The organism is Novosphingobium sp. FKTRR1, from assembly GCF_020404405.1.
Lineage (GTDB): Bacteria > Pseudomonadota > Alphaproteobacteria > Sphingomonadales > Sphingomonadaceae > Novosphingobium.
On sequence record NZ_JAIZDA010000007.1, the window covers coordinates 113,200 to 170,870 of the forward strand.

Sequence of the window (57,671 nt, forward strand, 5' to 3'; positions counted from 1 at the left end):
CGAACCGGTGGCGCAGACCGGAACCTGATAGCAACTACCGTTGAACGAGGAATAGACCGAGCCGGTTTCGTATTCCTTGTAATAGTAGTGGCGCGTGCCGCCGGTGAGGGTCAGATTCGGCAGGATGTCGAAATCGACCGACAGGAACTGCGCGTACTGCTTGAAGCCGCGCTGGGTGTCTTCACCGAACGCCACACCCGGACCACGGGGCCCTGCGACGTTCAGCGTGGCAGCCGGGTTCGGTGCGACAAGGCCGAGGCAGACGGTGCCGGCGGTCTTGATCTGCGTCGCGGTGAGCGAGGGATCGCACGACGGGATCGTCTTGTAATCCCAGTCCTGATTGTCCTGAATCTTGAGCGATTCGTAATAGACACCGGCGATTGCACGAATCCGGCCGGTATCAGGCGTGCTGATGCGGAATTCGTGGCTTTCGTGCGTGTTGCGGACCTTGTCGGTCCAGTAGCTGTTCGGCTCGTAGCAATAAGGTGCCTTGCCAACGTTCCAGTAGTAGTTGGCACCGCCGGTGCATTGATAGAAAATGCCGTACGTCGAGCGCGCGTAGTTGGTATAATCGCCCTGCTGCGAGATATGGCGGGTCAGATAGGCGCCGGTGTAGATTACCTTGAAATCGCCGATCTTGCCGTTGAGCGTCCACGCCGTGTTCGAGTAGTCATCCTTGTTGTACTGCGGCGAGAACAGCGTCGAGGACAGGCCGGTCAGCGGCGCATAGTCGTACGTGTACGTCTGAGTCGCGAAAGTGCCCTTCGATTCAAGTTTCTGGTAGGCTTCGCTGACCAGCAGGTCCCAATCCGGCGCGATCTTCCAGCCAATCGAGACGCGGCCACCGGTGTAGTCGACCGGGTTGAAGTTGTCCTCGACCAGCGAGTTGTTGTCGTACTTGCCCTGGCGCGACTGCTGGTCCGGGGTCAGCTTGTTGCCGTTACCTTGATAGGCCAGATAGTATGAACCGAGGTCGCTCGGCTGGCGGGTGAAGGTCGAGTACTTGTTGTCGATATAGCCGCCATGGTGGTCGGTATACAGCACAGCGCGGATCGCCAGCTTGTCCTCGATGATCGGCACGTTGACGGTCGCGTTGAACGCGCCGTTTGCCGCGCCACCGGCGGTGCCGCCGAAGCTGCCTTCAAGCCGACCCTCGAACTTGTCGAACTTGGGCTTGTTGGTGATGTAGCGGACCACACCGGCCTGCGCGCCGCCGCCGAACAGGGTGCCCTGCGGCCCTTCGAGCACTTCGACGCGCTCGATGTCTGCGACATAGATGTCGACGTTGCGCGCCGGGAACTGCATCGACTGGTCATCGAGGTAGAGCGCGACGTTCGGGAAGCCGCCGATCGTGGCAGAGGACTGCTGGCCGGCGAAGCCCGCCGACAGGCCGCGCAGGAAGATCGCGCCCTGGCCCGGACCATTGTTCGAGAAGGTCACGTTGGGGGTGTACTTGAGCAGGCCGTCGATCGAAGTGACGTTGAGCTTGCTCAGCGTGTCGGTGCTGAACGCCTGCAGGGTCAGCGGCACGTCCTGAATCGACTGATCGCGACGCTGCGCGGTCACGATGATGACGTCGCTCTGCGGACTTGCGGCGGCGTCGGCAGGCTGCGGTGCAGCCTGCGCCAGCACGGGCGTTGCGCCCGCACCAAGCGCGGCCATCACGACCACCGCGCAGGACAGTTTCAAACTGGACTTCATCGTTTTCCCCCCTTGTTCGGACCACAACGATCCGCGCCGGTATACCGGATAAGCCTGTTCGATCGGGAGTGGCGAGCGAAGGAGCCCTGGAGCCGGACGGTGATCGATTTGGCGAAGTCTGCGTTCGGTTTCGATTGCAGGTTCGACAACAGACCGAGGGTGGCGGACGCCCATCAAGGGCGGCTGACAGCCGTCAGGAATGCGCAGTGCGTTGAAATTCCCCCGCTTTTACTCCCCTTAGCAGTTCTTCGACGACCCAATTCAGTGAAGCTTATGTGAAACTCTTGTAGAAATCCACACCCTGCACGTTTTGCCACGGACGAGGCCTGGCAGGGCTTGCCGAATGGCCACACTTGTTCGGCAACAGTTGCAAACTGAAATGCATATCGATGATTCGTAACGGTAATTTGACAATCTGACGGCGAGCTTTCGCCTCTCTTACAGGGGCTTGCGGCAGGCTTTCCACCCTTTTCAGCATAGTACGTACGATTTTGCCATGACGGCATGACGAAAACCGATTGGCTGGCGCTGGCGCAATGGTTCACCCCGGCCTCGAATTCAGGAGATTGCGGTTGCCAGCCATGAATGACCTTGCCCGGATTGCCGCCCTGCTCGATCAGCGCCCCGAAGGCCATTGCCTGCCGCAGGGGCTTTACAACGATCCGGTCGCGTTCGCGTTCGACCAGCAGGCGATCTATGGCACAAGCTGGATCATGGCAGGGTTCGCTTGCGAATTGCCCCGGAGCGGCAGTTATCTGTCGCAAATGGTCGGAAGCTGGCCGATTCTGATCGTGCGGGGCCGCGACGGCGTGATCCGGGCGTTTCACAACAGTTGCCGCCATCGCGGTTCGATCCTCTGCCAGCCCGGTAGTGGCCATGCGCCGCGCATCGTGTGCCCTTATCACAACTGGACCTACGATCTGGAAGGGGCGCTGCTGGCCGCGTCGCGCATGGGCGATGACTTCGACAAGGCCAGCCACGGCCTCAAACCCTTGCGGATCGAGGAAGTGGCGGGCGCGCTGTTCGTGTGCTTCGCCGATGAGCCGCCGCCGTTTGCCGACTTTGCCGCCAAGTTGCAGACCTATCTCGGGCCGCACCGGCTCGACCAGGCCAAGCTGGCGTTCGAAAGTACCATCAGCGAATCCGCCAATTGGAAGCTGGTGATGGAAAACGGGCGCGAGTGCTATCACTGCATCACCGGCCACCCCGAACTGGCGCGGACATTTCCGGTCGGCATGTCCAAACATTTCGACGTGGCGGCAGACGAGCGTGCGAAGGCGTTTCTCGAGACGATGGCCGCCAACGACCTTGCTACAGATGCGATCGAAGGCGACTGGTGGCAGCTTGCACGGTTTGCGCTGAACCCCGAGGTGCGTTCGCTGTCGATGGATGGCAAGCCGCTGGTCAAGAAGCTGATGTGCGAGGCCAATGGCGGGGACATCGGCTCGATGCGCCTCGCAATCGATCCGCACTGCTTCGTCCATGCCACGGCGGACCACGTGTTCATGTTCAGCGCGATGCCGGTTTCGCCGACCGAAACCCACGTCACCGGCAAATGGCTGGTGCACAAGGATGCGGTCGAGGGTGAGGATTACTCGGTCGATGAGCTGGCCAAATTGTGGACCGTGACCAATCTGCAAGACAAGGAACTGGCCGAAAACAACCAGAAGGGTGTGAATAGCCCCGCCTACACACCGGGTCCGTATTCGCGCGATGCCGAAATGCTCGCCCTGCGCTTCACCGACTGGTACTGCAACACGGCCAGAAGCTACCTCGAGAGCCAGTCCGCCGATGTCGTCTGATTCGACTGCGAACCTTCATCCCGAAACGATCGCGGTCGGCTGGGGCTATGACCCGGCGTCTGCGCTGGGGTCGGTCAAGCCGCCTGTCTATCTTACATCTACGTTCATCTATCCCAGCGCCCAGCACGCCAAGGACGTGCACGAGGATTTCTTCCTCGGCACCGGACCGCTGGCGGGGCAGGGCGGCAAGATCTACGCCCGGCTTGGCCACCCCGGGCTCGACATTCTGGAAAGCCGTCTGGCGGCGATCGACGGCGCCGAGGATGCCGCGGCCTTTGCCAGCGGGATGGCGGCGCATTCTTCGATCGCGCTGACCTTTTGCCAGCCCGGCGACAGCGTTTTGCACGGCCGTCCGATCTATGGCGGGGTCGACATGCTCTATGGCTCGGTCATGGCCGGGTTCGGGGTGCATTGCGAAACCTACCTTGATGGCACCGATCCCGATGCCGTGCGGGCAGCAGCGCAAGCGGCGCTGGCGAAGGGGCCGCTGGCGCTGATCGTCGCCGAAACCCCGGCCAACCCGACTGCCGCGATCGTCGATCTTGATCTTATGGTGGCTCTGGCCGACGAGATCGGCGCACAGCAGGGCAGGCGTCCGCTGGTGGTGGTCGACAATACGCTGCTCGGCCCCTTCGCCCAGCGTCCGATTGAGCGGGGCGTCGACTTGTGCTTGACCTCGCTGACCAAATACGCGGCAGGTCACAGCGATTTGCTGGCGGGCGGGATCAGCGGTGCAAAGGATTTGGTAGCCAAGCTGAAGGCCTTGCGCACCACATGGGGCAATCACCTCGACCCGTTCACCGCATGGCTTGTAGTGCGCAGCCTGGAATCTGCCGCGGTGCGGATCGAGCGTGCCATGGCCAATGCGCTGAAGGTTGCCACGTTCCTGCGCGATCATCCCAAGGTTGCGGGCGTCACCTTCCTAGGCTTCCTGCCCGAAGGATCGCGCGCGAAGGCGGTGTACGATCGCCAGTGCAAGGGCGCCGGTTCGACATTCTCGTTCCATGTCCATGGCGGCGAGGCGGAGAGCTTCCGCATGCTCGACCGGCTGCGTCTGCTCAAGCTGGCGGTCAGTCTGGGTGGTTCTGAAACGCTGATCTGCCATTCGGCCACGACCACGCACTATGCCCTGACCCCTGAAGCGCGCCTTGCAGGCGGCATCACCGACGGCACGATGCGACTCTCGGTCGGGCTCGAACATCCCGACGACATCATCGCCGATCTGGCGCAGGCGCTCGAAGCCGTCTGACTTTCCGCGAGCAAGTGATCCCATGACCCAGACCGCCCCTTCAGCTTCCCGCAAGTTTGACGTCCACGCGCTGGATGGCAAGCTGCCCGCGCCCGAAATGCGCTATGATGTCGTGGTCGTCGGCGGTGGCCCGGCCGGTATCGCGGCCGCGCGCGCGGCAGTGGCGGCGGGCAAAACCGTGCTGCTGGTCGATGAAAACCCGGTGCCCGGTGCGGCGATGGGCAACGACGTGCCGCTGTTCTTCGGCGGGCGGATGACCACCGCCACCTTGCAGGCCGACCGCATGGTCGAAACCGTGTTCACCACCGAACCGGCGCTTGAAGCAGCGATGGAGGATGGCGTCGAGGTACTGCTCGGCACGTGCGCCTGGGGCGTCTATCGCAATGGTCCTGCCTTTGCCACGCTGCCTGAGAACGTGGTCGCGCTGGCAGACTCCGCGCGTGCATGGCTGGTCGGCTATGGCGAACTGGTGCTGGCAACCGGCGCGCGCGATCTGGCGATCGGCTTTCCGGGATGGAACCAGCCCGGCGTAATGGGCGCGCAGGCGCTGACGATGCTGCTCAGCCGCTACGAAGCCTTTTCAGGGCGGCGCGTGCTGATCGTTGGCAGCCACGATCTGGCGCTCGAAACCGCACTGCTCGCGCGCGACAAGGGTGTGGCGGTGGCAGGGCTTGTCGAATTGCGCGATGCACCGCAAGGCAGCCCCGATCTGGTCGAGGCAGTGCGTGGAGCACAGATCCCGATCCTGACGGGTGAGGTTGTGGCGCGGGCCGAGGGCGGCATCGATGGCGTGGAGCGCGCGGTGCTGCGTTCGGGCGCGGTGATCGAGGCCGATACGATCTGCCTTGCCATCGGCCTGATCCCCGCGATCGAGCTGGTCGATGCCATGGGCGCGCCGCGCGTGCTCGATGCCGCGCGCGGCGGACACGTTCCGGGGCCTGACGCGGGTTTGCGCTTTGCCGGGCTGTGCGCGGGGCTGCCCGATACCGGGTTCGATCATGTTGCCTACCGCATGGACTGGGCGCGCGAACTGGGCGCGGTCAGCGCGGGCGACACCATCGTGTGCCAGTGCGAGGAAGTGACCCGCGCCGACCTCATCGGGGTGCAGCCGCCCAACTATCTGCCTCGGCCCGACGCCTTGCAGGCGCGCTCGCTGTGTTCGCTGCTGGCCGATGGCCCGGCCAATCAGGACCAGATCAAGCGGCTGACCCGCGCCGGGATGGGCCAGTGTCAGGGCCGCCGGTGCCGCGATCAGGTGGCGATGATCCTGGCGCTCGAAGCGGGCAAGCCATTCGGGTCGATCCCGCTCGCCAGCCACCGCGTGCCCGTCCGTCCGATCCCCTTGCGCATTCTGGCCGACTGGGAAGAGGATGAGGCGATGCGCGCCGGGTGGGACGTGTGGTTCGGCATCCCGACTCAGTGGACGCCCTATCGCGACATCGGCACCGAACGCGAACGCGAACATCAAATCGCCATCGCGGAAGGATGGAGCCTGTGATGACCTACGTTGGTATGCCCACCCCGCGCGAAACGCCGCAGGACACCATGGCGCGTATCGCTGACACCGCGCGCGGCATGAAGGTGGTCATCGTTGGCGCAGGCGTCAGCGGGCTTAGCGCCGGATGGTGGTTGGCACGCTCGGGTGCGCAGGTCACCGTACTCGACAAGGGCATCGTCGGCTGGGAGGCGTCGGGCCGCAACGGCGGCGGCGCCTCGCACTACCAGAGCCCGCTGTTCGAGGAAGAGCAGCGCATGTGGCCGCTCATGGATGAATTGCTGGGTTACCCCACGGAGCACAGCAAAGAGCGCATCGTCATGGCGGTAACGCCCAAGCAGCTCAACCAGTACCACTACCTCGCCAAGATGAACAACGACATGGGTTACCGCGTCGACCTGCTCGATGGCGATCAGGTGCGCACGATGGTGCCGCTTGCGGGTGACAACTGCCTTGGCGGGATGCACTATCGCTTCGGTGGCCATGCCAACCCGCAGCGCACGGTGCAGGCTTATGCCTGGGCGATTCAGGATCTGGGCGGACGCATCGTCCAGCACAGCCCGGTCACCGGCTTCCATACGCTGGGCGGCAAGGTCGTGGGCGTCGACAGCCCGACAGGGCGGTATGATTGCGACGCGGTGGTCGTGGCCGCAGGGCCGCAGATCACCGGGCTGATGGCGCAACTGGGTGTTGATGTGCCGCTGGCGGCGGCGCGCGCCGAGATGATCGTGACCGAACCGGCTCCGATGATGCCGCTGGGCGGCGTTGACGGCAACGGGCTGTACGGGCGCCAGACCCTGCGCGGCAACCTGGCCTATGGCGGCGGTCCGCACGAATGGATCGACACGCTGCCCGGCGGTCCTCCGGGCCGGCCGACTTCGCCGCTGACCCGCAATCTGGCGCGCCGTCTGGCAGAACTGCTGCCCAAGGCTGCGCATCTCAACGTCATCCGCAGTTGGGCGGGCGTGATCGAGAATTCGCCCGACGGCCGCCCGATCATCGACCGCATGGCGGACCCGGAAAATGTCGTTGTCGCCAGCATGTCGGGCGTGGGCTTCGGCCTGTCGCCCGCATCGGGCCACGCGGTGCGCGATCTGGTGGTCGAAGGCCGTTGCACCTTCACCGACATCGCCAAGCTGTCGCTGTCGCGCTTTGATGGCCTTGCGCCGAACTGGCGCGAACAGCAGGGATGGCTGAGCGCAGCATGAGCCGGTATTCCGCCCTTGGCCTGTTGCGCGGGGCTTTCAACGGTCAGAAGCACTGGCAACCGGCTTGGCGCGATCCCGAGCCGCGCAAGTCGTACGACGTGATTGTCATCGGTGGCGGCGGACATGGTCTGGCGACGGCCTATTACCTTGCCAGCGTACACGGTGTGCGCAACGTGGCGGTGCTGGAAAAGGGCTGGATCGGCGGCGGCAACACCGGGCGCAACACCACTCTGGTCCGCTCCAACTATCGCCAGCCGCAGTTGCACAACCTGTTCGAGTTCGGGCTCAAGTTGTGGCACGGCCTGTCGGACGAGTTGAACTACAATGTCATGTTCTCCCCACGCGGCGCGATGTTCCTCGGCCATTCGGATGCCGACATGGCCAAGCTGGCGGAACTTGGCGATGCGATGCGCTGCGATGGCATCGACGCCGATCTGCTGACCCGCGATCAGGTCGAAAAGGTCGAGCCGCTGCTCGATTTTTCGCGCAACGCACGCTTTCCCATCGAAGGCGCGGTAATCCAGTGGCGTGCCGGCACCGCGCGGCACGATGCGGTGGCCTGGGGCTATGCCCGCGCCGCCGATGCGCTGGGCGTCGACATCATCCAGAAGTGCGAAGTCACCGGCTTCGTGCGCGATGGAGACGCGGTGATCGGGGTAGAGACCACGCGCGGGCGCATTCTGGCGGCGCGCACCGGCATCTGCGTGGCTGGGCACAGCGGCCACGTGGCGGGCCTTGCCGGATTGCGCCTGCCGATTGAATCGCAGACCCTGCAGGCGGTTGTCACCGAAGGCGTCAAGCCGATGGTGCAAAGCGTGATCATGTCCAACTCGCTCCACTGCTACATCAGCCAGTCGGACAAGGGCGGCGTCGTGATGGGCGGCGATCCCGACAATTGGCCCAGCTACGCAAGGCGGGGCCAACCGACGGTGGTGGAACACGCCATCGCGCAGGCCATCGGGCTGATGCCTGCGCTGTCGCGGCTGCGCATGTTGCGCACCTGGTCGGGCGTCACCGACATGAGCTTTGACGGCGCGCCGATCATCGGCCCGACGCCGATCGACAACCTCTTCCTCAACGGCGGCTGGTGCTATGGCGGGTTCAAGGCGACCCCGGCTTCGGGCTGGACTTATGCTCACACCCTTGCCACCGGGACGCCGCATGCGCTGAATGCGCCGTTCAGCCTCGAACGCTTCATGACCGGGGCCACCATCGACGAAACCGGGGTCGGCCCGATGCCGAACCATCGCTGAGCCGGGGCCGCCACCATGTACCAGATCGATTGCCCCCACTGCGGTCCGCGCGCGCAGAGCGAGTTCACCTTCGACCGCCCGGTCGAGGCGATCGTGCCACCCGATGCCGCTGCCGCCGATGCCTTGCAGGCGCTCTACACCCGCACCAACCCGATGGGCGTTGACGATGAAGTCTGGCGCCACACGTATGGTTGCCGCGCATGGCTGGTCCTGACCCGCGACCGGGTAAGCCATGCGATTGATGCCGTGCGCGCGCTTGGGCCGGAGGCGCTGTCGTGAGCGGTCCGTCGCGCGCTCCGGATGGTCGGGAGAACATCCGCTTCACCTTCGATGGCAAGGAATACCTTGCGCGCCCCGGCGATACCTTGGCCGCAGCCTTGCTGGCCAACGGCGTCGGACTTGTCGCGCGCAGCTTCAAGTATCACCGCCCGCGCGGGATAATGGCGGCGGGGGTGGAAGAACCCAACGCGCTGGTCACCGTCGGGCTTGGCGGGCGTGCGGAGCCCAATACCCGCGCGACCGACGTATTCGTCCACGATGGCCTGATCGCGCGCAGTCAGAACCGCTGGCCCAGCCTGTCCAGCGATGCCGGGGCGGTATTCGGCCTTGCCGCCAAGGCGCTGCCAGCGGGCTTCTATTACAAGACGTTCTTCGGCCCGGCCAAGCTGTGGCTCAAGTACGAGGCGTTGATCCGCCGCGCGGCAGGCATGGGCGATGCCCCGACCAAGGCCGATCCCGACAGCTTTGCCCAGCGCAGCGCGTTTTGCGATACGCTGGTGGTCGGTTCCGGCCCGGCCGGGTTGCAGGCCGCGCTGACCGCCGCCGAGGCGGGCGATAGCGTCATTCTGGTTGAACAGGACGCGGCGTTGGGCGGCTCGCTGCTGGTCGATCCCGATCCGGCGTTGGGTGCGGACTGGATCGCGCAGACAATCGCGCGCCTGCGCGAACTGGGTGCCCGCATCCTGTTGCGCACCACGGCGGCAGGGTATTGGGACCACAACTTCGTCACGCTGGCCGAACGGCTGGCCGAGCCCGGAGCTGTGCCGTCGCACGGCTTTGCCCAGCGCCTGTGGCATGTGCGGGCAGGGCGCGTGGTGTTGGCCACCGGCGTAATCGAGCGGCCCGTGCCGTTCACCGCTAACGACCGGCCGGGCGTGATGCTCAGCCGCGCGGTGCGTGCCTATGTGCGCCGGTTTGGCGTGGTGCCGGGCCAGCGCGTGGTCATCGCCACCAACAACGACGACGCCTATCTGACTGCGCAGGCCTTGCGCGAGGTGGGAGCCGAAGTCGTCGCGATCCTTGACGCGCGGACACAGGCAGATGTGCCCGCAGGCTTCCCGGTGCACTTCGACGCGCGTCCCGTCGCGGCAGTCGGCACTTTGCACCACCTTACCGGCGTCACCGCGCTGGTCGGCGGGCGCACGGTTGCCTTCAAGGCCGATCTGCTGGCGGTTTCGGGCGGCTTCACCCCGGTTGTCCACCTGCACAGCCAAGCGGGCGGCAAGCTTGACTGGAACGAGGCGGCGCAGGCCTTCGTGCCCGGCGCGATCGCGCAAGTCTGCACCAGCGTGGGCGAAGTCATTGCGCCGCTGCCTGCGCCTGCGGTGGTCCCGGCTGGTAGCCCCAAGAAGAGCTTCGTTGACTTCCAGAACGACGTCAGTCTGGCCGATATCGATCTGGCGTGGCAGGAAGGGTATCGCTCGGTCGAGCACATGAAGCGCTACACCACGCTCGGCATGGCTACCGATCAGGGCAAGCTGGGCAATCTGGTGGCGCTGCAGCGTGTGGCGCAGGAACAGGGCGTCACCGTGCCGCAGGCGGGCCTTACCACCTTCCGCCCGCCCTACACGCCGGTGACGATGGGCCTGCTTGGCGGGCCGGGCGCGCGCAACGCGGGGGCGCACGTCCGCCGTATCGCGCTGCATGACCGGCATGATGCGCTTGGCCCGACATGGCAGCCCGCAGGCTACTGGTTCCGCCCGCGCGCCTATCCCCAGCCGGGCGAGACGTTGGGTGCAGCCGCCCTGCGCGAGGCGCGCGCGGTACGCGGCGCTGCGGGCCTTTGCGACGTGTCGACGCTCGGTAAGTTCGAGGTGAGTGGACCCGATGCCGCCGCCTTGCTTGAGATCGCCTGCGCCACCCGTGTCGCCAACCTGAAGCCGGGGCGCGGGCGCTATACCGTGATGCTGCGCGAAGACGGCCTGCTGATGGACGACGGCACTGTCTGGCGGCTGGGCGATAATCGCTATCTGCTGACCAGTTCAACCGGCGGGGCCGACAGGATGGCGCAGCACTTGTCATACATCCGGCAAGTTCTGCGCCCGCAAATGCGCGTATCTGTCGTCAATGTGCAGGAGCATTACGCCGGGCTGGCTCTGGCAGGGCCCAGGTCGAGCGGCATCATCGCTGCGCTGACGGGAGCTTCTGCGCCGGCGCATATGGGCGTCGTGGCGGCGGTGATCGCGGGCGTGCCGGTATGGGTGCTGGCGGCAAGCTACAGCGGCGAGCGCGCCTTCGAAATCCACGGTGAAGCGACCGCGATGGGCCCGGTGTGGGATGCACTTCTGGCGGCGGTCAAGGCGGCGGGCGGTTCGACCTACGGCCTTGATGCGATGGACTTGCTGCGCATTGAAAAGGGCCACGTCGTGATCGGGGCCGAGGCCGACGGGCGGCGCGGGCCGTACGATCTGGGGCTGCACAAGATGCTCAACCCCGCAGGCGGCTTTGTTGGCGCGGCGGGGCTTACCCGACCTGCCTTGACCGCGGCGGGGAGGCACCGTCTGGTCGGCGTGGAAGCCATCGATGGCGCGCCCATTGCCGAAGGCGCGATGCTGGTTGCGCGCGAAGGGGCCAAAGTCGAAGGCCACGTCACCGCTGCCGGGCGCCATGTTCTGGGTGAGGGTGGCATTGCACTCGCCCTGCTGGCCGATGGTCCTGACCGGCTGGGTGCCGAGTTCCTCGCCACCTCGCCCACGCGCGGAATGCACACGCGGGTGCGGGTGGTTTCGCCGCACTTCTATGATCCGGCGGGGGAACGCTATCGTGACTGACGTTGCCATCACCACCCTGCCGCCAGCGCCCTTGCATGCGTTCGAGATCTGGAGCGACCCGCACGGTGTAGCGGGACGATTTGCGGCCGCGTTCGGCGCCGATCTTCCCGCGCTGGGCACGTCGGTTCAGGCAGGCGGGTTAACCCTGATCCGCTATGAACCGACCGTCTGGCTGGTGGAGGGCGATGCCTCGACTCTGGCAGCGGTACTGGGCGACGACGGCGCATTGACCGCAATCGGAGGGGGCCTTGTCCGCGTACGCCTGTCCGGTTCCGGCTGGCGTGAATTGCTCAGCTACGGCGGCCAGTTCGATGCCTTTGCGCCGACATTCGCACCGGGCAGCAGCGCGGCCACGGTGATCGACCATGTCGGCGTGCGGCTATGGGTGGAAAATGCGGATTCCTGCGTTGCCTATGTCCCCGCCAGCTTCGGCGCGGCGCTGGTGCACTTCTGGCACGAGATGGCGGCGCTGGTGCGGGCCTAGGCGGCCACCACTACCACTCGCGCTTCGATCCCGCGCGTCGGCAGGCCCCGTTCACGCACCCGCAGCGCCACTGTCGCGCCCAGCGACACGACGCTGAGCGAGGCGAACATCACCAGCATCGCGTCATAGCCCTGCGGGTTGGCGGGGCCGGCGTGGAACCAGTCGTTGAGCCAGCCTGCGGCGTAGTTCGAGCAGGCAAGGCCAAGGCTTTGCAGCATGTTGATGATACCGAACGCGGTGCCACAGCGGTGCCGCTCGACCAGCATCGCGGTCGAGGGCCAGATGACGGCGGGGATCACCGAAAAGCTGAAGCCCATCAACGCGGTCGAAACCCACAGCGGCCAGTCGGTGAAGGCGAGCACGGTGAATGTCAGCGGCATCAGCGCAGCCCCCACCACCAGCAACGTCGCGCGATGGCCCACGCGGTCGGCGATCAGGCCGAATACGGGCGTGGCAAAGATGGCGGCGGCGAATACCCACGAATTGGCGATGCCCGCTTGCGCCAGCGTGATGCCCTTCACGTCCTGAAAATACTGGATCGAGAACGTTGAGCGGAACGGGAAGAACACGCTGGCAAACAGCACGTTGAGCCACAGAATGTACCAGAACGAGCGCGAAAAGCCGGTCAGTTCGCGCCAGTGGAACCGTTCGGACGGCTGCCCGACATCGCGCAAGTGCGGCAACCGTTTGTCGATCAGCCAATAGAGCCCGGCGGTGATGATGCCCAGCGCGGTCAGGATCGCGGCGAGCCACAGTGGCGGCTGCCAGCCTCCGGCATAGAGCCCGGCTGCCCAACTGGTCGAAGTGTCTGCGGCGTAAGAACCGACCCGTGCGGTCGAAAAGAACAGCGCGACGGCCAGCGCCGCGCCGCCGTTGTGGAACCACTGCGCAAGCCCGACCAGCAACGCGATATACAGCGTTTCATGCCCCAGCCCGAACAGCAGGCGGCCCAGAATCATCAGTTCATAGGGTTGGCCCACGGCGGTCAGCACCGCACCGATGGCTGAAACGGTGGCCGCCAGCAGGGTCGCTTTGGCCGCGCCGATCCGGTCGATCAGCACCCCGCCGATGATCGCCAGCGCCACGTTGGGCATGCTGAACACCGCATTGAGCAGACCGATCTGGGTCTGGCTGAAGCCGCGCTGGGTGCGCAGCAGATCGGCGATCGGGGCGATGACGTCGAGGTTGTAGTAGCTGCCCATGATGGTCAGCGCCGACAGCAGCAGGATCAGGTACTTCCAGCGATTGTCGGCCATTACCGCGTCATCCCCCCGTTAGCTCTTGCCGTTGCCTTGCCGGTATCAATGCAGCCGTGCGCCTTGCCTGCGCAGTTCGGTCTGCACTGCCCCGAGATCGAGGTCGCGCGTACCCTTGCCGCTCTTGACCGCGATGGCCGCCGCCGTGCCCGCACCCTGACCCGACACCGCGCAACACGCCATGTTGCGCACTGCAGCGTGGCTGGTCTTGTCGCCGCCGATCACCCGGCCTGCGACCAGCAGGTTTTCGACGCCCTGCGGTAACAGCGACCGGTAGGGTACGTGGAAATAGCGCCCTGTCGTCGGCAGGATCAGGATGCCGTAGCCATCGATGAATTCGGGGAAAATGCCGATCGAATCGTCAAACCGCGCCTGATGGCGCACATCGTCGCTGGTGAGGTTATAGGCGGCATCGATCTTGCGCGTGTCACGAATGCCCAGGGTCATGCCAAAGTTGCGCAGCCGCGCGGTTTCGCATCCGGGCATGAATGCCTTGAGCGCGTCGATCGCCAGCATGGCGTTCTTCCGGCCCTCGATCTCACCCTTGGTCAGGTGATCGGGATTGGTGCCGTCATAGTTCAGGTGGACGAGGTTGAGGTAGGTCAGGTCGCCCTGATCGGTAACGGTGCCCCATGTCCCTGCCAGCGTGGTCAGCGTCGGCGGCAGGATGCCCGCCTCGACCGCCTTCTTGAACGGCTTGCGCAGGAACGGCGAGAACAGCTCGTCCTCTTTCCCGTCGGTTTCGATGTCCCATTCGCCATTGCCGCCCCAGTCGGCATATGTCTGCGGATCGGCCTTCACCGCCGCGATGAAGCGCTGCTTGTCCACGCCGCTCATCGAGAACATGACCGAGACAGACAGCATATCCTCAAGCGGGTGCATGATCGTGGGGCCGCCTGCGCGATGGACGATGTCGGCATCGCCGCTGCCATCGATCACCACTTTGGCGAGAATTGCCTCGCGCCCGGCCTTGCTTTCGGTAATCACGCCACGGATCGTGTTGCCCTCCATGATCGGAGCCACCACCATCCGGTGCAGCATAGGGATGATCCCGGCTTCCTCGACCAGTCGGTCGGCAACGTACTTGAAACCTTCGGCATCGAGCCCGTGGCTGACCGATTGCGATTCGGGCGCAGCCGCCCCCATGGCCACCGCGCGGTCCTCGAACTCTCGGCCGATGCCTTCGCTATCGATGGTTTGCGGGTGGCGATACCAGGCGAAACCTTCGACACCGACTTGCGTGATGTTGCCGCCAAAGCAGCCATAGCGCTCGATAAGCGTCGTCTTGACACCAGCGCGGGCTGACGCGAGCGCTGCGGCAAGGCCGCCGGGGCCGGAGCCGACCACGAGCACGTCTGTTTCATGGATCACGTCGATCCGGCGGGTGGGTTCTTCGATGAAACTGGTCATGTGGCCAATAGGGCGCGCATATTTGCCGCCGTCAATGACCGATTTGGCAATGTCATATTACGATGGGGCATGGGTCAGTATGGCACGGGCGGTCCCTTGGCCTGCGACCCGGATGCGCACGGACTTGCCAGCTTTTCGAGTTGTCGGCATGAATTGCCGCTTGCCGTTTCAGGGAGTTGAATAGTGGCTCAGCCCGGTATCCCGACGTTCGACCAACTGCGGATATTCCTGACCATCGTCGAGACGGGTAGCTTTGCCGCCGCCGGGCGCAAGCTCAACCGCGCGGTGTCGGTGATCAGCTACGGCATCGCCAATCTTGAAGCGCAACTGGGCGTCCTGCTGTTCGAGCGCGAAGGAACGCGGCGGCCACAATTGACGGTCGCGGGGCGCGCGTTGCTGGCGGACGCGCGCAGCATTGCCGCCGGGATCGATGGCCTGCGCGCCAAAGTCAAAGGGCTGCTTGGCGGGCTTGAAGCCGAAGTCGATCTCGCGGTCGACGTGATGCTGCCCGGTGAACGGCTGGGCCGCGTCCTGCGCGCCTTTGCGCTGGAGTTTCCCACCGTACAGTTGCGCCTGCATGTCGAGGCGCTGGGCGCAGTGACCGGCATGGTGCTCGAAGGGCGCGCCATCGTCGGCGTATCCGGCCCGCTGTTGCCCGGAGTCGACGGGCTGGAATCGGTGGCGGCGGGATCGACGCTGATGGTGCCGGTGGCATCGCCCGATCACCCGCTGGGCCAAATGGCGACGATCCCGCACGGTGCGGCGCGCGAGTTCCTGCAACTGGTGCTGTCCGACCGTTCGCGCTTCACCGAGGGGCGCGATTTCGCCGTGCTCAGCCCCAAGACCTGGCGGCTGGCGGACTTGTCGGCCAAGCACGCGCTGCTGCGCGAAGGGGTGGGCTGGGGCAACATGCCGCTGCCGATGGTCGCCGCCGATCTGGCCGCAGGCACGCTGGTGCGCCTGACGTTGCCCGACCACACCGGCGGACGCTATCGCCTGTCGGGCATCTGGCGGCGCGACACTCCGCCCGGCCCGGCCGGGCAATGGCTGCTCGACCAGTTCGTCATGCTGGGGCTCGATGAAATGGACGATGCGGTGCTGGCGGAGGTCTAAGGCCCCGGTCAGTGCGTCGCGCTGGCCTGCATCACCTGCCGTCCGTCTTCGGCAAAGGCTCCCAGTTCGACCGCACCGTCATCGCCGCGCCGCATGGCGAGGTGCAACGCGTCGCCGCAAACGGCCGGGGACAAGCCGCGAAAACTGAACGCGTGCAGCGCGTTGTCGCCAAACTCGCGCCGGGCAAGGTCAAGCAGCAGCGTAGCGGTCAGCGGACCGTGCACGACCAGCCCACGATAGCCTTCGACCCCGCTGGCATAAGGCAGATCGTAATGGATGCGGTGGCTGTTGAAGGTCAGCGCCGAATAGCGGAACAGCAGCGGCTCGGACGGGTTGATCGTGCGGACGACGGCCCAGGGCGCGGGGTCGAACCGGCCAGCGCCGGGCAGGGGCGGCACCGCTGCCGCACTGGAGGGCGCGGCATCGCGATAGACGATCGATTGCACCTCGCGCACAGCCAATGCGCCATCGGCCTGCGTCTCGTGCGCGACTTCGACGAAGACCAGTTGTCCGCTGCCGCCGTGCTTGGCCTTGATCGATTGCACGCGTGAGGTCCGCGCGATCGCGGCGCCCACCGGCAGGGGCGCAAGGAATTCCACGCTGCTGCCCGCCCACATCCGTCGGGGCAGGGGCACTGGCGGCAGGAAGCTGGCGGAACTGTCGTCGCGCAACGGGTGGCCGTCCTCGCCCAATCCGGCGGTCGGCGCATCGGGCAGGCCAAGGCACCAATGGAACCCTTGCGGCGCGGTACGATCGGCAGGCAGCGTCCGGTCGAGCGTGGCGCACCAGCGCGCCAGCAAGCCGGGATCAAGCCTGTCCGTACGGGTCTCGTTGCGTCCGATCCAGTCCGTCCAGTCGCTCATCGGCCCTTGCCCATCAGTTGCGCGCCGCGACCAGTCCGCGCGCGATCACTTGCGCCTGAATCTCCGCAGCGCCTTCGAAGATGTTGAGGATGCGCGCGTCGCACAGCACGCGGCTGATCTCATACTCCAATGCATAGCCGTTGCCGCCATGCACTTGCAGCGCGGCATCGGCATTGGCCCATGCGGTGCGAGCGGCGATCAGCTTGGCCATGCCCGCCTCGATGTCACAGCGCTTGCCGGTGTCCTTGGCGCGCGCGGCGGCATACGTCAGTTCGCGCGAGAGGACGAAATCGACAAGGCTCATCGCCAGTTTGTCGGCCACGCGCGGGAAGTTGACGATGGCTTTGCCGAACTGCTTGCGGCCCAATGCATAGTCGAGCGCCAGCTCCAGCGCGCGGCGGGCAACGCCGACGGCGCGCGCGGCGGTCTGGATGCGTGCACCTTCGAACGTGCGCATCAACTGCTTGAAGCCCTGACCCTGCTCGCCGCCGAGCAAAGCATCTTCGGGGGCGGTCATGGCGTCAAACTGCAGCGCATATTCGCGCATCCCGCGATAGCCGAGCACCTCGATCTCGCTGCCACTCATCCCATCGGCGGGGAAGGGAGTGGCTTCGGTGCCGCGCGGCTTGGGCACCAGCAGCATCGAGAGGCCGGCGTAGCCGCGCTCGTCGGGCAGGGTGCGGCACAGCAGCGTCATCAGGTCGGATCGGGCGGCATGGGTGATCCACGTCTTGGCCCCGTCGATCACCCATTGGTCGCCAACCAGCCGCGCGCGGGTTTGCAGCGAGCCGAGGTCCGATCCGGTATCCGGTTCGGTGAACACGGCGGTCGGCAGTACCTCGCCGCTGGCGATGCGCGGCAGCCAGTGCGCTTTTTGCTCAGCCGTGCCGCCCAGCACGATCAGTTCGCCCGCGATTTCCGACCGGGTGCCCAGCGAGCCTGCGCCGATCCACCCGCGCGACAGTTCCTCGGTGACCACGCACATCACCAGCTTGTCGAGCCCCAGCCCGCCAAACTCTTCGGGAATGCACACGCCGAAGGTGCCAAGGTCGGCCATCGCCTGCACCGTGGCGTCAGGGATCAGCGCATTGGCAAGGTGCCATTTGTGCGCGTGCGGCAGGATTTCGGCGTCGGTAAACTTGCGGAACTGGTCGCGGATGGTGTCGAGTTCGGCGTCATGGAAGCTTTCGCTGGGCCATTGCCCGGCGGCAAGAAGGGCGGCCAGTTCGGCGCGCGTGGCGGCATGATCAGCCTCGATCAGATCCGCTGTGGCAGCCGCCAAGACCTTTGCGGCCTCACCAAGACCCAGGTCGGCGGGGCGGAACAGTTCGTTCTGCCCCATCGGCAATCCGCCGCACAATTGCGCCAGCGTCTCGGCAAAGCCCAACCGCACAACCAGCGCGTCGACCGGGTTTGCGCTGCCGTTCAGTTCATGCCAGTCGGCCAGCGCTTCAAGCGCTGCCACGCTGGTCGCCACCCATGCAAAGCCATGCGCGGCGCGCTGTTCGTCATCGATGCGGCGGGCGGCAAGCCGGTCGGCAAGCGCGGCGCGCGCCGCGTCGCGATAGGTTTGCGCGGCCCCAAGAGCGGTGCGGTAGGTCACGGTCATGCCCTCTCGAACACCGCAGCGATGCCCTGGCCGCCGCCGATGCACATCGTTTCAAGGCCAAAGCGGCCATCGCGGCGCACCAGTTCGCGCGTCAGGTTGGCCAGAATGCGGCCTCCGGTGGCGCCGATCGGGTGGCCCAGCGAGATGCCCGAGCCGTTGACGTTGAGGATGTCATGGCGGCTGTCGTCGTCCGACCAGCCCCAGCCTTTCAGTACGGCGAGCACTTGCGGGGCGAACGCCTCATTCAGTTCGACCAGATCGATGTCACTCCAGCCCAGCCCGGTGCGTTTGAACAGGCGCTCCACCGCCGGGACCGGGCCGATACCCATCCGGCTGGGGTCGCATCCGGCCGCCGCCCACGAATGGAACCACGCGATCGGTTCAAGGCCCAATTCCTCAAGCCTGTCCTCGGCCACCACCAGACAGGCCGCCGCCGCGTCGTTCTGCTGGCTGGCGTTGCCTGCGGTGACCACGCCGCCTTCGATGGGCCGGAGCGCGCCCAGCGTTTCCAGCGTCGCGTCGGCGCGATAGCCTTCGTCGTGGTCGAACAGCACGGGTGCGCCTTTGCGCTGTGGCACCGGCACGGGGACGAGTTCGTCGGCGAACAGGCCATTGGCCCATGCGGCGGTAGCGCGTTGGTGCGAGCGCACGGCATAGGCATCGGCCTGTTCGCGCGTGATGCCATAGTCCTTGGCGAGGTTCTCCGCCGTCTCGATCATGCCGGTGATCACGCCGAAGCGCTCGACCGGCTGGCTCATCACCCGGCCGCGCGACAGGCGGTCATGGATGGTCAGGTTGCCCATCCGCACGCCCTTGCGCAGATCGGTGGTGTAGTGCTCGACATTCGACATCGATTCCACGCCGCCCGCCACGACAACATCGGCCGCCCCGGTCTGGACCATCATCGCCGCGTTGATCACCGCTTGCAGGCCAGAGCCACAGCGGCGGTCGACCTGATAGCCGGGAACTTCCAGCGGCAAACCGGCGGCGAGCCATGACCAGTGGCCGATGGCCGGCGCCTCGCCATTGCCATAGCCCTGGGCAAAGACGACGTCGTCGACGCGTTCGGGGTCGATCCCGCTGCGCTCGACCAGCGCCTTGAGGATCACCGCGCCAAGGTGGCCGGCGGTGATCGAGGACAGCGACCCGCCGAACTTGCCGACGGGGGTGCGAAGCGGGGCGACGATGGCGGCACGGCGCAAGATCATGAAGCGGTTCCTACAAGACCAGAGTCGATGAGGCGGGCGATCTCGCCCGATGAAAGCTTGAGCGTTTCGGCCAGCACTTGTTCGCTGTGCTGGCCGTTGCGCGGGGCAGGGGCGGGGGCACCGCGCGCAAGCCCCGGCAGTGTGGCGAACGATCCGGCGGCGGGATAGCTCGCGCCGCTGGGGTTGGCCGAAGTACCAAAGATCGGGTTCTCGGCCACCAGCGCCGGGTCGAGCGCGGCTTCGTGCATCGTGCGGTAGGCGGAATGGACAATCCCGCCCGCATCGAATGCCGCCGCCAGATCGGCATGCGCGCGCGCAGCGATGGCGGCCTCGAACAGCGGGAACAGCGCGTCGCGGTGGGTGTAGCGCAACCCATCGTCATGGCCGAACGATACCCCGCGCGCGGATTCGAGCGCAGCGATCGCCTCGCCCAGCCCGAGCGCGGCGATCAGGTTGGCCCACTGACGGTGGGTGACGACCACGATCATCGTGCGCACGCCGTCAGCGGTCACGAAATCACGCCCGAACAGTCCGAACACGGTGTTGCCAAGGCGTGGACGGTCGGCACCGGTGACCATGACTTCGGCCAGACTGCCCAGATTGGCGACGGTGCCGATGGCGACGTCGGATAGCGGCAAACGCACTTCGCCGCCTTGCCCGGTGGCATCGCGGTGGCGCAGCGCGGCCAGCAGCGCAAAGGCGGCATAAGCACCGGTCAGCAAGTCCCATGCGGGCAGGACGTGATTGACCGGCTCGGGCCCGGCGCCGGTCAGCAGCGGATAGCCGACCGCGTTGTTGACGGTATAGTCCAGCGCCGGGCTGCCATCGGCCCAGCCCATTACCCGCACGGTGATGAGGTCGGCGCGGCCCTTGCTCAGCACCTCGTGCGAGAGGAAGCCGCCAGCGGGAAAGTTGGTGACGAACTGGCCGGTCGCGCGCACCAGTGCCTGCAACAGTTCGCGGCCCTCGGGCTTGCCCAGATCGAGCGCGACCGACTTCTTGGCGCGGTTGAGGTTTTCCCAATAGAGCGAATCGTTGGCCTCGGTCACCGGCCAGCGGTGGAAATCGGGGCCCCCGCCGATCTGGTCGACGCGGATCACGTCGGCCCCCATCTGCGCCAGATAGAGCCCGGCTGTGGGGGAGGCGACGAACGACGACGCCTCGATCACCGACAGTCCGTTGAGCAGCGGATACACCGGCCTTAGCCCGCGATACCGGCGGCGAAGTTGCGCAGCATCTGCTTGGCGATGACCAGTTGCATGATCTGCGTGGTGCCTTCGTAGATGCGGTAGATGCGGCTGTCGCGGAAGAAGCGCTCTGCCTCGTACTCGGCAAGATAGCCCGCACCGCCGTGGATCTGCACGCAGCGATCGGCCACGCGGCCGCACATCTCGGAGGCGAACATCTTGAAGGCGGCTGCCTCCATCAGCACTTTCTGCCCGGCGTCGGCCTTGGCGATGGCATCGCGCATCATGCATTGCGCGGCATAGATCTCGGCCTGACTGTCCGCCAGCATGGCCTGGATCAACTGGAAGTTGGCGATCGGCTCGCCAAACGCCTTGCGCTCGTTGGCATAGCGCAGCGCAGTGTCGAGTGCGCGCTTGGCATAAGCGGTTGCCGCCGCGCCGACCGAAAGCCGTCCGTTGTCGAGGCTTTGCATGGCCACGGCAAAGCCTTGGCCCTCAACGCCGCCCAGCAGCGCTTCGCCGGGCACGTGCACGTCCTCAAGGATGATGTCGGCGATGTGGCTGCCGCCCTGGCCCATCTTCTTGTCGCTTTTGCCGACCGCGATGCCCGGCGTGTCCATCGGCACGATGAAGGCCGAGACGTGGGCGTTCTTGGGCAGCGCTTCCTTGTTGGTGCGCGCCATGATCAACGCCACTTTGGCAAAGGGCGCGTTGGTGATGTAGCGCTTGGTGCCGTTGAGGACATAGCCGTTGCCCGACCGGACCGCGCTGGTCTGAAGTCCGGCGGAATCCGAGCCCGAGCCCGGTTCGGTCAGTCCGAACGAGGCGATTTCCCCGGCGGCCAGACGCGGCAGCCATTCGGCCTTCTGCTCGGGCGTGCCGTTGTTCTTCACTGCCGAACAGACCATGCCGAGGTTGATCGAGGTGATCGAGCGATACGCGGGCAGGGCATAGCTGAGCGTGTGGATCGTCTCGATATACTGGGTGATGTTCATGCCCGCGCCGCCGTATTCCTCGGGCATGGTCAGGCCGAACAGCCCCATCTCGCGCATTTCGCGCAGGATATCGTCAGGGATCTTGTCCTCGGCGATGACTTGCGCTTCGGCCGGGATCAGCCGCTCGCGGACATAGCGCTCAAGCTGTTCGTGAAATTGCGCAAAGACTTCGGGGTCCATACCGGGGTTTGGGCCGGGGTTTGTCGTGCTCATTGCTGCAACCTTTCCTCAGACCGGATCATAGGGGAAAACGTGGGCCGAAACCTCGTCGGCGCGCGCAAAGGCGGGTTTGAAGGCGGGCACCAGCTCGTCGGCGATCGCCTGCGCGCTCCAGCCTTCGAGCTTGACCATCGAGCGGATCGGGCGCGGCTTGTTGAACAGCATGATCTCGTTCTTGCGCACGCCGAAGATCTGGTTGTTGACCTCGTGCGCCGCGTCGCTCGCCAGAAAGGCCACCAATGGCGCGATCTTGTCGGCGCTCATCGTCTGCAAACGTTCGACGCGGCGCTTCTGTTCGGGGGTGTCGGCGGGGATCGATGCGGTCATCCGGCTCCATGCGAACGGCGCGATGCAGTTGGAACGGACGCCCCAGCGCGCCATGTCGAGCGCGATCGACTGCGACAAGGCGACCAGCCCCAGCTTGGCTGCCGAATAGTTGGCCTGGCCGATGTTGCCGATCAGCCCGCTGGTCGAAGTGAAGTGAATGAAACTGCCCGAGCCTTGCTCGCGAAAATAGGGCGTGGCCGCCTTGCTGACGTTGAACGGGCCGGTCAGGTTCACGTCGATGACGCTGGTCCAGTCCTGATGGCTCATCTTGTGCCAGATCGTGTCGCGCAGGATGCCGGCGTTGTTCACGACGGCGTCGATCCGGCCGAACTGGCGCACCGCGTCCTCGATGATGCTGGCCGCGCCCACAGGATCGGCGACACTGGCCAGATTGGCCCAAGCCCGCCCACCGCTCGCAATGATGTCGGCCACGGTTGCAGCGGCAGGACCGGTGTCCCCGCCGTCGCCACCTTGCGCCACGCCGGGGTCGTTGACCACAACCGCGGCGCCTTCGCGCGCGCAGAGCAGCGCCACTTCGCGACCGATGCCTCGCCCCGCGCCGGTGATCGCCACTACTTTGCCTTCAAGGATGCCCGCCACCCGCTTCTCCCTTGGGTTCTGTTCGTTGCGAATCCGGTTCTCCGGACTACTTTAAGCGATCGGCTAAAGTCCGCCATGCTCTAACCGTCGTGCTCCAGAAATTCAATATTGAGAATTGCTTTTCGGAATGGCGAAAAATAGGAAGGGCTGATGCAGCCTGCCGCTCCGCTCAATCCTGTCTCATCGGTTCGCTCTGTGGCGCAGGCGTTCGCCATCTTGCGCGCGCTGGCCATGGGTGAGGCGTTGACCCTATCGGAGATCGGCCGCGCCACCGGCATCAGTCCGTCGAGCGTCCACGGCCTGCTCGGCACGCTGCAGGCCGAAGGTGCGCTGCTGCGCGCAGGTGGACGCCGTTATGCCCTTGCGCCGGGCTGGGCGGCGCTTCGCGCGCTTGAAGCACAAGGCCCGGCGCGGGTCATCGCTCGCGCCCGCCCCCTGCTGACGCGGCTTGCGCAAGTGCATGATGCAGCGGTCGGCCTGTGGCAGCGCACTGCACAAGACCGGCTGGTGCTGGTGGCGCTGGGGGAAAGCGACGCCGCCACGCGCATCCATATGGTCGAAGGCCAGCGCCAGCCGATCGCGGGCGGCTCGATCGGCCGTGCGTTAGCCGCGCGTGAAGGGTTGCAAGGCGATGAACTTGCTCGCCGTTTTGCCGCTGCGCGGTGGCATCGTCCGCTCGATCTGGAAACCTGGTGCGGGCAAGTGGCGCAGGCAGCGAAGCAGGGCTTCGGTCTGGATGACGGTTATGCCCATCCCGGCATCTGCTCGATCGGAGTGGCGGTCGAAGGCGATCCCCAGTCACGGTTCTGCCTGACCGCATCGTTCTTCGCCAGAGTGCGCGATGCGGCGCAAATCGACGAAGTGGGCGCTTCGCTGGTCAGGACCGCAGGGGATCGCATGTTCCACTTGGCCTTCAACACGCCCGCCAACCAGTAAATCTACCTACTTAATTTTCGGCGGTATGTTAGCAGCCCAAGGCCATCATCGGTGCAGCAGCACTTATGGATGGCTCATGTTACGCAGAGTGCACATAACCGAAATCGAATTGGGGATGTTCATCCACAAGATGGAAGGGAGCTGGTTCAAGCACCCCTTCTGGAACCGGAGATTCCTGCTCACCAACCCGGCGCATCTTGAACTGTTACTGGCGAGCGATATCGAAACCGTGATCATCGATACCGATCAGGGCCTCGATACACGTCGCCTGTCCGAACGGGCGGAAGTTGGAGTACAAACGCAGACGCAAACGCAAATGCAAACAGGCGCTGCACCTGTTGCGGCCGTCGTGCCGCCTCCCCGGACCGTCTCACGCTACCAGCCAAAGCCACCGGTCCGCACGCTCCTTCGCCCTTCCGAGCGACAGCCCGGTGCGGTTCCGCCTGCAACGATCGTGCAGGTTCGCGAGTTCGGCCGCGCCCGCAAGGTCATCGGTGAGGCGAACAAGGTGATCAGCCAGGTGTTCGTTCAGGCGCGGCTGGGCAAGGCGCTCAACGTTGCCGACATCAGCAACGTGGTGGACGAGGTTTATGCCTCGGTGCAGCGGAATCTTTATGCCTTCAATGGCTTGCTGCGTTGCCAGCAGGACAGCGAGTACGTCTATCGCCACTCGCTTTCGGTCAGCGCACTGATGGTGGCGCTGGCTCGCCAGCTCAAGCTGGGGCCGGTGCAGATGCGCGAAGCGGGCATGGCTGGCCTGCTGATGGACGTCGGCGTCGGGCAGATGGAGGTCGATCTGGGCGCAATCGGCGGCGACTACCGGCACCTTGCCCCCAGTTTGGTGCAAAGCCACGTGCTGTTGGGCCATGCCTTCCTCAAGGCCGCCGGGGATATCCCGCCCAGCGTCGTCGATACCTGCCTGCGCCATCACGAACGGCTTGACGGCACCGGCTATCCCTATGGACTGGGTGCCGAAGCGATCGAGTTGCTGCCACGCATGGGCATGGTCTGCGATCTTTACGACAATCTGGTCACCGGCGGCGACAACCGGGTCGGCCTCGACCCCGCCGTGGCGCTGCGCCACTTGGCCGAGATGGGTGACGCGATCGATCAGGAAGTGTTGCGCGCGCTGGTCACTACACTGGGGGTCTATCCGATCGGCGCTTTCGTCGAGCTGGCCTCGGGCCGTCTGGCGATGGTGGTAGCCGAGGACGACGGCGACACCGCGCTGCCAGTGGTGCGCGCGTTCTGGTCGCTTGCGCAAGGGCGGTCGATCAAGGCAGAAAGCATCGCATTGTCGCAGTGTTTTGGCGCGGACAGCATCGTCGGCGCTGCTGACCTTGAAGGGTTGGACCTGCCGCCGCTCGGCCAGTTGCGTCAGCGGCTGATCGAAGCGACCCGCCGCGAACTGGCGGTATGAACCGCGTAGGCGGCGCGCCACGCATGGAACCGAAAAAAAAGGGCCGCTGGATAAACCGGCGGCCCTTGGAAAGTTTGGGAGAGGATGCCTGAAAGGCGCTTTCCCTATGCGTAAATTCCCGTAGCGCGGCAATTGCGAAGGAAGCGCCAGCACTTGCATTTATTGCAATGCATAGCTTTCGCGTTCCGCCCCGGTCAGCGCCGGGACTACCGATTTGCCATTGTTTGCTGATAATTCAGATGCTTCCACCACGGCTGTCGTTGCCAGTGCCTCTATCGGGCGGATCGGACCTATGCCGCCGTGAGCAAGCGATTGTACCAAAGTATGGTAAAAAAGGGATTGATCACCCCGCGTTGCAGCAATCGCATGCGTCCCTTCGGGCGTGTGGAGCACGGCAGGATCGGCATCCAGCCCCCATGCCGCGTCGCGTGGGGTAAGTCCCTCCAGCAATTGTGCTTCCTGCCGGTCGGGCAGGGTCTTGATCAGGCTGCCAGCCGTGCCGTGGACGATAAACCGCGGGCTGCCGCCCGCCACCAGCATTCCGGCGTGCAGAATGCAGCGCAACTGCGGATATTCCAGCACGACATGCGCCCAGTCGGTTGCCGCGCTGCCGGGGCGCTGGCGCGCGAACGAGGCGGTGACGCGGTCGGGCAGGCCGAACACGTGCAGCGCCTGATCGACCAGATGCGGCCCCAGATCCTGCCACACGCCGCTGCCGGGTCCGGCATTCTCGCGCCAGCGGTCGCGCACGTGCGGACGGAAGCGGTCGAAGTGCGATTCGAAATGCGCCACCGTGCCCAACAAGCCATCGTCGATGGCCTGCCGCACGGTCAGGAAGTCGCTGTCCCAGCGGCGGTTGTGGAACACCCACAGCGGCACGTTCGCCGCTTTGGCCAGCGCTACCAGTTCGCGCGCCTCTGCCAGATCGAGCGCCATCGGTTTGTCGACGACTACCGCTTTCCCCGCCGCGATCGCGGCGCGGGCCAGCGGTGCGTGGCTGGGATTCGGGGTGGCGATGACGACAAGGTCGATATCGGCGCGCGCTATGGCGGCCAGCGGATCAGGCTCGACCACCACGCCTGCCAGCACGGCATGGACCTTGGCAGCGTCGCTCGATGCGACGACTGCCAGTTCGAGGCCGTGGGTGGCGTTGATCAATGGTGCATGAAACGTCTTTCCGGCATAGCCGAAGCCGATCAACGCGGCGCGAATGGTCATGATGCGTCGACCTGTGCCGCAGAGTGGCCGGTGGCGGCCGCTGCGCCGACCAGTTCCAGCGCCAGCGCTTCGGCCAGCTTGATGCCATCGACCGCCGCCGACAGGATGCCCCCGGCATAGCCCGCACCTTCGCCGCCGGGGTACAATCCGCGCGTGTTCAGGCTTTGCAAGTCCTTGCCCCGCGTGATCCGCACGGGCGACGATGTGCGCGTTTCGACGCCGGTCAGGATCGCGTCGGGGTGATCGTATCCCGGCAATTGCCGACCGAACACGGGCAGTGCATCGCGCAGCGACGCCATCACATAGTCGGGCAGGCATTGCGCCAGATCGGTCAGATGGACGCCCGGTTGGTACGACGGCACCACCGCGCCGAATTCGCCCGACGATGCGCGGTTGGCCAGCACGTCGGCAACCTTTTGCCCCGGCGCCTGATAGGTGCTGCCACCCGCAGTGAACGCCAGCGATTCCCATTTGCGCTGGAACGCAACCCCCGCCAGCGGCCCGCCGGGATAGTCGCGTTCCGGGTTGATATCGACCACAAGTCCGGAATTGGCGTTGAACTCGGCGCGCGAATACTGGCTCATGCCGTTGGTGACGACGCGGCCTTCCTCGCTGGTGGCGGCAACCACGCGCCCACCCGGACACATGCAGAAGCTGTAGACGCTGCGTCCTGTGGTGTGGCTCTGGTGTGACAGCGCGTAAGCCGCCGGCCCCAGCAGCGGGTTGCCGGCAAACTGACCATAGCGCGCACGGTCGATCCAGCCTTGCGGGTGTTCGATCCGCACCCCGATGGCAAAGGGCTTGGCCTCGACATGCACTCCCCGGTCATGCAGCACCTGAAAGGTGTCGCGCGCCGAATGGCCGACCGCAAGGATAACGTGGCGTGCGGGCAGGAATGTGCCGTCCGACAAGTGCAGGCCCTGCAATTGTTGGCTGCCATCGGGTTTACGGGCGATCTCGAAGTCATCGACGCGCGTCTGGAAACGGTATTCGCCGCCCAGCGCCTCGATCGTCTCGCGCATGCTCATCACCATGGTGACAAGGCGGAACGTGCCGATGTGGGGGTGGGCTTCGGTCAGGATATCGTCCGGGGCGCCCGCCTTGACGAATTCGACCAGCACCTTGCGCCCCAGATGGCGCGGATCCTTGATCCGGCTGTAAAGCTTGCCGTCCGAAAACGTGCCCGCACCGCCTTCGCCGAACTGCACGTTGCTTTCGGGCGTCAGCACCGACTTGCGCCACAGCGCCCAAGTGTCCTTCGTGCGTTCGCGCACCGCCTTGCCGCGCTCGATGATGATGGGTTTCAGCCCCATTTGCGCCAGGATCAGTGCGGCGAGCAGCCCGCACGGCCCCGCGCCGATCACCACCGGACGCGGACCCTGCCAGCCTTGCGGGGCCACCACCGGAAAACGATAGGCGGTGTCGGGCGTGGGGCGCACCTGCGGATCACCGGCGTGGCGAGCCAGCACGGCGGCCTCATCGGCAACGGTGGCGTCGATCGCATAGACCAGCTTGATCGCCGACTTCTTGCGCGCGTCGTTGCCGCGCCGGGCCACGGCATAGCGGAGCAGGTCGGCGGGGGAGATTTGCAGCCGTTCGCACAGTGCGGCGTCAAGATCGTGGGGCCCGTGGTCGAGTGGCAGCTTGATTTCGGTTACGCGAAGCATGGCTGCTCCCTACTCCGTCAAGCGGCCAAGGGAAAGCGGGGGAAGCGGGAACTCAGCCCAGCCGTCCGTCGACGATCGCGTCGCTGATCGCGGGATGGAGCGGTTCGAAGAAGTTGCACCCGGCTTCGGTGCCAAGATTGGTGGATTTGACCCAGACCACCTTCACCCGGCGCGGCGGTAAACCGGGCAAGGTCACCCACAGTATCTCGCCGACTTCAAGCGCTTCCTTGGCCCGCAGGCGCAGACCATGGCACGACAGATCGAGCGTGGTGGCATCGACCCGCTGCACGGTCCGGCGATAGAGAATGCGCGCAACCAGTTCGCCGCGCACCGAACGGCGCACTTCTTCGGGTTTGAACGCTTCGTAGGGGGCCGTCATGCTGCCATTCCCTGCCGCGGCACACCGCCGCCGACTTTGCATGCGGTCATGAAGGTTACGAAACCCTTAAGCCTGCGGGCCAATCGGCATTTGACTTCGGCGCGGGCGCTGCGAACATGAAGGCGGAGGTACCTGTCACCATGCATCGTCGTTCGTTGGTCGCCGCAATTCTGGCGGCATCCTGTCTGGTTTGCGCCCCGGTCATGGCGCGCCATGCGGCCTTCAAGCCCCTTCCCGGACCTGTCGTTCCCAAGGTGGACCCGGTGGCGGCAAGACTGCACGCAAGTCTGCTGACGCTCGATACCCATCTCGATGCCCCGGCCTCGCTTGCCTTTCCGGGCTGGTCGATCGCGGTGGCGCACGATGTCCGCGCCGATTTCACCCAAGTCGACCTGCCGCGGATGAAGGCGGGCAACCTGTCGGGCGGGTTCTGGGCGATCTACACGCCGCAAGGGCCGCTTGATCCTGTCTCGACCCGCGCCGCGCGGGACTATGCCGTCAACCGCGCCGTGCAGATTCACGAGATGGTCGCCGCCAACGCGGGTGCCTTCGCCTTTGCCGACAAAGCCGCCGACGCCGCCCGCATCGTGGGGGCGGGCAAGCGGGTGGTGTTCGTCTCGATCGAGAACGCATGGCCTTTGGGCGACGATCCCACCTTGTTGCAGGTGTTCTACAAACTGGGCGTGCGGTTGAGCGGCTTTGCCCATTTCCGCACCAACCAGTTTGCCGACAGTGCGACCGATGCCGCCAAGTGGGGTGGCCTCAGCCCTGCGGGCATCGCTTTGCTGGCTGAAATGAACCGGCTGGGCGTGGTTCCCGATCTGTCGCACAGTTCGGACAAGGCGCTGGACGATGCGCTGCGCCTGTCGAAAACGCCGCTCGTGCTGTCGCATTCGGGGTGCCGTGCGATCTTCGACCATCCGCGCAACATCGATGACGCACATCTGCGCGCGCTGGCCGCGCAAGGCGGGGTCATCCAGATCAACTCGGTCTATGTGAAGGCCGAAAAACACGACGCCGCGCGCGATGCCGCGATGAAGGCGTTGGGCGAACGCTTCCCCGAACATGCCAGCCTGACCCCGGCCCAATACGCGCAAGCCCTGAAAGAGCGGCGCGAGATCAACCGCCTTCACCCCGAACAGGGCCGCGCGACGTTCGAGGATGTCATCGCCAACTTGCTCCACGCGCTCAAAGTGGCGGGCGTCGACCATGTCGGCATCGGGCTGGACTGGGACGGCGGCGGCGGGGCCGAAGGGCTTGAGGATATCCGCTATCTGCCGCGCATCACCGAGGCTCTGCGCAAGGCGGGCTATTCCGACGCCGACATCGCCAAGATCTGGTCGGGCAACGTGCTGCGTGTACTCAAGGCGGCCGAGGACGAAAGCGCCAGAGAAGCGGCTGGCAAAGCGTAAAGGAGCGCGCGCTTGAAGATCTGGTTCGATGGCGGGTGCCGCCCGAACCCCGGCCCGATCGAGACGGCGGTGGTGGCGGGCGGGCGGACCCATTACCGGGCCGATCACGGGCAGGGCGACAACAGCGACGCTGAATGGCTGGCGCTGATCGTCGCGCTTGAACTGGCGCACGATCTTGGTGTCACCGATGTGGTCGCCATCGGCGATTCCACGCTGGTGGTGGCGCAGGCAAGCGGCACGGCCAGGCGCATCGCACCACGCTTTGCGCCCTATCTGGCCCGCTTTCACGCCTTGTCCGCCGGGTTCGCCAAAGTCCGGCTCAGACAGGTGCGCCGTGGGCAGAACCTTGCCGGAATTGCGCTCGATGCGCGCCACAACGACCATTTACCGCCGTCCTGAAGTCAGGTTTCGTGGCTCACCAGCATGGCGGCGATATCCTGGGCGGGGCGCCCGGTATAGTCGCGCGCGATCTCGCTGATCAGGCGATGGTGCGTTGCAGGGGCCAGCAGCGGGCGAATGATGCCCAGCACACGCGGCGCGGCTACGAGGATCAGCGCATGCTTGCCATCTGCCGCCAGTCGGTCGAGTTGCGCTGCGGCACGGCGGGCGAAGCGGTCCTCATCCTGCTGGTGAAAGTCGGTGCTGTCATAAGCGCTGCGGCTGGTTCCGCTGCTTTCAAACGCGCGTCCGGGGTGGTCCGTGCCCTGTTCCGCCGTTCCCGGCGAAGGCGCATCGGCGCTTTCGATCAGGTCGAGCTGCGGCGCAAGCGCGGCACCGCTATTGCGGAACAACGCTGATCTGGCGCCATCGACGACCAGAATCAGCGTGCCATTGGGGACGATCATCGTGTTTTCTCCTGCGCTTTCCCGCTCCGGGAAGGCGCTCTAGTCGCGGGGTAGGGCCGCTTGCGCCATGCGTGCGAGTTCGGGCAGCGACTTGGCCCCCATCCGCTGCATGATGGCGGCGCGGTGGTTTTCGACGGTGCGCTGGCTGATGCCGAGGTCTGCGGCAATGTTCTTGCTGGGATGCCCGGCGAGCACCATGTCCATTACCTCGCGCTGCCGGGTGGTGAGCGAGGCGACATGGGCGGCGGCCTGTTCATGGGCGGCATCGCCCAGCCGTATGTCGTGCGACTGGTCGATCGCCCGCGCGATGCTGGCGAGCAGTTCCACCCGCCCCACCGGCTTTTCGATGAAATCGCAGGCGCCGTTACGCATTGCCGTAACCGCAAGGCCGACATCGCTGCTGCCGGTGATCAGGATGACCGGCAGATGGTCGCCGCGTGCCCGTAACGTGTCGAGCAGCGCAACGCCGCTCATCCCCGGCAGATAGGCATCGACCAGCAGGCAACCTGCGTCGCCGGGACGATAGCTGTCGAGAAAGGCTTCTGCCGACGGGTAATCCAGCACCAGTCGGCCATCGCTTTCCAGCACATCGCGCACGCTGGTGCGGATTTCGGGATCGTCATCGACGACATGGGTGACCGGGCCCGATGGCTCCGCGCCAGACCCTTTGCCCCTGGTTGCATCGGTTGGCGGGGCGGGCGCCGCGCTTGCGATCGGTGCTGGTTCGGCAAGTGGGGCGAACCGCGGGCAGATCCGCTCGATGGCGGCGGCCAGTTCGCGCGGCTTGACCGGCTTGCTCAGTTGCACGCAATCGTGGGCGGCGATCGCGGCCAGCGTAGCGGCGGAGATGTCGCCGGTCAGGATAATGGCAGGCAGGCGCTGCGGCAGGCGGGCGCGCAACTGCGTCAACAAGTCGAGCCCGTTCTCGCCGCCGGGCAGGTTATAGTCGGTCAACAGCACTTCGGGCTGGATCGCACCACCCGAAATCAGCTTCAGCGCGGCTGCGGCATCGGGCGCGGTACGGACGATATGGCCATCGCTCTTGAGCAATTGCTCCAACAGATCGAGCACGTCGGCATCGTCCTCGACTACCACGATCTTGCAGCGGTGATGCGCCGTGGCAGCGGACAGGCCGGTGCCGCGTTCATCTGTCGCTGCAGTTGGCAAGGCGCTACGCTGGCCGCCTGCATTATCGGTTTCGCCCTTGCGCCGGACGCCGCCGACCGTGACGGAGAAGGTCGAACCCTTGCCCGGCACCGAGTGGACATCGACATCATGGCCGAGCAGGTGGCCCAGACGCTGCACGATCGACAGCCCCAGTCCCAGTCCCCGGCGGTGATCGCGCGCGGCATTGTCGATCTGATGGAACTCTTCAAAGATCGCATGCAGTTCGGCTTCGTCGATGCCGATCCCGGTGTCCCACACCTCGATTCGCACCATGTCGCCACGGCGCCGACAACCCAGAAGGATCTTGCCGCGGCGGGTGTACTTGATCGCGTTGCCCAGCAGATTGCGGATCATCTGTTCCAGCAACCGCGGATCGCTGCGCACGATGGCCGCGCAAGGCAGGATCTGCAGCGACAGGCTGCGCGATTGGGCCAGATAGGTGAACTCGTCGCGAAGTCGGTCGAACACATCCGCGATAGCGAAATCCACAGGTCGGGCATCGACCACACCGGCCTCGATCTGGTTGATGTCGAGCAAGGCGTTGAGCATCCCCGACATCGCGCCCAGCGTCTGTTCGAAACGGCCGAGCAGCTTGCGCGGCCGCTCGCCCTCGACCGATTGCGCCAGCAATTCCTGCAGCAGGGTCAGCGATTGCAGCGGCTGGCGCAAGTCATGGCTGGCGGCCGCAAGGAAGCGCGACTTGGCCAGATTGGCGCGCTCGGCCTCCTGCTTGGCGGCCTCCAGCGCCTTGGCAATGATCTTGCGATCGGTCACGTCGGCAAAGGTTATGACGACACCTTCGGTGCGGTTGTCATGCGCCCGGTAAGGGAAGATGCGGCGCAGGAACCAGGCATCCTCCGGCGTACTGATCTCGCGTTCGATCGAGGTTTCATCGGTCAGCACCTGACGGGCATCGGCGAGCAGATCAGGGTCGGTCGCGATCGGCCTGAGGTCGGCCAACGGACGGCCAACGTCACCGGCGATGATGCTGAACAGTGATTTGATTGCGGGGGTATAGAACCGGATCTTCAGATCCATGTCGAGGAACAGCGTGCCGACATTGGTGCTGTAAAGCACGTTCTGCAAATCGTCGGAGGTAAGGCGCTGGCGCTCAAGCGTTTCCTGCAACTGGCTGTTGAGGGCGGTCAGTTCCTCGTTGAGCGATTGCAGTTCCTCTTTCGAGGTGAGCAGCTCCTCGTTGGTCGACTGGAACTCCTCGTTGACCGACAACGCCTCGTCGTTGATCGCCTTTTGCTCTTGCGTCGATGTTTCGAGATGCTCGATCGCGGTCTGCAATTCGGACTGCGCGGCCTCAAGTTCATGTTCGAGCTCGGTGACGCGCGCGGCATCGGTGCGCCCCGATGGCCGTGCCGCTTGCACCTTGCCTTCGGTTTCCTCGACAAAGCAGATGAGCAGCAGGTCTTCATGATCGCCGGTAAGCGCCTGAACATCGATGCTGAAACGGGTTGTCACGCCCTTGTGCGTCAGGCGGGTGCGACCGCCATCGATGCGCGGGCTGGCTTTGGTCACGCCGTCGATGGCCCGGCGCAGTCGGCTGCGCAGCGCCGGTGTCGCCATCCCCAGAAGATCAAGCGTGGTATAGCCCGGAGCCATGCGCAGATAACGCTCGACCGGGCCCAACGCATAGACGCATTGGCGCTTGGCGTTGATCAGCACCGCCGCAGGCGCGTGGCTGGCGAGCACGGCGCGGCGGCAGATGTCCGCCAGTGTGGCTTGCCGTGCAGCCGTGGGCGCCTGCTCGCCATTGCCGAGGCGGGGCAGTGTGTCGCCAAAGCTCAACGGAAAGCCTGCCTCGCCAATCCGGCTGCGCGCGATGTGGCGATAGATGCGTTCGGACTTGGCGATGACCGAAAAGCGGTCGGTGGCGCTGCCCACGGTTTCGGACGAGCCGAGCACCAGCACGCCGCCTTCACGCAGGGCGAAATGGAACAGCGCGATGACCCGGGCTTGCGCCTGTGGGTTGAGGTAGATCAGCAGGTTGCGGCAGGAAACCAGATCGATCCGTGAAAAGGGCGGATCGCTCATCACATCCTGCACAGTGAATACCACGTCACCGCGCAATCCGGGGCTTACCCGGTAGCCGGTTTCATCCCGGATGAAATCGCGCGCCAGCCTTGCCGGGCTGATAGATCCTGCGGTTTCGAACGGATAGAACCCTTCGCGCGCGCTGGCGATGGCATCCGGGTCGACGTCTGATGCGAACACCTGCAGCTTGACCGCGCGGCCCGAGGCGGCGATCACCTCGCGGCAGACGATGGCGAGCGAATAGGCTTCCTCGCCCGTGCTGCACCCTGCCACCCAGACGCGCAACGGCTGCTCTGCTGGCAGTGCGCTTATCATCTCGGGAATGACCGTTGCGGCCAACTTGTCGAAGACGGCTTGATCGCGAAAGAAGCTGGTGACGTTGATCAGCAGGTCGCGGGCAAGCTGCTCGCGTTCCGCGCTGTCCTGCTTCAGCTTGTCGAGATAGCCGCCAAGATCGCCCCTCGGCAGCGCGAGCAGGCCGATGCGGCGATCGATCCGGCGCTGGAGCGTACCCGGCTTGTACTGACGGAAATCGTGCGCTGTCTTGTCGTTGAGCAGGGCGATGATCGCTTCAAGATCAGCCGGCTCGGGCGCAACTTCGGGCGTATCCTCGGGGGCGGCTTCGGCAGCCGCTTCGGGGGTGCTGGCCGCATGTGGATCTACCGCCGAAGGCGTTTCCAGCCTGACCAATGCGGCAAGCGCTTGCGGGATGGCCTGAAGGCGCAGGATGTGGTCGACAAGGCCGGTGGCGATTGCGCTTCGCGGCATGCCGTCATATTCGGCTTCGTCCGGGTCTTGGGCAACGACATGGCCACCCGCCTCTTTCAGCGCGGCAAGGCCGCCCGAGCCATCGGCGCCCGTGCCCGACAGGACGATGGCGATGGTCTGCGCAGCGCTTCCCCCAGACGCCAGCGATGCGAGCAGGTAATCGAACGGCAGCCGCGCGCCGCGCTTGGTCTGCGGCGGGGAAAGGTGGATCGCGCCGTTGCGGACCGACATATAGCGACCGGGCGGAATGACATGGACCTGATCGGGCGCAAGCAGGCTGCCGTCGCTTGCTTCCATCACCTTCATCGCGGTGTGGGTGCCAAGCAATCCGGCCATCAGGCTGGGGTGGGCAGGATCAAGATGCTCAACCAGGATGAAGGCCATGCCCGTGGTTGCAGGCATAGCGTCGAGCAATGTCGAGGCCGCTTCAAGCCCTCCGGCAGAGGCGCCGATTGCGACGATCGGCATCGCAACGCTCGATGGTTTCGCGGTGTTGGCATCCGGAATCGGTGGCGGCGGTTGGGGCAGGATCGATTGGGATGGATTGGGTGTCGATCCAGAAACAGGATCGGGCTGGCCAAGTATCGGCGGCGGGCCGCGCGCCAGAACGTCGGTTCCTTTGCCGGGCTGTGCGGCTGCCGAGTCGTTCTGTTCATCTGCCATCTGCGCGCGGTAGCACCCCAAGTCGGCATACCTCCTACGGATAGTGGACCAAGCGACAGATATTTCGGCCAGAATCAGGCTTTGAGTACAATCCGAGGCTTCGTTTGCGGCCGTTTGCGGACCATGCCAGCATCGGCCATGCAAGGCGTGCGAGGAACAAGACTGGATGACCCAAGGGTTGAAGATCGTGATTGTCGAGGATGATGCCCTGATCGCCATGGATCTGGCCGATCTGTTGATCGGAATGGGCCACGATGTCTGTGCGATCGCCAGCACCGAAAGCGAAGCGATCGTCACGGCCCGGCGCTGCAAGCCCGACTTGATGATCGTCGATGGTGGTCTGCAGGAGGGCAACGGGATCGATGCGATGCGCCGGATTGCAACCGAGGGTTTCATCCCGCACCTGTTCGTCACCGGTGATCCGCAGCGGCTGGCGCAAGGCGCACCCGATGCGGTTATCGTCGGCAAGCCCTTCACGATGCGCGAACTGTCACGCGGTATCGCCGCCGCGCTGGCCTCTGGCGTGCCAGCAAGCGCGGACTGAAACGATCAGCCCCGGCGGCGTCGCATGCGGCGGGCAGGGCTGGGGCGCATGGCGACGCGCTTGAGCAATTCGGCGCTGACCAGATAGACCGCCACCAGCAGCGCGATCCCACAAGTCATCAGCAACGGCGGCGTCACGAACCCGAACAGGGTCGCCAACGGCGTGAACGGCACGATCATCGCCACCAGCAGCGCGCCAAGCGAAGTGGCGGCCAGCACCGGGCGCGGCAGGTTGGCCCAGGGCCTGCCCTTGGTGCGGATGACGAATATCACCAGAATCTGCGTCGCCATCGATTCAAGGAACCATGCGGTGCGGAATTCGGGCGGTGCTGCGTGCAGGACCAAGATCAGCCCGGCAAAGGTCAGCAGGTCGAACAGCGACGACAGCGGGCCCATCACCGCGGCGAACCGCACCAGCGCACGCATGTCCCAGACTTGCGGTCGGGCGACGGCCTCGGGGCGGACGGAGTCGAACGGAATGCCGATCTCAGAAAGATCGTACAGCAGGTTGTTGAGCAGGATCTGCGTTGGCAGCATCGGCAGGAACGGCAGAAACAGCGATGCGACCGCCATCGACAGCATGTTGCCGAAGTTGGAGCTTGCCCCCATTCGCACGTATTTCAGGATATTGGCGAAAGTCCTGCGGCCTTCCTCCACGCCGTCGGCGACAACGGCCAGATCCTGATCGAGCAGGATCATGTCGGCGGCAGCCTGCGCCACACCACTTGCGCCCGAAACCGACAGGCCGATATGCGCCGCCTTGAGCGCGGGTGCATCGTTGATGCCATCGCCCAGATAGCCGACGACCGCGCCGCGTGCCTGCAACGCCCGCACCAGCCGGGATTTCTGGTCGGGGGCGAGCCGACCGAAGGCGTCGAACTTGTGCACTTGCACTGCCAGCGCATCGTCGCTGAGGTGCGCGACCTCGTTGCCCGAGAGCACCCGCTCGGCGCGCAAGCCCACCAGCCCGGCCAGCCGCTTGACCACCACCGGATCGTCGCCCGACAGGATCTTGAGCCGTATCCCGGCAGCGGCCAGCCGCGCAATGGCGGCAGCGGCGGTCGGCTTGGGCGGATCGGCAAAGGCGCAAAGCCCTTCATAGACCAGCGCGGTTTCGTCGGCGGTGGCCGGGTCGTGTACCGCGCCTGTCCAGACGCGTGAGGCGACCGCGATCGTGCGCAGGCCTTCGTCTTGCGCCAGTTTTTGAACTTGCGCGAGCGCGGTGGCACGCTCGGCATCGCCCATGGCCAAGATCGCACCGTCGGCAAGGCGCAAACCGGAACACAGCGCCAGCACGGCTTCGGGCGCACCTTTGGCGATCAGCAGGGTGCCTTCGGGCCCTTTTGCCAGGACCGAGCCCAGCCTGCGCCCGAAATCGAAGACGTGGCGTCCGAGCAGGGTCCAGTCGGCAGTTGCGTGTGGATCGCCTGCGACCAGTGCGGCATCGAGCGCGCCGCGATCACCACCCAGCACTGCCGCAATCGCGGCAAGGTGTGCAGGCCGGGGCTGTTCGCTGCCCGAAAAGGCCACGCTGCGGGCCAGCGTGATCTCGGCCGAAGTCAGTGTGCCGGTTTTGTCGGTGCACAGCACGGTCATGGCGCCAAGATCGTGGATCGCGGCGAGCCGTTTGACGATCACCTTGCGCCGGGCCATGCGCAAGGCGCCGCGCGATAGCGTGACGGTGGTGATCATCGGCAAGAGTTCGGGTGTCAGTCCCACCGCCAGCGCCACCGCGAACAACAGCGATTGCAACAACGGCCGGCCAAGAAACACGCTGGCGGTCAGCACCACCAGCACCAGCGCCATCGTCAGCCGCGCGGTCAGCAGGCCATAGGCGTGCAGATCGCGTTCGAAGGGCGAGGTATCAGCCACTTCGCCAAGGGCAGAGGCCGCCGCACCGAACAGGGTCGCGCTGCCGGTGCTGATCACCAGCGCCTCGGCCTCGCCGGTCTGGGCCACCGCTCCCCTGAACAGCGCGCCCGTCGCCTGCGCCGGGGACAGACCGGAAGCGGGGCCGGGACGTTTGTCTACCGGATAGGGTTCGCCGGTCAAAGCGGCTTCGTTGGCGGCAAAGGCGCTGCTCGATATGACCAGTGCATCGGCCGGGATGATATCGCCCGCGCGTACGCGGATGACATCGGCCGGCACGACCTGTTCGACCGGCACTTGCAGGTAAGCCCCGTCGCGCAGCACTTCGGCGGTCAGCGCCACCGAATGGCGCAGGATGTCGGCGACGCGCGCCGCGTGTCCTTCCTGCAACGTATCGAGGCTGATCGACAGGAGCAGGATCACGGCGATGATCGATCCGCCGATGCTGTCGCCGGTTCCCGCCGACACCATCGCTGCGATCAGCAGGATCAAGGAAAGCGGTTCGAGCAGCCGCTTGGCCACGGCACGCACTGACCCGACGCGGCGATTGGGCGCATCGCCGTTCGGGCCATAGCGCGCCAGTCGCGCTGCAGCGTCGGCGCCTGTCAGGCCATCGGACGTGCAAGCCAGCGCGGTGCATTGCGCCGCGATGGTGGTCGTCCAGAACGGTGGTGTCGGCGTGACCGCGACAGGAGCGGCGCGGTCACGCCCGGCAGTATCGGCCATCGCGTCAATAGAATACGCGGTAGCGGGCCTGAATGATCTCGCCGTCATAGCGGTCGATCAGGAACGCATCGCGCCCGACCCTGACCCAGACCAAGCCGGCAGGCGGCGCGAACAGCGAGAACATCAGGTAATCGCCGATCCAGTAGTTGCGCGCGTAATAGCTGCGCGGCAGGCGCTGGCCAAAGCCCCAGCGATGGCGAGCATAACCTTGCGGCCGTTGGTAGGTTCCGGCGTGGAAGCGGTGCTTTACCTGCACGTTGCGTCGCATCTGCTGCACGGCGGCCGTTCGCGCGGCGGGCCTGGTCGGCGCGGGCAGGGGCTGCGTCCAGCGCTGGACGGTGCGATCACGTTGCGGCTGGGTGCGCATGGGAGCGGGCATACGCGCTGGTTGCCCCGCGCGTTGCTGCCAGTTCGGCCCATCCTGAGGCTGCTTGCGAGGCCCGGGGGCGACGGCGCGCGCGGGGGTGCCGGGCTGCGTCTGCCAGCGCTGCTGCGGGGTCTGGGCAGGCCGGGTGCGCGGCTGAGCGGGTTGCTGCGCGCGCTCCGGTTGTTGTTGCGGCGCTTGGGGCTGCGGTGCTTGGGGCTGCTGTTGGCGGGGCTGGGGCGGTTGCGGAACCTGCTGCGGCTGGCGATAGCCGCCGGGCTGGTTGCCTGGAACCGGGCCGCGATCCCTGTTCTGTCCCCGGTCCTGATTTTGCCCCCCGTTGTGATTTCCGCTCTGTGCGGGCTGGGCCGCGACCAGCGCCGGGGTGACCATGGCAAAAGTCAGGCTCAGCGCCAGAACGGCGGAGGCCGCCAGATAGTGCGTGGGGCGGGTCATGCGGTCGTACTCCTGAATTTCCTTGCCGTGCTGATAGCCGCCGCCCGGCACACCGCATCAGCATCGGAAACTACCCAAGCCCGGCCGCGTCACCCTTGCGGCTTTCGCGCAGAGCGAGCACGTGGTGCGCGATCATCGCCTCTTCGTCGGTGGCGATGACGCGCACCTCGACCCGGCTGTCGGCGCGGCTGATCATGGTCGCGCCCGCCTCGGCATTGCTGATTGGATCGAGCGATACCCCCAGCCAGCCGAGCGCGGCGCAAGCCTCGGCGCGGATGATGGCGGCATGCTCTCCGATCCCGCCGGTAAAGACGATCCCGTCCAGCCCGCCCAGCGCCGCCGCCGTGGCGCCGATCTCGGTCACCAACCGGTGGACGAACAGGTCGATCGCCTCGCGCGCATGGCGGTCAGCGCTGGCCAGCAGGACGCGGACGTCTCCACTGATCCCCGACACGCCGAGCAACCCCGACCGGTCGTACAACATCGCCTCGATATCGGGCAGGCTGTGGCCCATGCGGGCGAGCGTGAAGATGACGCCGGGGTCCAGACTGCCGCAGCGCGTACCCATAACCAGCCCGTCGAGCACGCTGATGCCGAAGGTGGTGGCAATGCTGATGCCGCCGCGCAAGCCGCACAGGCTGGCTCCCGCGCCCAGATGCGCCACTATTACACGTCCTTTCGCCAGCGCGGGGCATGTCAGCGCAAGCTGGCCTGCAATGTATTCGTAACTCAACCCATGGAAGCCATAGCGCCGCACCCCGGCAGCGGTGATCGCGCGGGGCAGGGCAAAGTTTCTGGCGACAAGCGGCATGGTCCGGTGGAACGCGGTGTCGAAGCACGCGAACTGCGGCACATCGGGACGCGCGCGGGCAAAGGCGTGAACCGGCGCCAGATTGTGCGGCATGTGGATCGGATCGAGCGGCACCAGCGCATCGAGCGCCGCCAGCACAGGCGGCGTCAATCGCTCGGGCGCCATATGGTCGGCGCCGCCCTGCACGATGCGATGCCCCACCGCGCAAAGCCGACCATGGCCGGGCGCGGCATCGACGAGGTCCAGCACGGCGGCCAGAACTTCGTGAAATGCAGTCTTGTCCGTCGGCCAACCGTGATCCGCCACCAAAGCGCCGGTCGCATCGTGCGCCGTCAGATGCGGCACGCTGCCAAGGCCCGAAACCTCGCCGCGCAGCCGCGCCTGCACAGGCATGGCGGCGGCGAACAGCGCGAACTTCAGGCTTGAGGAACCGGCGTTGAGGACAAGGATCGAGGACTCGTCCGTGTCCACATCGCCTTCATCAGCCAGCGGCACGCGCCGCTTCCAGCGAGGCTTCGATGCTGGCGGTCTGGGCCGTTGCCGTGCCGGTATGGACATCGACCTTTTCGGCGTCGGCGGTTTCGAGCAATTTGCGGGCAAGCGCGACTTGGGCGACGGTGCCGTGCACCATGACCACGAAGCGGTCGGCATGGATGGCGGTCTCGTATTCGAGCACGCTGTCCTTGGGGATGCCGATGCCATAGAGGGCGGCGGCAACCGCGCTGACGGTGCCGACAACCAGCGCGCCTTCGACCACGGCGATGATCGATGCCGCGATATAGCCCAGCGCCATGACCGGGCCGACAGCGGGCAGGGTCAGCACCAGTCCGCCGAAGAACAGACTCCACAGGCCGCCCCAGAATGCGCCGCGCGTGCCCCAGAAGCGTACCCTGTCGCCCTGATTGTAAAAACCGACGACCTGTTCATCGACATGGTAGCCCTTGCCGATCACGCTGAGCTGCTTGATGTCGATCCCGCCGAGCGCGAGGGTCTTTACGGCCGTTTCGGCGGCGGCATGGTCGGCAAAGACGGCAACGACGGAGTGGGGATTCTGCATGGTTTCCTCGCGCGGTCGACGGCAATGCAAAGGGCGCATCCGTTCCTGCTCGCCCGCCCTAGGCAGCCGGGCACCGCGCAGGCAGCCCCGGAATCTACCCACGTGTCGGTCCCTGCAGCGCGCACCAAGGCGTTGACGACAGGGGCTTGGGTACTTTCCGAGCCTGCCCGCTGGCGCGCGATCCGGGCAGGTCTGCCGCCGCTGCGACCGCATTTGCGGGCGCGTTCTTCCGTCGCGCAAAAAGGTGCCTTTCTATGGATATGCTTGCTGTAGAGCCCGCGCCGCCGCCGCTCGATGCCGCTGCGCTCGATCTGATCGACGCCTGGTGGCGCGCGGCCAACTATCTCTCGGTCGGTCAGCTTTACTTGCGCGACAACCCGCTGCTGCGCGAGCGGCTGACGCTCGATCACGTCAAGCCGCTGATCGTCGGTCACTGGGGCACGACGCCGGGGCAGAACTTCATCTACGCGCACCTCAACCGGGTGATCCGCGCCTATGATCTGGACATGTTCTATGTCGCTGGCCCCGGCCACGGCGGCCCGGCGCTGGTCGGCAGCACGTATCTCGAAGGCAGTTATTCCGAGATATATCCGCAGATCGGTCAGGATGAGGCGGGCCTAAAGGCGCTGTTCCGCCAGTTTTCCTATCCCGGCGGCATTTCCAGCCATGTCGCGCCGACCACTCCGGGATCGATCCATGAAGGTGGCGAGCTGGGCTATTCGCTGTCGCACGCCTTTGGCGCGGCGTTCGACAATCCCGACCTGATCGTGGCCTGCGTGATCGGCGATGGCGAGGCCGAGACCGGCCCATTGGCAACCGCCTGGCATTCGAACAAGTTTCTCAGCCCCGTCACCGATGGCGCGGTGCTGCCGATCCTGCACCTCAACGGCTTCAAGATCAGCAATCCGGCGATGCTGGCGCGGCTCGATGGCGATGAACTGGCGTCCTATCTGGAAGGTTGCGGCTGGTCGCCGCGCTTTGTCGAGGGCGACAATCCCGCCGGGATGCACCGCCGCATGGCCAGCGTGATGGACTCGGCGATTGCGGATATCCGCGTGCTGCAAGCAGATGCCCGCGCGGGCACGACCACCGAGCGCCCCCGCTGGCCGGTGGTCGTGTTGCGCTCGCCCAAGGGCTGGACCGGGCCGCAAGTGGTCGACGGCGTGCAGATAGAAGGCTCGTTCCGCTCTCATCAGGTGCCGCTGCTGGTCGATGCCGCGCATCCCGACCACCTTGCGATGCTCGAAAGCTGGATGAAGAGTTACCGGCCCGAAGAACTGTTCGACGAAAACGGCAGGCTGCGGTTCGAGATCGCGGCGCTGGCGCCTGTCGGTGACCGGCGGATGGGCGCCAACCGCCACGCCAACGGCGGCATGCTGCTGCGCGATCTGCGCCTGCCCGACCATCGCGCCTATGCGGTGCCGGTCGGCGCGCCGGGGACCATTGCCGCGTCCGACATGGCCACACTCGGTCCCTATCTGCGCGATGTTCTGGCGCTCAACCGTGATGCCCGCAATTTCCGCCTGTTCGGGCCTGACGAGACACTGTCCAACATGCTGAGCGCCGTTTTCGCAGAAACAGGGCGCCAGTGGGAAGCCGAGGTGGAGCCGGGCGACGAATTCCTCGCCGCGTCGGGCATGGTGCTCGACGCGATGCTCAGCGAGCATCAGTGTCAGGGCTGGCTCGAAGGCTATCTGCTGACCGGTCGGCACGGCATCTTCGCCAGCTACGAGGCGTTCGTGCGGATCATCGATTCGATGGCGGGCCAGCACGCCAAGTGGCTCAAGGTCGCGTCCGAACTGCCTTGGCGGCGCGATATCGCCTCGCTCAACTACTTGCTGTCCTCGCACGTGTGGCAGCAGGATCACAACGGCTTTACGCATCAGGATCCGGGCTTCCTCGACCATCTGATGACCAAGAAGGCGGCGATCGTGCGCGCCTATCTGCCGCCCGATGCGAATTGCCTGCTGGCGGTAACCGACCATGTGCTGCGGACGCGCCAGCAGATCAACGTGGTGATCGCGGGCAAGCATCCGCTGCCGCAATGGCTGGGGATCGAGCAGGCGATCGCGCATTGCGCGCAAGGCATCGGCATCTGGCAATGGGCCGGGCATGAGGATGGCGAAGGCAGTGCTGCGCCCGATCTGGTGCTGGCCTGTTGCGGCGATACCCCGACGCTTGAAGTGCTGGCGGCGGTCTCGATCTTGCGCGCCGAACTGCCCGAATTGCGGCTGCGCGTGGTCAATGTGGTCGATCTGATGACGCTGCGGCCCGCAGCCGACCATCCGCACGGGTTGTCGGACACCGATTACGATGCGCTGTTCACGCGCGACCGGCCGGTGCTGTTCGCCTTCCACGGCTATCCGTCGCTGATCGAGCAGATCACCTGTCGCCGGGCCAATCGGCGGATGCAAGTGCGCGGGTATCAGGAGGAAGGCACCATCACCACCGCCTTCGACATTCGCGTGCAAAACAAGCTCGACCGGTTCCACCTGGTGATCGATGCGATCGACTTGTTGCCGCAGACCGGCAGCCGAGGGGCAAACTTGCGCCAGATGATGCACGACAAGCTGGCCGAGCACGCGCGCTATATCGTCAGCAACGGGCAGGACATGCCCGAGGTGCGCAACTGGACATGGGCAGCATCGGCTTGAACGCGCTTTCCCTGCCGCCAGATGGCGGCGCGCTGCCGACGCTCTATCTGGTCCGGCACGGCGAGACGGCGTGGACGCTGACCGGCCAGCACACCGGCAGCACCGACATCGCCCTGACCGCGCAGGGTGAGGCGATGGCCAGCGACCTTGCCCCGCTGCTGGCAGGAGCCCCGTTCATCCGCATTCTGGTCAGCCCGCGTCAGCGTGCCCGGCTGACCTGCGAACTGGCCACCGGTCGCGCCGATGCCACCATCGAGCCCGACTTGGCCGAATGGGACTATGGCGATTACGAGGGGCTGCATACCAGCGCGATTCTGCGCGACCGGCCCGGCTGGGACTTGTTCCGCGACGGTTGCCCGGGTGGCGAGACGCTGACCGATGTGGTCGGACGCGCCGATCGGCTGCTGGCAAGGCTGGCTCACGAGACCGGCGCGCTGGCGTTGTTCACGCACGGCCAGTTCGGTTGCGTGCTGGCGGCGCGCTGGATCGGACTGGCGGGCGAGGAGGCAGCGCACTTCGCGCTCGATCCGGCGGCGCTTGGCATTCTGGGGGCAAGGCCAGGGCACCCCGCCGTGGCTGCGATCATCCGCTGGAACGTGGTGGCGAACCCCCGTCTGGGCTGGCGCGCCGCCGATTGAACCGGGCGGGGCCGGGGCCTACCCGCCTTGCGGTCCTTGCGGTCCTTGCGGTCCTTGCGGTCCTTGCGCCCTTAAGGCCGCGCGAAACGCATCGAGCCGCGCGCGATAACCGTCGGCATCGCCATATTCGGCGAATTCGTAATAGCGCTGGTGCGGGTCGATCACCTTGAGCGCGTGCTTGATCGGGCACCAGTATTGCTCGGTGCGGCTGCTGACCTCGCGGACGAAACCGACCAGACCGTTGGCATAGGCGCAGAACCAGCAATTCAGCGCCTCGATCCAGTTGAGATAGGCCAGATGCTGCCGGTCGAAGGCGAGGTAGTCGCGGCGCCGGACCCGTGCGATGCCGTAGGCGCGAAAGCAGATCGCCTGATAGACGCTGACCCACACGTCGACCAGCACCAGCGGCACGATCAGCGAATAGATCACCGGGGCGGTCAGCGTGGCTGGCAGGCTCGATTGCGCCAGAAAACGGGTGACTTTCAGCCGCATTGCGCGGTGTTGCGCGACGATTCCGTGCTCAAATCCGACGATTTGGCCGGTTAGTGTGACCCCCAGCGCCTTGCGACGGGCCTCGATTTCGCGGTCCAGTTGCTGTTGCAGGTGGACGATCGCCTCGGCCAGTTCGTGCATGCGTTGGGTCATCGGCGCTCCGGGGCGAGGATATAAAGGAAGGAGCATATGCGGTAGCGACCGCAATCGTGCCGCACAGGCTCGGAAAATACCCATGCCCGAGCAGCGGGGCTTTCAGTCCCGGCCCGTCACCTTTCGCTGGCTTCCCACGGCGCGCCATCGGCAAAACGCTGCTGGCAAAAGCCGATGAAGGCGCGGGTATTGGCGGCCAGACGCGGGGTTGGCGCGTGGACCAGAAAGATGCCCACATCCGCCGACCCTTGCCAGTCGGGCAGCACGCGCACCAGATCCCCGCTCGCCAGCGCGGGGGCCACGTCCCACAATGAGCGCAGCGCGATGCCAGCGCCTCCCAGCGCCAGTTCGCGCACGACCTCGCTCGAATTGGTGCGCACCGCGCTCTGGCCGTTCAGGCTGACCGCACCATCCGGTCCCAGCAGTGGCCAGGGCAACTGCCCTTCGGCGGCAAGCAGGCGGTGACGGCGCAATGCCGACAGGCTCAGCGGCGTTCCCGCTTGCGCCAGATAGGCTGGCGCGGCGCACAGCACGCGGCGGTTGTCGGCCAGACGGTGCGCGCAAAGGCCGTTGCCGATCTTGCGGGTGATCCGCAGCGCAAGGTCGAAGCGCCCCTCCAGCAGATCGACAAAGCCATCGGACAGCTCGATATCCAGCTCGATCTGCGGATAAAGCGTCAGGAAATCGGCAAGGCACGGGGCCAGATGCATTCGCCCGAACGAAGTGGGCGCGGTGATGCGCAAGGGTCCGCCGATGGCCTCTTGCCGTCCGGTAATGCTCTGTTCGGCGGCCTCTATCGCATGGAGGATCGCCTGCAGATCGGCATGAAAGCTGATGCCTTCGCTGGTCAGCGTCATGCGCCGCGTGGTGCGGTTGAGCAGGCGCACGCCCAGCCGTTCCTCCAGCCGCGCCAGCCGTTTGGACAAGCTGGCGGGCGACAGGTGCAGCGCGCGGGCGGCGGCAGAGATGCTGCCAGCGGCGACGATGCCGACAAAGACCTCGTAATCGGGATCGAGCATTCGTTCCTTATACGAAAGACTGATTTGAATTTTCAACTTCTTATCGCAAGTCTCGGGTTGCGCTATGCCGGTGGCATGGGAGGCGCGTCGATTGCGCCGGAGCAGGAGTGCAGGACATGGTGGACAGGATCGAACGCGCAGGCCTTCAGGTCGCGGCAGAACTGGCGGATTTCATCGAAGCCAGCGCGCTGCCCGGCACCGGCGTGACTGTCGAGGCGTTCTGGGCCGGAACAGCCGCCATCCTCGACCGCTTCGTCCCGCGCAACCGGGCTTTGCTCGCCAGGCGCGATGCGTTGCAGGCGCAGATCGATGCCTGGTATTCCGACCGCGCGGGCCAGCCGGTCGATGCCGCGGCCTACGAAGCATTCCTGCGCGAGATCGGCTATCTGGTTGCCGAACCGGAAGCGTTCTCGGTCGATCCCGCCAATGTCGATGACGAACTGGCGCTGATGGCCGGGCCGCAACTGGTCGTGCCGGTGCTCAACGCGCGCTTCCTGCTCAATGCCGCCAACGCGCGCTGGGGCAGCCTGTACGATGCGCTTTATGGCACCGACGCCATCCCCGGAAAGGCGGCCGGCAAGGGCTATGACCCGGTGCGCGGCGCTCAGGTCATCGCGTGGGCCAAGGCATTTCTGGATGATGCTGTGCCGCTGGCCAGTGGTTCGTGGGCCGATTTTTCCGGGGGCGAGCCGGTTCTGGCCGATCCGGCGCAACTGGTCGGGCGGGCCGGGGCCAACTTGCTGCTGCGTCACAATGGCCTGCATATCGAGATCGTGATCGACCCCGGCCACCCGATCGGCCGCGATGACCCGGCAGGGATTGCCGATGTCGTGCTCGAATCCGCCGTCTCGACGATCTGCGATTTCGAGGATTCGGTCGCGGCGGTCGATGCCGCGGACAAAGTCGCGGCCTATGCCAACTGGCTGGGGCTGATGCGCGGCGATCTGGTCGATACCTTCGAGAAGAACGGCGCGCTGATGACGCGCAGCCTCAATGCTGACCGCGCCTATACCGCGCCCGATGGTGGCACGCTGACGCTGCACGGCCGCTCGCTGCTGCTCGTGCGCAATGTCGGGCACCTGATGACCACGCCCGCCGTGCTGCTGGCCGACGGTTCCGAAGTGCCCGAAGGCATTCTGGACGGCATCGTCACCAGCCTGATCGCGCTGCACGATCTGAAGCGCGAGGGCGGCTTGGCCAACAGCCGCAAGGGCAGCGTCTACATCGTCAAGCCCAAGATGCACGGGCCCGAAGAAGCCGCCTTTGCCAACGACCTGTTCGATGCGGTCGAAGACTTGCTCGGCCTTGGCCGCCACACGCTGAAGATCGGCGTGATGGATGAAGAGCGCCGCACCAGCGCCAATCTGGCCGCGACGATCCACGCGGTTCGCCACCGCATCATGTTCATCAACACTGGCTTCCTCGACCGCACCGGCGATGAAATCCACACCGCGATGCGCGCCGGGGCGATGCTGCGCAAGGGTGACATGAAGACCACCGACTGGATCAAGGCTTACGAGGACCGCAACGTCCAGATCGGCCTTGCCAGCGGACTGTCGGGCAAGGCGCAGATCGGCAAGGGCATGTGGGCGATGCCCGATCGCATGGCCGACATGCTCGACCAGAAGATCGGCCACCCGCTGACCGGCGCCAACACCGCATGGGTGCCATCCCCCACCGCCGCGACGCTGCATGCCACGCATTACCACCGCGTCGACGTGTTCGCCCGGCAAAAGGTGCGCGCGGCCGAGCCGGTCGCGCCGCTGTCGGCACTGCTCAACGTGCCGGTGGCCGCCGGGCAGAACTGGTCGGCCGAGGAGGTGCAGGCCGAGATCGACAACAACGCGCAAGGCATCCTTGGCTACGTGGTGCGCTGGGTCGATCAGGGCATCGGCTGTTCGAAGGTGCCCGACATCAACGACGTCGGCCTGATGGAGGACCGCGCGACGCTGCGCATTTCCAGCCAGCATCTGGCCAACTGGCTGCTGCATGGCGTCATCACCGCCGAACAGGTCGATGAAGCGCTGTTGCGCATGGCGGCCAAGGTCGATGGCCAGAACGCTGGCGATGCGGCCTATCACCCGATGGCCGGCGATCCGTCGGCCAGCCTCGCCTATCAGGCGGCGCGGGCGCTGGTGTTCGAAGGGGTAGCCCAGCCCAGCGGCTATACCGAGCCTTTGCTCCATGCGTTCCGCGCGCGGGCAAAGGCGCAACCGGGCTGATCCGCCGACAGCCTCTAGGAAACGAGGCGACGAAAGGGGGCCAGCAAAGGGGGGCAATATGCTGCAGGACCATGGGTTGCGCCGCGATATCGTCGGCGAAATGCACCTGCGGCGCTGGCCGCTGATCGAGGCTCCGCTGGAGATCTACCAGATCGTGCGCCTCTGTGCGGCCGATGCGGCGGGGGCTGACAGTATCCCGTCGTTTCGGCCGGGCGGGCAACCACTGGTGGCGGGCGGCAACCGCCACCTCAGCGGCGAACTGGGCGCCGACTTGCGCTTCACGTGGGAGCGGCACAGCGAAGCGACCTGCCTGACACTGTTCGCGCAGCCGGGAACGCCGCTGATCGGCCCCGCGCTCGCCTGGGCCGAGGCGATGCCGGGTGAGGTCGTCCGCGCCACGCAGATCGTCATCGTGGCCGATGATGCCACCGCGCAGCCGCTGGTCGATGCGCTGGGCTATGACCCGGCTGAAGTGGTGTCGTGCTGCATCGGCGGAGGCGCGCGCATCTGGTCGGACTTCCGCATCGGCGAGCAGGGCTATGGACGGCTGACCGTGGCCGCCAACGGCTTGCACCCGGTCGAACTGGGCCGTGCGGTGCAGGCGGTGCAGGAACTGGGCAACTATCGCAATCTGGCGCTGCTGGGCCTGCCGGTGGCGCGCGGCCAATGGTCGCGGCTCGATGCGGCGGACGAGCGGTTGCGCAAGATCGGCACGATGCTGGAGGAAGGCGTCGCGACCGACAATGCCATGCTCGACGAACTGTGCCGTCTGTCGCTGGAAGTCGGCAGCATCGGCAGCGCCACGCGCTATCGGCTTGGCGCGACGGCTGCCTATGCGCGGCTGGTACAAGAACGGCTTGAAGCGCTGTGCCCCACGCCATTGCGCGGCTACGCCTCGCTGACCGACTTCGCCCAGCGCCGCTTTACCCCCGCGATCCGCACGTGCGAGGCGGTGGCGCGGCGGCAGGGCGAACTGGCCGACCGTTCGGCGCAGTTGAGCGCGCTGCTGCGCACTCGCATCGAAACGCATATCGAGGATCAGAACGCGCGGCTGCTCGCCTCGCTCGAAAGCTCGGCCGCCAACCAGTTGCGCTTGCAGCATCTGGTCGAAGGGCTGTCGTCGGTGGCGATCACGTATTACGCGGTGGCGCTGATCCGCGATCTGACCGGCGGGCTCGATGCGTTCGGAGTGGTCGTCAACCATGAGCTTTTGCTGGCCGTGGCGACGCCGCTGGCGTTTCTGGCGGTATATCTGTTCACGCGGCGCGCGCGCAGCAGGCTCTTCGCTGAACGGAAGAACCAGCCGCGCTGATTGATCCGGGAAGGGGTTCTGGAAAAAACGTGCGCGGCGTCCTATGTGGCGGTTCAGGGCGTCGACATTGCGACGCATGAGGTGACGGGCATGGGCGATCCACAAGCGGCAAACGAAGACGGACCCTACGATATCGAGGTCGTGGTCGATCAACTGCGCAGCGTGCGCGCCGACTGGCGCGAGCGGCAGTCGCGCGATGAGACCTTCGGCAAGCTCGGTTTCCCTTCGCGCCATGCGCTGGGCCGGATCATCGATGTGTTGTCCTCGGCGCTGTTCCCGCTGCGGCTGGGTCCGCCCGAACTGGGGCAGGAAAGCGAGGATTGCTTCGTGCGCGCCAGCCTGCAGTCGGCGTTGCCGCTGCTGGCAGCGCAATTGCGCATGGAACTGCACTACCGTCGCCCCGATCGCAGCGCCGATGCCATCGAGCATGCCGTCACCGCGATCATCAGCGACCTTGCCGGGCGTTTGCCGGCCATGCGCCGGGTGCTCGATACCGACCTGCAGGCCGCCTTTGCCGGCGATCCGGCGGCGCACAGTGTCGACGAAGTGCTGTTGTGCTACCCTTGCGTCACCGCGATCATCCACCACCGGGTCGCGCACGAACTCTATCTGCTCGGCGCGCCGCTGATCGCGCGGATCATCGCCGAGATCGCCCATTCGCGCACCGGGATCGACATCCATCCGGGCGCCTCGATCGGCGAAAGCTTTTTCATCGACCACGGCACCGGCGTGGTGATCGGACAGACCGCGGTCATCGGCAACCGCGTGCGAATCTATCAGGCGGTCACGCTGGGGGCGCGCAGCTTCAGCACCGACGATGAAGGGCGACTGGTCAACGAACCGCGCCATCCGATCATCGAGGATGACGTGACAATTTATGCCGGGGCGACGATCCTTGGCCGCGTGACCATCGGCAAGGGTTCGGTCATCGGCGGCAACGTCTGGCTCACCCGTTCGGTTCCGCCCGGCAGCCAGGTCCGCCAGACCCAGCCGAGCATCAGCATCGAGGCGGGCGACCCCTGCGATTGAGGTCTGGGCAAGGCCGCCCTTTCGAAGCTTCTGCGCCTGACGGCAAACGGGCCGCCCTCCATCGGAAGGCGGCCCGTTGTCTTCAAGCCGTGGTCGGCGCGATCAGAACTTCGCGCCGATTTCCACCCCGACCAGACGACGCGTGCCGGGCGAGATGAACGATCCGCCGAACTCGATCGCGGGGATCACCTCGGACAAGTACTTCTTGTCGAGCGCGTTGTTGGCGAACACCGCGATGCTGTAGCGGTCGGTCTGCAAGCCGGCGCGCAAGTTGACTATGCCAAAGGCATTGCGGCGGGTGCGGTCATACTTGCCGTCGCCCACGAACGCCGGCAGGCCCAGCGCCGAGATCGGCAGCAGCCCCGAAAACAGCGTCGGCGTGCTCTGGTTCTGCACGGTGGAGAACCAGGTCGGGCCGGTCAGGCGATAGTCGGCACGCGCGAACACCTTGATGCCGTCGCTGACCGGCTGTTCCACTTCGGCGCCCAGATTCAGCGTGTAGTCGGCGGTATACGGCGACTTGTTGCCGACCGTGGCAGGGCGCGAGCTGTTCTGCTTGATCTTGCTGTCGGTGTAGTTGAACGAGCCGAAGAACTTCAACCCGCGCACCGGCTTGGCCGTGACCGACAGCTCGGCACCCTTCAGATCGACCTTGTCGATGTTCGAAACCACGCGCAGCAGGCCGAAGCTGCCGACGAAGAATTCGAAGAACTGCATGTCGTGGACCTGGGTGTAGTAACCGGCCAGATCGAACGTCAGCTTGTCGTCCAGCAGGCTGCCCTTGATCCCGGCTTCGAACGCGCTCGACCATTCCTTTTTGTACTGGTCGTTGATGTGCACGTCAGCCTTGATGAAATCGACGAATGCCGACTTGATCAGCGCGGCCGAACCCTGATTGTTGAACCCGCCCGACTTGAAGCCGATCCCCCAGTTGCCATAAAGATTGATGCCCGGCGTCGGCTTGTAGCTGAGCGTCACCTTGGGCTCGAACTGTTCGAACCGGGCGTGCTGCGGGCTCAACGTGCCGAACGCTTGTCCGGGGTTGATCGGCCCGCCGGTGAACGGGTCGAGCGCGGTCGGCACCAGCGTGCTGCTTTTGCGGTCCTCGATGTCATACCGCAACGCAAGACCAGCATCGAACTTGTCGTTGGGCTTGTACTCCACCGAGCCGAACGCGGCATAGACGTTGGTCTTGAACTTGTCGGCCAGCAGCAGCGAGGTCGGGTTGGCGGAATCGGGCGCGTTGTAGAGTTGCTTGATCACGCCCTGTCCGGTGTCCGCGCCAAGGCTGACGCCGACGGTGCGCTTGATGTGCAGGTAGTACGCGCCAACCTGCCAGTTGAGCGCGCCGCCGTTGTCGCCGATCAGGCGCCATTCGGTGCTGAAGTCCTGCTGCTTGCGCACCTGATACTGGGTGCCGTCGCAAGTCGTCGGGCTGTAGGGGCCGAAGGTCGAGCCGGTGGCGGGCGCGAAGATGAACGGCACCGGGATTGCGCCGATCGCGCCGGGCGGGTTGACCGCAAAGCCGGTGTTGGCGGCGGTCGAGGCAAAGCAGCTGCTCACCGCCTTGGACGCTGCCGGATTGGCCGCGCTGATGAAACGGGCAAAGTCCGCTGAGGTGCCGTCGGCAACCAGATCCTGATTGACGTTGGAATAAAGCACCCAGCCGACCAGCTTCAGGCCGTCGGCCACGTCCTGATCCAGCTTGAGCGAAGCGTCGAAGCTGGTCTGGTCGTTGGTCGGGCGGATGTTGCTATAGAAGTTGAACGGGTGCTTGTTCACATCCTCATAGAACGCCGGGTTCACCGCGCCGAAGTTGGGCAGCGCGAACGCGGCATTGAACGGCAGTGAAGCGCCATGGAATTCGGAGTAGCGCGCTTTCAGGTCAAGCTGGGTCGCGGTGCCCTTGCCGACGACGACGCGGCCATCGAGCGCCCAGTTCTCCTTGTCGTCCACCGTCTTGGAATTGCCGGTGAAGGTGTTGTGATAGAACCCGTCGGTCTTGTAATAATAGCCCGCGAGCACGAAACCGGCGTTGGGCGAAAGCGGCCCGGCGACATGCGCCGTGCCTTCGATGGTGTTGTACATGCCGTACGAGGCCTTGACCGCGCCTGTCAGCGTGTCGGTGGGCTTGAGCGTCTGCAACACGATTGCGCCAGCGGCGGCGTTGCGGCCGTAAAGTGCGCCCTGCGGCCCTTTGAGCATTTCGACCTGCTGCAACGTGCCCTGCGGCTGGTTGAGCTGGGCGGTGTTGGTCTTGAGAATACCGTCGACCACCAGCGCCACCGAGCTTTCGGCGTCGCGCGCGCCGTTGATGCCGCGGATGTTGATCTGGGTGTCGCCCGCTTCGGCGGTGCCGGTCACGATCGTGACGCCGGGGGTGAGGCCGACGAAGTCCGCCGCCTTGGTTGCACCGGTATTGGCGAGCGCCTGCGCGGTCAGCACCGAGACCGATGCCGGCACGTCCTGCAGCCGTTCGTTCTGACGGCGGGCGGTGACGATGATCGCACCTTCTTCCGCAGGTGCTGCGGCGGGATCACCGGCCGGAGCGACTTGGGCCTGCGCGGGAAGCGCGGCCAGAGCTAGGCCTGCGACGGACGCCGTCAAAAGCCAATGGGATACACGCATCGGTTACCTCCCTGTCCAAATCGTCAACCGCACCCTTTTGTAGCCCCCATGGCGTATGCGGCTTGCTGAGAGGGCAGACTATTGTATACAAAACACTCCGGTCAAGTTCCTTGGAGGGTTGGCGTGTCACATGTTTGCGATTGCCTTGAAAAGGCGGCGAATGGCCATGGCAGCCGCAATGGGCTTTGGGCGGATTCGCGCGCGCGTCGGCGGCGGAATGCAGGCAAATGCGTCGCTTTTCCGGTTCATCAAGGTGCTTTGGCAGGGGGCGAGGCGGTGCAGCGCTCGGTCGGAAAGTCCATGGCGGCAACGGGATCGCGCATGATTGCATCGCGCGTCCGGCCAGTCCGCTCGGCCTTGATGGCAGGGGTCTGGTACCCTGCTGGCGAGTCGCGCAGGCAGGTCTTGAGTGCGAATCGGGGGCGATCGCTTAAGCTGGCTCAGCGCAAAGCCACCCGGACCGACTTTGCCGCGATCGATATCCGGAGGAACCCGCAGTAATGTATACAGGTGCCATCGAGATCGTCGAAGTTTCGCCGCGCGACGGGTTGCAGAACGAAAAGGCGCTGATCGCGACCGCAGACAAGCTGGCGCTGATCGACCGTGCGCTGGCAGCAGGCGCGCGGCGGATCGAAGTGACCAGCTTCGTCAACCCGCGTGCGGTGCCGCAGATGGCCGATGCCGAGGCGGTCTGCGCCGGGCTGCCGCAGCGCGACGATGTGACCTACATCGGTCTTGTGATGAACCAGCGGGGCGCGGACCGCGCGCTGACTACGGGCCGCATCGACCAGTTGGGCGCGGTGGCCGTGGCCACCGATACTTTTGCGATGGCCAATCAGGGTCAGACCAGCGACGGCTCGGTGGCCGCTGCGTCAGAGATCATTGCCGCGGCCAAGGCTGCCGGGCGCACCGCACAAGTGACCATCGCGGCGGCTTTCGGCTGTCCGTTCGAAGGTGAGGTGGCCGAGGCGCGGGTGCTGGCGATGGCCGAGGCGCTGGCGGCGGCAGGTCCGGTCGAGATCGCGCTGGCCGACACCATCGGTGTGGCCAATCCGGCGCATGTCGCAAGTCTCGTCGGGCGGTTGCGCGATCTGATCGCGCCGCTGCCGGTACGGGTCCATTTCCACAACACGCGCGGCACCGGGCTTGCCAACGTCTGGGTGGCGGTGGCGGCCGGAGCGCGGACCGTGGATGCCGCGATCGGCGGGTTGGGCGGCTGTCCGTTCGCGCCGGGCGCGGCGGGCAATGTCTCCACCGAAGATGTGGTTTACATGCTTGAACGGGCCGGAATCGGCACCGGACTTGATCTTTCCGCGCTCGTTGCGGCCAATCACTGGCTGGCCGAAGTGATGCAGCGGCAATTGCCGGGGATGGTGGCCAAGGCGCCATCGTTTCCCAAGCAGTCCTGAAACGATATCTTGAAAACAAGGGGTTAGGCATGGGTTACCGGTTAGGCGTGGATGTCGGCGGCACTTTCACCGACCTCCTGCTGTTGGAAACGCAAAGCGGATCGTTCTGGCGCCATAAAACGCCTTCGACCCCGCACGACAGCTCGGAAGGCATCCTTAACGGCGTTGGCGCGATCTGTGCGGCAGCGGGGATCACCGCGGCGCAGATCGAGACGTTCCTGCATGGCACCACCGTCGCCACCAACGCGGTGCTTGAAGGCAAGGGCGCGCGCGTCGGTCTGGTCACGACCGAGGGCTATCGTCACATCATGCAGATCGCGCGCAGCTTTGTGCCCGGAGGCCTGGCCGGCTGGATCATCTGGCCCAAGCCGCAGCCGCTCGCCGCGCTTGAGGATACGGTCACGGTCAAGGGCCGCATCGACGCCGAAGGCAACGAGGTGCGCCCGCTGGATGAAGCTGACGTTCGCGCGCAACTGGGCCTGCTCAGGGCCAATGGCGTCGAAGCGGTGACGGTCAGCCTGATCAACGCCTATGTCAGCGGCGCGCACGAGGCGCGGATCGGTGAGATCGCCGCCGAAGTGCTGCCGGGCGTGCCGGTCTCGCTCAGCCACGAAGTCCTGCCCGAGATGCAGGAATACGAACGCACGCTGACCACGGTCGCCAACGCAGCCGTACGCCCGGTGGTCGGGCGCTATGTCGCCAACTTGCGCGATCGGCTGGCCAACGAGGGCATGGCGGGCAAGTTGTCGCTGCTGCGCTCGGACGGCGGGCTGATGAGCGCCGACAAGGCGGGCGAACACCCGGTCAACATCCTGATGTCGGGTCCGGCGGGCGGGGTGACCGGCGCGATCTGGGTCGGCCGCAATGCCGGCATCCGCAACATCCTGACGCTCGACGTGGGCGGCACCAGCACCGACGTCGCGCTGATCGAGAACCTTGAGCCGCGCCGCCAGCGCACCACCGAAGTGGGGCATCTGTCGGTTCGGGCCAGCGCGCTCGATGTCAAGACCGTCGGCGCTGGCGGCGGTTCCATCGCCTATGTCCCCGAACTGACGCGCGCGCTGCGCGTCGGTCCGCAAAGCGCGGGCGCGGTGCCGGGGCCGGTTGCCTATGGCAAGGGCGGCACCGCTCCGACCGTGACCGACGCCAATGTCGTGCTCGGCTATCTGCCCGAAAACCTGCTGGGCGGTACGTTCAAGCTGGACCGTGAGGGCGCCAAGGCGGCGGTGCAGACCATCGCCGATGCGCTCGGCATCGACCTGATGGCCGCCGCGCGCGGGATCATCGACATCGTCAACGAGAACATGTTCGGTGCGCTGCGCATGATCTCGGTGCAACAGGGCTATGACCCGCGCGACTTCGCGGTGATGGGCTTTGGCGGCGCGGGGCCGCTGCACGTGAACGCCGTCGCGCGCCTGATGGGCAGCTGGCCGGCGATCTCTCCGGTCAGCCCCGGTGTGCTGTGCGCGCTGGGCGATGCCACCACCCGGATGCGCACCGAAACCGCGCGCAGCTTCTCGCGCCTTGCTTCGCAGACTCAAGCGAGCGATCTGACCGCGATCCTGGCCGAAATGGCCGCGCAGACCCGCGCCGAACTGCTGGCCGACGGCGTGCCCGAGGACGAGATCACCAGCGAATTCGAGGTCGATGTCCGCTATGCCGGGCAAGCGTTCGAGGTGCCGCTGACGATCACCGCCGATGTGTTGGAGGCCGACGGCATTGCCGGACTGCTCGCCCGCTTCGACGAGGAGCACAAACGGCTGTTCACCTTCAACATGGATACCCCGCACGAAATCGTGAACTTGCGCGCCGTCGCGCTGGGCCGCGCGCTCGACCTGCCAGCAGCGCCGCTGCCGCAGGGCGATGGCAATCCGATTGCCGCCAAACTGCGCGATCACGAGGTGTGGATGGAAGGCCGTCTGCAACCGGCGGTAATCTATGACCGGGCAAAGCTGCGCGCAGGCGACGTGATCCCCGGCCCTGCGATCGTGTGCGAGATGGATTCGACCACCCTGATCGAATCCGGCTGCACCGGCACCGTCGACGCTGTCGGCAACATCCTGATCAATCTGGCCTGAGGGACACGCGAAGCCATGCCTGCAACCATTGTCCAGACCAACCACACCCCGTTCAATCGCATCGCCATCGACCCGGTGACGCTCGACATCATCGAAAATGCGTTGCGCAACGCCCGCATCGAGATGGACGCCACGCTGGTGCGCACCGCGATGTCGCCCGGCATCCGCGAACAGGGAGACGCCTTTCCGCTGATCGCCGACCACACCGGCAAGATGATCGTCGGCCAGTTCGGCAGCTTCATCGACGGGTTCCTGCAGAACTTTGACGGCACGCTGGAAGACGGCGACATGATCTTCCTGTCCGATCCCTATTCGGTCGGCGGGGCGGTGAGCCATTCCAACGACTGGCTGGTGCTGCTGCCGGTGTTCAAGGACGGGCGGCTCATCGCCTATACCTCGATGTTCGGCCACCAGAGCGACATCGGCGGCAAAGTCGTCGGCTCGATGCCGATCAACGCCCACTCGATCTTTGAAGAAGGCGTGCGCATCCCGCCGGTCAAGATCTGGCGCAAGGGCGAATATAACGAAGACCTTATCAAGCTGGTCATGCACCAGACGCGCAAGCCCGACTGGTGCGCGGCCGACCTCAACGCGCTGATCGCCAGCTGCCGCGTCGCGGCGCGCCGGGTGATCGAGATGGCGACCCGCTTTGGCGATGACG

At 65.6% G+C, this 57,671-nt stretch carries 43 protein-coding genes (2 of these 43 only partly in view); 22 read left to right on the forward strand and 21 right to left on the reverse strand.

Annotated features, from left to right (window positions below):
- Positions 1–1,701 carry the 5' portion of a TonB-dependent receptor gene (locus tag LDN95_RS09240; protein ID WP_226017378.1) on the reverse strand. 996 nt of this gene lie to the left of the window's left edge, so 1,701 of the gene's 2,697 nt are visible here — the first part of the coding sequence; its start codon is at positions 1,699–1,701; its stop codon lies off the left edge, out of view.
- Positions 1,702–2,282: 581 nt separating this feature from the next.
- Between LDN95_RS09240 and LDN95_RS09245 the strand changes: the two genes are divergently transcribed.
- Genes LDN95_RS09245 through LDN95_RS09280 form a run of 8 tightly spaced genes read left to right on the forward strand, consistent with a single transcriptional unit; the run spans position 2,283 to position 12,242 of the window.
- Positions 2,283–3,503 (forward strand): aromatic ring-hydroxylating dioxygenase subunit alpha, encoded by a 1,221-nt coding sequence (locus LDN95_RS09245; RefSeq protein ID WP_226017379.1) that lies wholly within the window; start codon positions 2,283–2,285, stop codon positions 3,501–3,503.
- Complete coding sequence (locus LDN95_RS09250) at positions 3,493–4,752, forward strand: cystathionine gamma-synthase family protein (RefSeq protein WP_226017380.1); 1,260 nt, start codon at positions 3,493–3,495, stop codon at positions 4,750–4,752. The genes LDN95_RS09245 and LDN95_RS09250 overlap by 11 nt, the downstream gene beginning before the upstream one ends.
- 22 nt (positions 4,753–4,774) lie before the next feature.
- The gene (locus tag LDN95_RS09255) at positions 4,775–6,250 is read left to right on the forward strand and encodes an NAD(P)/FAD-dependent oxidoreductase (protein ID WP_226017381.1); all 1,476 of its coding nucleotides are present in this window, start codon (positions 4,775–4,777) and stop codon (positions 6,248–6,250) included.
- A complete protein-coding gene (locus LDN95_RS09260) occupies positions 6,250–7,455 on the forward strand; it encodes an FAD-binding oxidoreductase (protein ID WP_226017382.1) in 1,206 nt (401 codons plus the stop codon). Before LDN95_RS09255 ends, LDN95_RS09260 begins: the two co-directional genes overlap by 1 nt.
- Positions 7,452–8,708, forward strand: a complete 1,257-nt coding sequence (locus LDN95_RS09265; protein WP_226017383.1) for a sarcosine oxidase subunit beta family protein — start codon at positions 7,452–7,454, stop codon at positions 8,706–8,708. The genes LDN95_RS09260 and LDN95_RS09265 overlap by 4 nt, the downstream gene beginning before the upstream one ends.
- Before the next feature lie 15 nt (positions 8,709–8,723).
- On the forward strand, positions 8,724–8,987 hold the full coding sequence (locus LDN95_RS09270) for a sarcosine oxidase subunit delta (protein ID WP_226017384.1): 264 nt from the start codon (positions 8,724–8,726) through the stop codon (positions 8,985–8,987).
- A complete protein-coding gene (locus LDN95_RS09275) occupies positions 8,984–11,758 on the forward strand; it encodes a 2Fe-2S iron-sulfur cluster-binding protein (RefSeq protein ID WP_226017385.1) in 2,775 nt (924 codons plus the stop codon). Before LDN95_RS09270 ends, LDN95_RS09275 begins: the two co-directional genes overlap by 4 nt.
- Positions 11,751–12,242, forward strand: a complete 492-nt coding sequence (locus LDN95_RS09280; RefSeq protein WP_226017386.1) for a sarcosine oxidase subunit gamma — start codon at positions 11,751–11,753, stop codon at positions 12,240–12,242. Before LDN95_RS09275 ends, LDN95_RS09280 begins: the two co-directional genes overlap by 8 nt.
- Here the strand turns inward: LDN95_RS09280 and LDN95_RS09285 are convergent.
- Together LDN95_RS09285 and LDN95_RS09290 are read right to left on the reverse strand one after the other, a co-directional pair.
- On the reverse strand, positions 12,239–13,498 hold the full coding sequence (locus tag LDN95_RS09285; RefSeq protein ID WP_226017387.1) for an MFS transporter: 1,260 nt from the start codon (positions 13,496–13,498) through the stop codon (positions 12,239–12,241). The two genes, LDN95_RS09280 and LDN95_RS09285, sit on opposite strands and share 4 nt — an antisense overlap.
- Before the next feature lie 45 nt (positions 13,499–13,543).
- The gene (locus tag LDN95_RS09290; protein WP_226017388.1) at positions 13,544–14,908 is read right to left on the reverse strand and encodes an FAD-dependent oxidoreductase; all 1,365 of its coding nucleotides are present in this window, start codon (positions 14,906–14,908) and stop codon (positions 13,544–13,546) included.
- Positions 14,909–15,091: 183 nt separating this feature from the next.
- On the opposite strand from LDN95_RS09290, the gene LDN95_RS09295 reads away from it, so the two are divergent.
- Positions 15,092–16,021 carry a LysR family transcriptional regulator gene (locus LDN95_RS09295; RefSeq protein ID WP_226017389.1) on the forward strand — a complete coding sequence of 310 codons (930 nt, stop codon included), beginning with the start codon at positions 15,092–15,094 and terminating at the stop codon, positions 16,019–16,021.
- An 8-nt stretch (positions 16,022–16,029) separates the two neighbouring features.
- On the opposite strand, the gene LDN95_RS09300 is transcribed toward LDN95_RS09295, so the two are convergent.
- From LDN95_RS09300 to LDN95_RS09325, 6 genes are read right to left on the reverse strand one after another with little or no spacing between them, the layout of a single operon-like run.
- Positions 16,030–16,884 carry a MaoC family dehydratase N-terminal domain-containing protein gene (locus LDN95_RS09300; protein WP_226017390.1) on the reverse strand — a complete coding sequence of 285 codons (855 nt, stop codon included), beginning with the start codon at positions 16,882–16,884 and terminating at the stop codon, positions 16,030–16,032.
- Between the two features lie 13 nt (positions 16,885–16,897).
- Positions 16,898–18,493 (reverse strand): acyl-CoA dehydrogenase family protein, encoded by a 1,596-nt coding sequence (locus LDN95_RS09305; RefSeq protein WP_226017391.1) that lies wholly within the window; start codon positions 18,491–18,493, stop codon positions 16,898–16,900.
- Positions 18,490–19,701, reverse strand: coding sequence for an acetyl-CoA C-acetyltransferase (locus LDN95_RS09310; RefSeq protein WP_226017392.1), 1,212 nt, complete (start codon positions 19,699–19,701; stop codon positions 18,490–18,492). Before LDN95_RS09310 ends, LDN95_RS09305 begins: the two co-directional genes overlap by 4 nt.
- Positions 19,698–20,897: a CoA transferase gene (locus LDN95_RS09315; protein WP_226017393.1), complete on the reverse strand. Its 1,200-nt coding sequence runs from the start codon at positions 20,895–20,897 to the stop codon at positions 19,698–19,700. The genes LDN95_RS09310 and LDN95_RS09315 overlap by 4 nt, the downstream gene beginning before the upstream one ends.
- Before the next feature lie 5 nt (positions 20,898–20,902).
- Positions 20,903–22,096: an acyl-CoA dehydrogenase family protein gene (locus tag LDN95_RS09320; protein WP_226017394.1), complete on the reverse strand. Its 1,194-nt coding sequence runs from the start codon at positions 22,094–22,096 to the stop codon at positions 20,903–20,905.
- A gap of 15 nt (positions 22,097–22,111) precedes the next feature.
- Positions 22,112–23,029, reverse strand: a complete 918-nt coding sequence (locus LDN95_RS09325) for an SDR family NAD(P)-dependent oxidoreductase (protein WP_226017395.1) — start codon at positions 23,027–23,029, stop codon at positions 22,112–22,114.
- Between the two features lie 150 nt (positions 23,030–23,179).
- Between LDN95_RS09325 and LDN95_RS09330 the strand changes: the two genes are divergently transcribed.
- Together LDN95_RS09330 and LDN95_RS09335 are read left to right on the forward strand one after the other, a co-directional pair.
- The gene (locus LDN95_RS09330; RefSeq protein WP_226017396.1) at positions 23,180–23,965 is read left to right on the forward strand and encodes an IclR family transcriptional regulator; all 786 of its coding nucleotides are present in this window, start codon (positions 23,180–23,182) and stop codon (positions 23,963–23,965) included.
- A 76-nt stretch (positions 23,966–24,041) separates the two neighbouring features.
- Complete coding sequence (locus LDN95_RS09335) at positions 24,042–25,385, forward strand: HD-GYP domain-containing protein (RefSeq protein WP_226017397.1); 1,344 nt, start codon at positions 24,042–24,044, stop codon at positions 25,383–25,385.
- A gap of 159 nt (positions 25,386–25,544) precedes the next feature.
- Here LDN95_RS09335 and LDN95_RS09340 read toward each other — a convergent pair whose 3' ends face one another.
- From LDN95_RS09340 to LDN95_RS09350, 3 genes are read right to left on the reverse strand one after another with little or no spacing between them, the layout of a single operon-like run.
- Positions 25,545–26,603 (reverse strand): oxidoreductase, encoded by a 1,059-nt coding sequence (locus tag LDN95_RS09340; protein WP_226017398.1) that lies wholly within the window; start codon positions 26,601–26,603, stop codon positions 25,545–25,547.
- Positions 26,600–28,270 carry an NAD(P)/FAD-dependent oxidoreductase gene (locus tag LDN95_RS09345; RefSeq protein WP_226017399.1) on the reverse strand — a complete coding sequence of 557 codons (1,671 nt, stop codon included), beginning with the start codon at positions 28,268–28,270 and terminating at the stop codon, positions 26,600–26,602. The genes LDN95_RS09340 and LDN95_RS09345 overlap by 4 nt, the downstream gene beginning before the upstream one ends.
- Positions 28,271–28,322: 52 nt before the next feature.
- Positions 28,323–28,649 (reverse strand): PilZ domain-containing protein, encoded by a 327-nt coding sequence (locus tag LDN95_RS09350; RefSeq protein ID WP_226017400.1) that lies wholly within the window; start codon positions 28,647–28,649, stop codon positions 28,323–28,325.
- 203 nt (positions 28,650–28,852) lie between these two features.
- Here LDN95_RS09350 and LDN95_RS09355 point away from each other — a divergent pair, with 203 nt between their 5' ends.
- On the forward strand, positions 28,853–30,061 hold the full coding sequence (locus LDN95_RS09355; protein WP_370631675.1) for a dipeptidase: 1,209 nt from the start codon (positions 28,853–28,855) through the stop codon (positions 30,059–30,061).
- A gap of 12 nt (positions 30,062–30,073) precedes the next feature.
- Positions 30,074–30,460, forward strand: coding sequence for a reverse transcriptase-like protein (locus LDN95_RS09360; RefSeq protein ID WP_226017402.1), 387 nt, complete (start codon positions 30,074–30,076; stop codon positions 30,458–30,460).
- Positions 30,461–30,462: 2 nt separating this feature from the next.
- Here the strand turns inward: LDN95_RS09360 and LDN95_RS09365 are convergent, their stop codons facing one another.
- Together LDN95_RS09365 and LDN95_RS09370 are read right to left on the reverse strand one after the other, a co-directional pair.
- Entirely contained in the window at positions 30,463–30,906 is a 444-nt protein-coding gene (locus LDN95_RS09365) for a host attachment protein (protein WP_226017403.1), read from the reverse strand.
- A 39-nt stretch (positions 30,907–30,945) separates the two neighbouring features.
- The gene (locus LDN95_RS09370) at positions 30,946–35,550 is read right to left on the reverse strand and encodes a chemotaxis protein CheB (protein WP_226017404.1); all 4,605 of its coding nucleotides are present in this window, start codon (positions 35,548–35,550) and stop codon (positions 30,946–30,948) included.
- Between the two features lie 166 nt (positions 35,551–35,716).
- On the opposite strand from LDN95_RS09370, the gene LDN95_RS09375 reads away from it, so the two are divergent.
- Positions 35,717–36,094 (forward strand): response regulator, encoded by a 378-nt coding sequence (locus LDN95_RS09375; RefSeq protein WP_226017405.1) that lies wholly within the window; start codon positions 35,717–35,719, stop codon positions 36,092–36,094.
- 5 nt (positions 36,095–36,099) lie between these two features.
- Here the strand turns inward: LDN95_RS09375 and mgtA are convergent, their stop codons facing one another.
- The 4 genes from mgtA to LDN95_RS09395 all read right to left on the reverse strand — a co-directional run bounded on the left by mgtA (position 36,100) and on the right by LDN95_RS09395 (position 41,376).
- A complete protein-coding gene (gene mgtA, locus LDN95_RS09380) occupies positions 36,100–38,688 on the reverse strand; it encodes a magnesium-translocating P-type ATPase (protein WP_226017406.1) in 2,589 nt (862 codons plus the stop codon).
- 4 nt (positions 38,689–38,692) lie between these two features.
- Positions 38,693–39,508: an RcnB family protein gene (locus LDN95_RS09385; protein WP_226017407.1), complete on the reverse strand. Its 816-nt coding sequence runs from the start codon at positions 39,506–39,508 to the stop codon at positions 38,693–38,695.
- Between the two features lie 70 nt (positions 39,509–39,578).
- The gene (locus LDN95_RS09390; protein ID WP_226017408.1) at positions 39,579–40,814 is read right to left on the reverse strand and encodes an acetate/propionate family kinase; all 1,236 of its coding nucleotides are present in this window, start codon (positions 40,812–40,814) and stop codon (positions 39,579–39,581) included.
- Entirely contained in the window at positions 40,801–41,376 is a 576-nt protein-coding gene (locus LDN95_RS09395) for a DUF1269 domain-containing protein (protein WP_226017409.1), read from the reverse strand. The genes LDN95_RS09390 and LDN95_RS09395 overlap by 14 nt, the downstream gene beginning before the upstream one ends.
- A 254-nt stretch (positions 41,377–41,630) precedes the next feature.
- On the opposite strand from LDN95_RS09395, the gene LDN95_RS09400 reads away from it, so the two are divergent.
- Both LDN95_RS09400 and LDN95_RS09405 read left to right on the forward strand, forming a co-directional pair.
- Positions 41,631–44,030, forward strand: a complete 2,400-nt coding sequence (locus LDN95_RS09400; RefSeq protein ID WP_255630830.1) for a phosphoketolase — start codon at positions 41,631–41,633, stop codon at positions 44,028–44,030.
- Positions 44,027–44,668 (forward strand): histidine phosphatase family protein, encoded by a 642-nt coding sequence (locus LDN95_RS09405; protein WP_226017410.1) that lies wholly within the window; start codon positions 44,027–44,029, stop codon positions 44,666–44,668. Before LDN95_RS09400 ends, LDN95_RS09405 begins: the two co-directional genes overlap by 4 nt.
- An 18-nt stretch (positions 44,669–44,686) precedes the next feature.
- On the opposite strand, the gene LDN95_RS09410 is transcribed toward LDN95_RS09405, so the two are convergent.
- Both LDN95_RS09410 and LDN95_RS09415 read right to left on the reverse strand, forming a co-directional pair.
- Complete coding sequence (locus tag LDN95_RS09410) at positions 44,687–45,313, reverse strand: hypothetical protein (RefSeq protein ID WP_226017411.1); 627 nt, start codon at positions 45,311–45,313, stop codon at positions 44,687–44,689.
- Between the two features lie 116 nt (positions 45,314–45,429).
- Entirely contained in the window at positions 45,430–46,332 is a 903-nt protein-coding gene (locus LDN95_RS09415; protein ID WP_226017412.1) for a LysR family transcriptional regulator, read from the reverse strand.
- 116 nt (positions 46,333–46,448) lie between these two features.
- Between LDN95_RS09415 and LDN95_RS09420 the strand changes: the two genes are divergently transcribed.
- The 3 genes from LDN95_RS09420 (at position 46,449) to epsC (ending at position 50,895) form a co-directional block, all read left to right on the forward strand.
- Positions 46,449–48,554, forward strand: coding sequence for a malate synthase G (locus tag LDN95_RS09420; RefSeq protein ID WP_226017413.1), 2,106 nt, complete (start codon positions 46,449–46,451; stop codon positions 48,552–48,554).
- Positions 48,555–48,612: 58 nt separating this feature from the next.
- A complete protein-coding gene (locus LDN95_RS09425) occupies positions 48,613–49,866 on the forward strand; it encodes a DUF3422 domain-containing protein (protein WP_226017414.1) in 1,254 nt (417 codons plus the stop codon).
- Positions 49,867–49,956: 90 nt separating this feature from the next.
- On the forward strand, positions 49,957–50,895 hold the full coding sequence (gene epsC / locus LDN95_RS09430; RefSeq protein WP_226017415.1) for a serine O-acetyltransferase EpsC: 939 nt from the start codon (positions 49,957–49,959) through the stop codon (positions 50,893–50,895).
- Positions 50,896–50,997: 102 nt separating this feature from the next.
- Here the strand turns inward: epsC and LDN95_RS09435 are convergent, their stop codons facing one another.
- Positions 50,998–53,523 carry a TonB-dependent receptor gene (locus tag LDN95_RS09435; protein ID WP_226017416.1) on the reverse strand — a complete coding sequence of 842 codons (2,526 nt, stop codon included), beginning with the start codon at positions 53,521–53,523 and terminating at the stop codon, positions 50,998–51,000.
- A gap of 500 nt (positions 53,524–54,023) precedes the next feature.
- On the opposite strand from LDN95_RS09435, the gene LDN95_RS09440 reads away from it, so the two are divergent.
- The 3 genes in view from LDN95_RS09440 to LDN95_RS09450 are tightly spaced (at most 29 nt apart) and all read left to right on the forward strand, a layout consistent with a single transcriptional unit that may run on beyond the window.
- Entirely contained in the window at positions 54,024–54,932 is a 909-nt protein-coding gene (locus tag LDN95_RS09440) for a hydroxymethylglutaryl-CoA lyase (protein WP_226017417.1), read from the forward strand.
- Positions 54,933–54,961: 29 nt separating this feature from the next.
- Entirely contained in the window at positions 54,962–57,010 is a 2,049-nt protein-coding gene (locus LDN95_RS09445; RefSeq protein WP_226017418.1) for a hydantoinase/oxoprolinase family protein, read from the forward strand.
- Between the two features lie 15 nt (positions 57,011–57,025).
- Positions 57,026–57,671: the 5' portion of a hydantoinase B/oxoprolinase family protein gene (locus LDN95_RS09450; protein ID WP_226017419.1), read on the forward strand. 1,241 nt of this gene lie beyond the right edge of the window; 646 of the gene's 1,887 nt are visible here — the first part of the coding sequence; its start codon is at positions 57,026–57,028; its stop codon lies beyond the right edge, outside the window.

Bases quoted from the DNA above. Each gene is read 5' to 3' on its own strand.
- LDN95_RS09245 (WP_226017379.1), top strand. From the start codon at position 2,283: ATGAATGACCTTGCCCGGATTGCCGCCCTGCTCGATCAGCGCCCCGAA.
- LDN95_RS09250 (WP_226017380.1), top strand. From the start codon at position 3,493: ATGTCGTCTGATTCGACTGCGAACCTTCATCCCGAAACGATCGCGGTC.
- LDN95_RS09255 (WP_226017381.1), top strand. From the start codon at position 4,775: ATGACCCAGACCGCCCCTTCAGCTTCCCGCAAGTTTGACGTCCACGCG.
- LDN95_RS09260 (WP_226017382.1), top strand. From the start codon at position 6,250: ATGACCTACGTTGGTATGCCCACCCCGCGCGAAACGCCGCAGGACACC.
- LDN95_RS09265 (WP_226017383.1), top strand. From the start codon at position 7,452: ATGAGCCGGTATTCCGCCCTTGGCCTGTTGCGCGGGGCTTTCAACGGT.
- LDN95_RS09270 (WP_226017384.1), top strand. From the start codon at position 8,724: ATGTACCAGATCGATTGCCCCCACTGCGGTCCGCGCGCGCAGAGCGAG.
- LDN95_RS09285 (WP_226017387.1), bottom strand. From the start codon at position 13,498: ATGGCCGACAATCGCTGGAAGTACCTGATCCTGCTGCTGTCGGCGCTG.
- LDN95_RS09290 (WP_226017388.1), bottom strand. From the start codon at position 14,908: ATGACCAGTTTCATCGAAGAACCCACCCGCCGGATCGACGTGATCCAT.
- LDN95_RS09300 (WP_226017390.1), bottom strand. From the start codon at position 16,884: ATGAGCGACTGGACGGACTGGATCGGACGCAACGAGACCCGTACGGAC.
- LDN95_RS09305 (WP_226017391.1), bottom strand. From the start codon at position 18,493: ATGACCGTGACCTACCGCACCGCTCTTGGGGCCGCGCAAACCTATCGC.
- LDN95_RS09310 (WP_226017392.1), bottom strand. From the start codon at position 19,701: ATGATCTTGCGCCGTGCCGCCATCGTCGCCCCGCTTCGCACCCCCGTC.
- LDN95_RS09320 (WP_226017394.1), bottom strand. From the start codon at position 22,096: ATGAGCACGACAAACCCCGGCCCAAACCCCGGTATGGACCCCGAAGTC.
- LDN95_RS09330 (WP_226017396.1), top strand. From the start codon at position 23,180: ATGCAGCCTGCCGCTCCGCTCAATCCTGTCTCATCGGTTCGCTCTGTG.
- LDN95_RS09335 (WP_226017397.1), top strand. From the start codon at position 24,042: ATGTTACGCAGAGTGCACATAACCGAAATCGAATTGGGGATGTTCATC.
- LDN95_RS09340 (WP_226017398.1), bottom strand. From the start codon at position 26,603: ATGACCATTCGCGCCGCGTTGATCGGCTTCGGCTATGCCGGAAAGACG.
- LDN95_RS09345 (WP_226017399.1), bottom strand. From the start codon at position 28,270: ATGCTTCGCGTAACCGAAATCAAGCTGCCACTCGACCACGGGCCCCAC.
- LDN95_RS09350 (WP_226017400.1), bottom strand. From the start codon at position 28,649: ATGACGGCCCCCTACGAAGCGTTCAAACCCGAAGAAGTGCGCCGTTCG.
- LDN95_RS09355 (WP_370631675.1), top strand. From the start codon at position 28,853: ATGGCGCGCCATGCGGCCTTCAAGCCCCTTCCCGGACCTGTCGTTCCC.
- LDN95_RS09365 (WP_226017403.1), bottom strand. From the start codon at position 30,906: ATGATCGTCCCCAATGGCACGCTGATTCTGGTCGTCGATGGCGCCAGA.
- LDN95_RS09370 (WP_226017404.1), bottom strand. From the start codon at position 35,550: ATGGCAGATGAACAGAACGACTCGGCAGCCGCACAGCCCGGCAAAGGA.
- LDN95_RS09375 (WP_226017405.1), top strand. From the start codon at position 35,717: ATGACCCAAGGGTTGAAGATCGTGATTGTCGAGGATGATGCCCTGATC.
- mgtA (WP_226017406.1), bottom strand. From the start codon at position 38,688: ATGGCCGATACTGCCGGGCGTGACCGCGCCGCTCCTGTCGCGGTCACG.
- LDN95_RS09385 (WP_226017407.1), bottom strand. From the start codon at position 39,508: ATGACCCGCCCCACGCACTATCTGGCGGCCTCCGCCGTTCTGGCGCTG.
- LDN95_RS09395 (WP_226017409.1), bottom strand. From the start codon at position 41,376: ATGCAGAATCCCCACTCCGTCGTTGCCGTCTTTGCCGACCATGCCGCC.
- LDN95_RS09400 (WP_255630830.1), top strand. From the start codon at position 41,631: ATGGATATGCTTGCTGTAGAGCCCGCGCCGCCGCCGCTCGATGCCGCT.
- LDN95_RS09410 (WP_226017411.1), bottom strand. From the start codon at position 45,313: ATGACCCAACGCATGCACGAACTGGCCGAGGCGATCGTCCACCTGCAA.
- LDN95_RS09415 (WP_226017412.1), bottom strand. From the start codon at position 46,332: ATGCTCGATCCCGATTACGAGGTCTTTGTCGGCATCGTCGCCGCTGGC.
- LDN95_RS09420 (WP_226017413.1), top strand. From the start codon at position 46,449: ATGGTGGACAGGATCGAACGCGCAGGCCTTCAGGTCGCGGCAGAACTG.
- LDN95_RS09425 (WP_226017414.1), top strand. From the start codon at position 48,613: ATGCTGCAGGACCATGGGTTGCGCCGCGATATCGTCGGCGAAATGCAC.
- epsC (WP_226017415.1), top strand. From the start codon at position 49,957: ATGGGCGATCCACAAGCGGCAAACGAAGACGGACCCTACGATATCGAG.
- LDN95_RS09435 (WP_226017416.1), bottom strand. From the start codon at position 53,523: ATGCGTGTATCCCATTGGCTTTTGACGGCGTCCGTCGCAGGCCTAGCT.
- LDN95_RS09440 (WP_226017417.1), top strand. From the start codon at position 54,024: ATGTATACAGGTGCCATCGAGATCGTCGAAGTTTCGCCGCGCGACGGG.
- LDN95_RS09445 (WP_226017418.1), top strand. From the start codon at position 54,962: ATGGGTTACCGGTTAGGCGTGGATGTCGGCGGCACTTTCACCGACCTC.